The organism is Arthrobacter sp. UYCu511 (assembly GCF_040547105.1).
Lineage (GTDB): Bacteria > Actinomycetota > Actinomycetes > Actinomycetales > Micrococcaceae > Specibacter > Specibacter psychrochitiniphilus.
Window position 1 is genome coordinate 55,888 of the sequence record NZ_JBEPPB010000006.1, and the last position, 57,671, is coordinate 113,558.

Annotated in this window: 50 protein-coding genes and 1 tRNA gene (2 of these 51 only partly in view); 38 read left to right on the plus strand and 13 right to left on the minus strand. The window is 60.2% G+C overall.

Translation table 11 applies throughout. The features are described from left to right. Nucleotides 1–615: the 5' portion of a PLP-dependent cysteine synthase family protein gene (locus ABIB48_RS10130; RefSeq protein ID WP_110106604.1), read on the minus strand. The gene continues 465 nt to the left of window position 1, outside the view; the window shows 615 of its 1,080 coding nt (coding positions 1–615); its start codon is at nucleotides 613–615; its stop codon lies off the left edge, out of view. A gap of 64 nt (nucleotides 616–679) precedes the next feature. On the opposite strand from ABIB48_RS10130, the gene ABIB48_RS10135 reads away from it, so the two are divergent. The 4 genes from ABIB48_RS10135 (at nucleotide 680) to ABIB48_RS10150 (ending at nucleotide 5,183) form a co-directional block, all read left to right on the plus strand. After that, entirely contained in the window at nucleotides 680–1,540 is an 861-nt protein-coding gene (locus ABIB48_RS10135; protein ID WP_110106605.1) for a sulfurtransferase, read from the plus strand. Next, the gene (locus ABIB48_RS10140) at nucleotides 1,537–2,586 is read left to right on the plus strand and encodes an NAD(P)-dependent alcohol dehydrogenase (RefSeq protein WP_110106606.1); all 1,050 of its coding nucleotides are present in this window, start codon (nucleotides 1,537–1,539) and stop codon (nucleotides 2,584–2,586) included. Before ABIB48_RS10135 ends, ABIB48_RS10140 begins: the two co-directional genes overlap by 4 nt. 54 nt (nucleotides 2,587–2,640) lie before the next feature. Then, nucleotides 2,641–3,069: an HIT family protein gene (locus tag ABIB48_RS10145; RefSeq protein WP_315913083.1), complete on the plus strand. Its 429-nt coding sequence runs from the start codon at nucleotides 2,641–2,643 to the stop codon at nucleotides 3,067–3,069. Between the two features lie 140 nt (nucleotides 3,070–3,209). Further along, the gene (locus ABIB48_RS10150; protein ID WP_354212900.1) at nucleotides 3,210–5,183 is read left to right on the plus strand and encodes a BCCT family transporter; all 1,974 of its coding nucleotides are present in this window, start codon (nucleotides 3,210–3,212) and stop codon (nucleotides 5,181–5,183) included. Nucleotides 5,184–5,203: 20 nt separating this feature from the next. Here the strand turns inward: ABIB48_RS10150 and hrpA are convergent, their stop codons facing one another. Genes hrpA through ABIB48_RS10165 form a run of 3 tightly spaced genes read right to left on the minus strand, consistent with a single transcriptional unit; the run spans nucleotide 5,204 to nucleotide 10,621 of the window. Beyond that, nucleotides 5,204–9,196 carry an ATP-dependent RNA helicase HrpA gene (gene hrpA / locus ABIB48_RS10155; protein ID WP_354212901.1) on the minus strand — a complete coding sequence of 1,331 codons (3,993 nt, stop codon included), beginning with the start codon at nucleotides 9,194–9,196 and terminating at the stop codon, nucleotides 5,204–5,206. 12 nt (nucleotides 9,197–9,208) lie between these two features. Next, on the minus strand, nucleotides 9,209–10,087 hold the full coding sequence (locus ABIB48_RS10160; RefSeq protein ID WP_354212902.1) for a hypothetical protein: 879 nt from the start codon (nucleotides 10,085–10,087) through the stop codon (nucleotides 9,209–9,211). A gap of 48 nt (nucleotides 10,088–10,135) precedes the next feature. Beyond that, nucleotides 10,136–10,621, minus strand: a complete 486-nt coding sequence (locus ABIB48_RS10165) for a MarR family winged helix-turn-helix transcriptional regulator (protein WP_110106611.1) — start codon at nucleotides 10,619–10,621, stop codon at nucleotides 10,136–10,138. A 45-nt stretch (nucleotides 10,622–10,666) separates the two neighbouring features. Here ABIB48_RS10165 and ABIB48_RS10170 point away from each other — a divergent pair, with 45 nt between their 5' ends. From ABIB48_RS10170 to ABIB48_RS10180, 3 genes are all read left to right on the plus strand, one after another. Continuing rightward, on the plus strand, nucleotides 10,667–11,623 hold the full coding sequence (locus ABIB48_RS10170; protein ID WP_354212903.1) for an EamA family transporter: 957 nt from the start codon (nucleotides 10,667–10,669) through the stop codon (nucleotides 11,621–11,623). Then, nucleotides 11,541–12,032, plus strand: a complete 492-nt coding sequence (locus ABIB48_RS10175; protein WP_110106613.1) for a GNAT family N-acetyltransferase — start codon at nucleotides 11,541–11,543, stop codon at nucleotides 12,030–12,032. Before ABIB48_RS10170 ends, ABIB48_RS10175 begins: the two co-directional genes overlap by 83 nt. Before the next feature lie 235 nt (nucleotides 12,033–12,267). Further along, nucleotides 12,268–14,259: an HNH endonuclease gene (locus tag ABIB48_RS10180; protein WP_354212904.1), complete on the plus strand. Its 1,992-nt coding sequence runs from the start codon at nucleotides 12,268–12,270 to the stop codon at nucleotides 14,257–14,259. Between the two features lie 13 nt (nucleotides 14,260–14,272). Here the strand turns inward: ABIB48_RS10180 and ABIB48_RS10185 are convergent, their stop codons facing one another. Then, a complete protein-coding gene (locus ABIB48_RS10185) occupies nucleotides 14,273–14,728 on the minus strand; it encodes a carboxymuconolactone decarboxylase family protein (RefSeq protein WP_354212905.1) in 456 nt (151 codons plus the stop codon). Nucleotides 14,729–14,865: 137 nt separating this feature from the next. On the opposite strand from ABIB48_RS10185, the gene ABIB48_RS10190 reads away from it, so the two are divergent. From ABIB48_RS10190 to ABIB48_RS10205, 4 genes are all read left to right on the plus strand, one after another. Further along, nucleotides 14,866–16,149, plus strand: coding sequence for an MFS transporter (locus ABIB48_RS10190; protein WP_170120968.1), 1,284 nt, complete (start codon nucleotides 14,866–14,868; stop codon nucleotides 16,147–16,149). 74 nt (nucleotides 16,150–16,223) lie between these two features. Beyond that, complete coding sequence (locus ABIB48_RS10195) at nucleotides 16,224–18,005, plus strand: sulfatase (protein WP_110106616.1); 1,782 nt, start codon at nucleotides 16,224–16,226, stop codon at nucleotides 18,003–18,005. 140 nt (nucleotides 18,006–18,145) lie between these two features. After that, nucleotides 18,146–18,934 (plus strand): glycosyltransferase, encoded by a 789-nt coding sequence (locus tag ABIB48_RS10200; RefSeq protein ID WP_354212906.1) that lies wholly within the window; start codon nucleotides 18,146–18,148, stop codon nucleotides 18,932–18,934. Next, entirely contained in the window at nucleotides 18,935–19,237 is a 303-nt protein-coding gene (locus ABIB48_RS10205; protein ID WP_281268048.1) for a glycosyltransferase, read from the plus strand. 13 nt (nucleotides 19,238–19,250) lie between these two features. Here ABIB48_RS10205 and ABIB48_RS10210 read toward each other — a convergent pair whose 3' ends face one another. Beyond that, nucleotides 19,251–20,630: a GH1 family beta-glucosidase gene (locus ABIB48_RS10210; RefSeq protein ID WP_354212907.1), complete on the minus strand. Its 1,380-nt coding sequence runs from the start codon at nucleotides 20,628–20,630 to the stop codon at nucleotides 19,251–19,253. A 251-nt stretch (nucleotides 20,631–20,881) separates the two neighbouring features. After that, nucleotides 20,882–20,954 (minus strand) — tRNA-Arg (locus ABIB48_RS10215). Between the two features lie 164 nt (nucleotides 20,955–21,118). Here ABIB48_RS10215 and ABIB48_RS10220 point away from each other — a divergent pair. From ABIB48_RS10220 to ABIB48_RS10265, 10 genes are all read left to right on the plus strand, one after another. Then, nucleotides 21,119–22,420, plus strand: coding sequence for an MFS transporter (locus tag ABIB48_RS10220; protein WP_110106618.1), 1,302 nt, complete (start codon nucleotides 21,119–21,121; stop codon nucleotides 22,418–22,420). Nucleotides 22,421–22,581: 161 nt separating this feature from the next. Then, nucleotides 22,582–24,234, plus strand: a complete 1,653-nt coding sequence (argS, locus tag ABIB48_RS10225) for an arginine--tRNA ligase (RefSeq protein ID WP_354212908.1) — start codon at nucleotides 22,582–22,584, stop codon at nucleotides 24,232–24,234. 3 nt (nucleotides 24,235–24,237) lie between these two features. Further along, nucleotides 24,238–25,707: a diaminopimelate decarboxylase gene (gene lysA, locus ABIB48_RS10230; protein WP_354212909.1), complete on the plus strand. Its 1,470-nt coding sequence runs from the start codon at nucleotides 24,238–24,240 to the stop codon at nucleotides 25,705–25,707. 36 nt (nucleotides 25,708–25,743) lie between these two features. Further along, nucleotides 25,744–27,105, plus strand: a complete 1,362-nt coding sequence (locus ABIB48_RS10235; RefSeq protein WP_354212910.1) for a homoserine dehydrogenase — start codon at nucleotides 25,744–25,746, stop codon at nucleotides 27,103–27,105. Further along, complete coding sequence (gene thrC, locus ABIB48_RS10240) at nucleotides 27,105–28,208, plus strand: threonine synthase (protein ID WP_110106621.1); 1,104 nt, start codon at nucleotides 27,105–27,107, stop codon at nucleotides 28,206–28,208. The genes ABIB48_RS10235 and thrC overlap by 1 nt, the downstream gene beginning before the upstream one ends. 23 nt (nucleotides 28,209–28,231) lie before the next feature. Continuing rightward, nucleotides 28,232–29,215 carry a homoserine kinase gene (gene thrB / locus ABIB48_RS10245; RefSeq protein WP_502914124.1) on the plus strand — a complete coding sequence of 328 codons (984 nt, stop codon included), beginning with the start codon at nucleotides 28,232–28,234 and terminating at the stop codon, nucleotides 29,213–29,215. Nucleotides 29,216–29,554: 339 nt separating this feature from the next. Next, the gene (gene rho / locus ABIB48_RS10250) at nucleotides 29,555–31,825 is read left to right on the plus strand and encodes a transcription termination factor Rho (protein ID WP_354212912.1); all 2,271 of its coding nucleotides are present in this window, start codon (nucleotides 29,555–29,557) and stop codon (nucleotides 31,823–31,825) included. Between the two features lie 175 nt (nucleotides 31,826–32,000). After that, the gene (gene prfA, locus ABIB48_RS10255) at nucleotides 32,001–33,074 is read left to right on the plus strand and encodes a peptide chain release factor 1 (protein WP_110106624.1); all 1,074 of its coding nucleotides are present in this window, start codon (nucleotides 32,001–32,003) and stop codon (nucleotides 33,072–33,074) included. A gap of 148 nt (nucleotides 33,075–33,222) precedes the next feature. Then, nucleotides 33,223–34,092 carry a peptide chain release factor N(5)-glutamine methyltransferase gene (prmC, locus tag ABIB48_RS10260; RefSeq protein ID WP_354212972.1) on the plus strand — a complete coding sequence of 290 codons (870 nt, stop codon included), beginning with the start codon at nucleotides 33,223–33,225 and terminating at the stop codon, nucleotides 34,090–34,092. A gap of 72 nt (nucleotides 34,093–34,164) precedes the next feature. Next, nucleotides 34,165–35,022 (plus strand): L-threonylcarbamoyladenylate synthase, encoded by an 858-nt coding sequence (locus tag ABIB48_RS10265; RefSeq protein WP_354212913.1) that lies wholly within the window; start codon nucleotides 34,165–34,167, stop codon nucleotides 35,020–35,022. 658 nt (nucleotides 35,023–35,680) lie between these two features. Here ABIB48_RS10265 and ABIB48_RS10270 read toward each other — a convergent pair. Genes ABIB48_RS10270 through ABIB48_RS10280 form a run of 3 tightly spaced genes read right to left on the minus strand, consistent with a single transcriptional unit; the run spans nucleotide 35,681 to nucleotide 38,534 of the window. After that, nucleotides 35,681–36,679, minus strand: a complete 999-nt coding sequence (locus tag ABIB48_RS10270) for an NAD-dependent epimerase/dehydratase family protein (protein ID WP_354212914.1) — start codon at nucleotides 36,677–36,679, stop codon at nucleotides 35,681–35,683. Further along, nucleotides 36,676–37,638, minus strand: a complete 963-nt coding sequence (locus ABIB48_RS10275) for a glycosyltransferase (protein ID WP_354212915.1) — start codon at nucleotides 37,636–37,638, stop codon at nucleotides 36,676–36,678. The genes ABIB48_RS10270 and ABIB48_RS10275 overlap by 4 nt, the downstream gene beginning before the upstream one ends. After that, nucleotides 37,635–38,534 carry a glycosyltransferase family 2 protein gene (locus tag ABIB48_RS10280; RefSeq protein ID WP_110106730.1) on the minus strand — a complete coding sequence of 300 codons (900 nt, stop codon included), beginning with the start codon at nucleotides 38,532–38,534 and terminating at the stop codon, nucleotides 37,635–37,637. The genes ABIB48_RS10275 and ABIB48_RS10280 overlap by 4 nt, the downstream gene beginning before the upstream one ends. Nucleotides 38,535–38,846: 312 nt before the next feature. Here ABIB48_RS10280 and ABIB48_RS10285 point away from each other — a divergent pair, with 312 nt between their 5' ends. From ABIB48_RS10285 to ABIB48_RS10355, 15 genes are all read left to right on the plus strand, one after another. Beyond that, entirely contained in the window at nucleotides 38,847–40,613 is a 1,767-nt protein-coding gene (locus tag ABIB48_RS10285; RefSeq protein ID WP_354212916.1) for a polysaccharide biosynthesis protein, read from the plus strand. After that, nucleotides 40,613–41,683, plus strand: coding sequence for an MraY family glycosyltransferase (locus ABIB48_RS10290; RefSeq protein ID WP_354212917.1), 1,071 nt, complete (start codon nucleotides 40,613–40,615; stop codon nucleotides 41,681–41,683). The genes ABIB48_RS10285 and ABIB48_RS10290 overlap by 1 nt, the downstream gene beginning before the upstream one ends. Before the next feature lie 135 nt (nucleotides 41,684–41,818). Then, entirely contained in the window at nucleotides 41,819–42,340 is a 522-nt protein-coding gene (locus ABIB48_RS10295; protein ID WP_110106632.1) for a Cg1360 family ATP-synthase-associated protein, read from the plus strand. Further along, nucleotides 42,333–42,587, plus strand: a complete 255-nt coding sequence (locus tag ABIB48_RS10300) for a hypothetical protein (protein WP_315913103.1) — start codon at nucleotides 42,333–42,335, stop codon at nucleotides 42,585–42,587. The genes ABIB48_RS10295 and ABIB48_RS10300 overlap by 8 nt, the downstream gene beginning before the upstream one ends. A gap of 91 nt (nucleotides 42,588–42,678) precedes the next feature. Then, the gene (gene atpB / locus ABIB48_RS10305) at nucleotides 42,679–43,491 is read left to right on the plus strand and encodes a F0F1 ATP synthase subunit A (protein ID WP_170120969.1); all 813 of its coding nucleotides are present in this window, start codon (nucleotides 42,679–42,681) and stop codon (nucleotides 43,489–43,491) included. Nucleotides 43,492–43,583: 92 nt separating this feature from the next. Continuing rightward, nucleotides 43,584–43,799: an ATP synthase F0 subunit C gene (locus ABIB48_RS10310; protein ID WP_038463392.1), complete on the plus strand. Its 216-nt coding sequence runs from the start codon at nucleotides 43,584–43,586 to the stop codon at nucleotides 43,797–43,799. Between the two features lie 76 nt (nucleotides 43,800–43,875). After that, nucleotides 43,876–44,427 (plus strand): F0F1 ATP synthase subunit B, encoded by a 552-nt coding sequence (locus ABIB48_RS10315; RefSeq protein ID WP_110106635.1) that lies wholly within the window; start codon nucleotides 43,876–43,878, stop codon nucleotides 44,425–44,427. Then, nucleotides 44,427–45,242, plus strand: coding sequence for a F0F1 ATP synthase subunit delta (locus ABIB48_RS10320; RefSeq protein ID WP_110106636.1), 816 nt, complete (start codon nucleotides 44,427–44,429; stop codon nucleotides 45,240–45,242). Before ABIB48_RS10315 ends, ABIB48_RS10320 begins: the two co-directional genes overlap by 1 nt. Nucleotides 45,243–45,356: 114 nt before the next feature. Then, nucleotides 45,357–46,994 carry a F0F1 ATP synthase subunit alpha gene (gene atpA / locus ABIB48_RS10325; protein ID WP_315913104.1) on the plus strand — a complete coding sequence of 546 codons (1,638 nt, stop codon included), beginning with the start codon at nucleotides 45,357–45,359 and terminating at the stop codon, nucleotides 46,992–46,994. A gap of 70 nt (nucleotides 46,995–47,064) precedes the next feature. After that, complete coding sequence (locus tag ABIB48_RS10330) at nucleotides 47,065–47,958, plus strand: F0F1 ATP synthase subunit gamma (protein WP_110106638.1); 894 nt, start codon at nucleotides 47,065–47,067, stop codon at nucleotides 47,956–47,958. A gap of 51 nt (nucleotides 47,959–48,009) precedes the next feature. Then, nucleotides 48,010–49,467 carry a F0F1 ATP synthase subunit beta gene (gene atpD, locus ABIB48_RS10335; RefSeq protein WP_110106639.1) on the plus strand — a complete coding sequence of 486 codons (1,458 nt, stop codon included), beginning with the start codon at nucleotides 48,010–48,012 and terminating at the stop codon, nucleotides 49,465–49,467. Nucleotides 49,468–49,469: 2 nt separating this feature from the next. Then, nucleotides 49,470–49,760, plus strand: coding sequence for a F0F1 ATP synthase subunit epsilon (locus ABIB48_RS10340; RefSeq protein ID WP_110106640.1), 291 nt, complete (start codon nucleotides 49,470–49,472; stop codon nucleotides 49,758–49,760). A gap of 25 nt (nucleotides 49,761–49,785) precedes the next feature. Then, nucleotides 49,786–50,202 (plus strand): DUF2550 domain-containing protein, encoded by a 417-nt coding sequence (locus ABIB48_RS10345; RefSeq protein WP_342766784.1) that lies wholly within the window; start codon nucleotides 49,786–49,788, stop codon nucleotides 50,200–50,202. 118 nt (nucleotides 50,203–50,320) lie between these two features. After that, nucleotides 50,321–51,706 (plus strand): alpha/beta hydrolase, encoded by a 1,386-nt coding sequence (locus ABIB48_RS10350; protein ID WP_354212918.1) that lies wholly within the window; start codon nucleotides 50,321–50,323, stop codon nucleotides 51,704–51,706. Nucleotides 51,707–51,747: 41 nt separating this feature from the next. Continuing rightward, the gene (locus ABIB48_RS10355; protein WP_354212919.1) at nucleotides 51,748–54,333 is read left to right on the plus strand and encodes a bifunctional lysylphosphatidylglycerol flippase/synthetase MprF; all 2,586 of its coding nucleotides are present in this window, start codon (nucleotides 51,748–51,750) and stop codon (nucleotides 54,331–54,333) included. Nucleotides 54,334–54,447: 114 nt separating this feature from the next. On the opposite strand, the gene ABIB48_RS10360 is transcribed toward ABIB48_RS10355, so the two are convergent. The 3 genes from ABIB48_RS10360 to nucS all read right to left on the minus strand — a co-directional run bounded on the left by ABIB48_RS10360 (nucleotide 54,448) and on the right by nucS (nucleotide 56,772). Further along, entirely contained in the window at nucleotides 54,448–54,651 is a 204-nt protein-coding gene (locus tag ABIB48_RS10360) for a cold-shock protein (RefSeq protein WP_110106644.1), read from the minus strand. Nucleotides 54,652–54,795: 144 nt separating this feature from the next. After that, complete coding sequence (locus tag ABIB48_RS10365; protein WP_354212920.1) at nucleotides 54,796–56,040, minus strand: N-acetylglucosamine-6-phosphate deacetylase; 1,245 nt, start codon at nucleotides 56,038–56,040, stop codon at nucleotides 54,796–54,798. 36 nt (nucleotides 56,041–56,076) lie between these two features. Beyond that, the gene (nucS, locus tag ABIB48_RS10370) at nucleotides 56,077–56,772 is read right to left on the minus strand and encodes an endonuclease NucS (protein WP_110106731.1); all 696 of its coding nucleotides are present in this window, start codon (nucleotides 56,770–56,772) and stop codon (nucleotides 56,077–56,079) included. Between the two features lie 69 nt (nucleotides 56,773–56,841). Between nucS and ABIB48_RS10375 the strand changes: the two genes are divergently transcribed. Together ABIB48_RS10375 and ABIB48_RS10380 are read left to right on the plus strand one after the other, a co-directional pair. Then, on the plus strand, nucleotides 56,842–57,210 hold the full coding sequence (locus ABIB48_RS10375; RefSeq protein ID WP_110106646.1) for an Rv1322 family protein: 369 nt from the start codon (nucleotides 56,842–56,844) through the stop codon (nucleotides 57,208–57,210). A gap of 10 nt (nucleotides 57,211–57,220) precedes the next feature. After that, a protein-coding gene (locus ABIB48_RS10380; RefSeq protein WP_354212921.1) for an alpha/beta hydrolase crosses the window boundary here: on the plus strand, nucleotides 57,221–57,671 show its 5' portion. 341 nt of this gene lie beyond the right edge of the window; the window shows 451 of its 792 coding nt (coding positions 1–451); the start codon lies at nucleotides 57,221–57,223; its stop codon lies beyond the right edge, outside the window.

Below are 57,671 nucleotides of genomic sequence, written 5' to 3' on the forward strand. Positions count from 1 at the left end.
GATGTAGCGGCCAATGGTGGCCGAGGTACCACCGGTGCCGGCGCCCACAACAACCCACGCCGGTTCGGGATGGCGCTCATGGGAGAGCTGGCTGAAAATAGATTCGGCAATGTTGTTGTTGCCGCGCCAGTCGGTAGCCCGTTCAGCATAGGTGAACTGGTCCATATAGTGACCGTTGGTTTCGGCGGCAATGGCGGCGGCCGCCGAATACACCTCATCGGCGTTGTCCACAAAATGGCAGCGTCCGCCGAATTGTTCAATCAAGGAAACTTTTTCCGGGCTGGTGGAGCGGGTCATGACGGCCACAAAGTCCAGGCCCAGCAACTGCGCAAAGTACGCCTCTGAAACAGCCGTGCTGCCGGAGCTGGCCTCCACCACCGTGGTGCCCTGGTTGATCTGGCCGTTGACCAGGGCAAACAGGAATAGCGAACGGGCCAGGCGGTGCTTCAAGCTGCCTGTGCGGTGGCAGGATTCATCCTTTACATACAAGTCAACGCCCCACGCCTGCGGTAGCTCGATCTTGTACAGGTGGGTGTCTGCCGAACGGTTGTTTTCGGCTTGAACCTTGCCTATGGCGGTGTTTGTCCAGGACCAGTCAGGCTGCAAAGTGTTCATGCTTGTCAGCGTATCGCAGTAGATTTGGGGAAAGTTGCATGCGAATCAATTTCCAGGAGCTGCCATGAGTGTCCTTATCACTGTTGACCAACTGAACGCCCGCCGCTTAGCCGGTACGCGGACGGTGTTGTTGGACGTCCGCTGGGCGCTGGGGGACCCCCACGGCCACGAGCATTATGTGGCCGGTCATATCCCGGGCTCCGTCTTTGTGGATTTGGACACCGAACTGGCCTCGCACGGGTTGCCAGCAGATGGCCGCCACCCCTTGCCCGCGGAGGCGGACTTTGCTGCCGCAGTGCGCCGCTGGGGTATCAATTCAGGTGACACGGTGGTGATTTACGACGACGCCGGGGCGGCTGCCGCTGCCCGTGCCTGGTGGCTTTTGCGCCATGGCGGCCTCACGGAGGTGCACCTGCTCGACGGCGGATTGGGCGCCTGGCGTGCAGCCAACCTTCCCCTCACAGAAGGCGAGGAAACCGCGGAACCAGGTGATGCAGTGGTACATTTCGGGGCGCTGCAAACCATTGACGCCGATGAGGCAGCCACCTGGGCCGGAATTTTGCTCGATGCCCGGGCAGGGCAGCGGTACCGGGGTGAGGTTGAGCCCATGGATCCGCGCGCCGGGCATATTCCGGGGGCGCTCAGCGCCCCAACCAGTGAGAATCTGGTGGATGGGCACTTTTGTTCCCCGGAGCAATTGCGGGCACGGTTTGCTGCCTTAGGCGTTATGGAGGGAACCGCCGTTGGCGTGTATTGCGGATCCGGGGTGACGGCGGCGCACCAAATTGCTGCCCTGGAGATTGCCGGGTTCACGGCGGCCCTGTACCCGGGCTCGTGGTCCGCGTGGTCCAATCAGCCCCAGAGGCCCGTGGCAACAGGGCCTTCTAGTGGCAGGGGTGAGAACGGCGATAGGGTGGAAGCATGACCCTTGTAAAAGCTTATGCAGCTGTTTCTGCCACGTCCGGACTCCGACCCAGCACTATTGAACGCCGCGAGCCCGGAGCGCACGACGTTGAAATTGCGATTGAATTTTGCGGACTGTGCCACTCTGACGTGCACACCATCCGCTCCGAATGGGGACCTGCGAAGTACCCGCTGGTGCCGGGGCATGAAATTGTTGGAATTGTGAGCCGCGTTGGTGAGTCCGTGGAAGGTTTCACCGTGGGCGAGCGGGTTGGTGTTGGCTGCATGGTGGATTCCTGCCGCGAATGCGACTCCTGCCTGGAAGGCTTCGAGCAGTATTGCGAGGTAGGAAACGTTGGCACCTACAATGTGGCAGATCCACGCAATGGTGGTGCTATCACCCAGGGTGGCTATTCACAGGGCATTGTTGTGGATGAGAACTATGTAGTGCACATTCCCGAGGGCATGGACCCGGCCGCGGCAGCACCGCTTCTGTGTGCCGGAGTCACCACTTACTCACCGCTGCGCTACCTTGACGTCCAAGAAGGCGACAAGGTCGGTGTTGTTGGTCTGGGCGGGCTGGGTCACATGGCGGTGAAGATCGCCAAAGCTCTCGGTGCCACCGTCACAGTGTTCACCACCTCGCCCTCGAAGGCGGAAGCTGCCAAGGCCTTGGGTGCCGATCATGTAGTGGTGTCCACGGATGCGGCGCAAATGGAATCGGCGAAGAAGTCGCTCAATGCGATCATCGACACGGTTGCCGCCGTTCATGACATCAACGCGTACCTGCGCACACTGGCTCGCGACGGGGCGTTGATCCAGTTAGGTCTGCCCTCAGAGAAGATGCCGCCCGTAGATCCGGGCCTGCTGATCCGTGGCCGCCTTGCCTACGGTGGTTCCCTAATTGGTGGGATTGCAGAGACCCAGGAAATGCTTGATTTCTGCGCCGAGCACGGCGTTGTTTGCGACATTGAGCTAGTGAGCGCTGATGAGCTTGACGGCGCCTATGACCGGCTGGTTGCTGGCGATGTCAAGTACCGTTTTGTCCTTGACGTTTCCACCCTCTAAACACACTTTTTCTGTTGTTATTCTCTTTCCTTTTGTGATTCTGAGGAGTCTTTTGTGAGCACCCTTTTTACCAAGATCATCAATGGTGATATTCCCGGCCGTTTCATCTGGAAGGATTCCGAGTGCGTTTCCTTCCTGAGCATCGGCCCGCTGACGGATGGGCACGTGCTGGTGGTGCCGCGGCAAGAAGTGGACAAGTGGACGGACGCAGCACCTGAACTTCTCACACACCTGATGGCTGTTGCGCAGAGAATTGGCCAGGCCCAGGTGGCCGCCTTTGGTGCGCCCCGGGCGGGACTGACCATTGCCGGTTTCGAGGTGGAGCACTTGCACGTGCATGTGTTCCCCGCGTATGGGCTGGAAAACTTTGACTTCGGCACGGTGAACAACCACCCGGACCCTGAGCTCATGAACGCCAGCGCGGAAAAAATCCGAGTGGCTTTACGTGATGCTGGCCACGGTGAGTACGTGCCAACTGCCTAGTATCCACGGATCTGGAGAAAATGCCCCAGTCACAAAAAATTCTCGGCTGTGTGTCCGCGCCCAGAGACCGGTAACGTTGGCGTCCGTTAAGTTTAGCTAGGTTTAACGACACAACTTTTCCGCGGACGGGAACTCAAGCAATGCCACAAGTGCATAAATCTGGGCAGCATGTAGGCCAGGATGGTCAGCTGGAAAAAGAGGACCACACTCTTTTGCAGACCATTGAAGAGAACTACCCTCACGATATTCATCCAGGCCTTGTGCCAGGAATTTCGGTGGATGAACAACGGATTAAATACGGTACTGACAGGCTGGTCTTTAGCCTCGCTGCGGTGTTGATCCTGGGATTCATCGCCTGGGGCGTGATCTCCACTGACTCGCTGAAGAGTGTTTCAGATGCGGCATTGAGCTGGGTGGTAGCCAACACAGGCTGGCTGTTCACCTCTCTTGTTTCGCTGGTTTTGGTGTTCATGATCTTCATCGGATTTAGTAAATATGGCCGCATACCCTTGGGGACCGACGGGGAAAAACCGGAGTTTTCCAAGTTTTCCTGGATTGCCATGATGTTCTCTGCTGGCATGGGCATTGGATTGTTCTTCTTTGGCCCTTACGAGCCGCTGACGTACTTCATTACACCGGCGCCCGGAACAGCCGCTCCGGAAACAGCTGACGCCATTCACAAGGCCATGGCGCAAACCATTTTCCACTGGGGACTGCATGCGTGGGCGTTGTACGCGCTAGTGGGTGCGGCGGTGGCCTACGGCGCGTACCGGCGTGGCCGGGTTCCTTTGATGAGCTCAATTTTCACCTCACTGTTTGGCAAGCGGCAAACTGAAGGTGTCCCCGGACGGCTGATCGACATGTTCGCCATTGTCGCCACACTCTTTGGAACAGCAGCATCCTTGGGAATCGGGGCCTTGCAAGTGGGCCGCGGTGTGGAGATTGTCAGCGGTATTGGCAAACTCCCCAACGCCGGGCTCATCCTCATTATTGCGATTCTCAGCGCGGCCTTCGTGGCCTCGGCTGTCTCAGGTGTTGGGCGCGGCATCCGCTGGCTCTCCAACATCAACATGACACTGGCCTTGGTGCTGGCCACCTTTATCTTTGTAGCTGGACCCACCTTGTTCCTGTTGAACCTTGTCCCAGCATCACTGACCGAGTACCTCTCTGAATTGCTGCACATGATGAGCAAGGGCCCCTCATGGGGTGCTGATTCAGCTGACTTCTCAGCCACCTGGACCGTGTTCTACTGGGCCTGGTGGATTTCCTGGTCACCCTTTGTAGGGATTTTCCTGGCCCGCATTTCCCGCGGCCGGACCCTGCGCGAGTATGTGCTGTACGTTCTGGTTGTTCCCACGGTGGTCTGTGCGCTGGCCTTTAGCGTGTTTGGTGGAACCGCCATCTGGCTGCGTATGAATGGCGCCGATATTGGCACCAACGCCTCTCCCCAAGACCTGTTCTTTTCCGTGCTGGATCAGTTACCGCTAGCGCAGATCACACCCTTCTTGGCCATGACCTGCGTTGCTATTTTCTTCATCACCTCCGCTGATTCGGCGTCCGTGGTGATGGGCATTCTTTCCCAGCGCGGCAAGGCGGAACCGGATAAGAAGATTGTGGTTTTCTGGGGCCTGGCCATGATGGGCATTGCCGTGGTGATGTTGCTGGTAGGCGGTAACACGGCGTTGCAAGGATTGCAAAATCTGATCATTGTCTCTGCCTTGCCCTTTGCCATCATTTTGTTGCTCATGATGATTGCCTTCGCGAAGGACCTCCACACGGATCCCATGATGATCCGGGCGGAGTATGCCGAACAAGCCATTGAGAACGCGGTCAAGGCGGGCATTGACGAACATGGCGATGACTTTGCCCTGACCATTGAAAAAGCAGCCGTAGGCCACGGCGCTGGTGAAGACTTTGACTCCCACGGCAGCGAAGTCACCGATTGGTATCAACGCCATGACGAAGAGGGCGAACCTGTTGATTACGACTACAAAGCTGGGGAGTACGCCGACGGCTGGGTGCCCGAAGACGGCACCGAGCCCAGCATTGACTCCACGCCTGCCGATCCGCAGGAACAGGACCCGGAACCTGACCCGGAGTACGTCAAAAGCTAGAACGCGCGGGTGGTGCCGGCCTAGGCCATAGCCTTGGCCAGCGCCACCCGAACCCGCTTTTCCGACACCGAATATGCGGTCCCCAGTTCAACCGCGAACAGGCTGACCCGCAACTCCTCGATCATCCAGCGCACATGTTCGAGCCCCGCTGTGGAGCGCTGCCCGGGCAGCAAAGCCGCCATGGCGTCGTCGTACTCATCTTCCAAACGCTGCACAGCCGCCATTGACTGCCCATCCCGGAACACATTGCTGGGCAACTTTTCCAACCGCTTCTCAATCGCGGAGAGGTAGCGCGGCAGCGCGCTGAGCTGGGCAAAGCCTGTTTTGGCCACGAAGCCCGGATAAACCAACAGTTCCAGTTGCTGCCTCACATCGTTGCAAGCGCTGATGAGCGGCAGGCTGGTGCTTGCCTGCAGTGCCTTCTGAATCCGGACCTTGGAAGCCAGGACACGTTCGACGACGGCCGTTACGGAAAACACCGAATCGACAAGTTCTGCGCGCACCACCTCATACAACGCGTCGAAATCCTTTTGGTTCCACGGCAGTGCTGCGGGGGTTAATTTATCGATCGTGGCCAGTGTGCAATCGGCAATCAGCTCCGTGACGGAACCGTGCGGGTTCTGGCTGAAGGTGAGCTTTTCGGTGTTGTTCAAGTGGTCCAGTACGTACCTGTCCGGGGACGGAATCCGCAACGCGAGCAAACGGATCACACCGCCGCGCATGGCCTTTTCCGCCACATCCTGGCGTTGGAACACCCGGACGCCAGCCGTGGCACCCTCATCCACCAGCGCTGGGTAGCCCGTCACGGTGTGACCTGCCACCAGGCGCTTGATCTCATGCGGGAGTACGCCCACGTCCCAGACCGTGATTCCCGAGCGTTCGGCAATGCCGGAAGAGCCTGTGGCTGACGGATTCTCTGAAGGCCCTTTCTGCGCCCCGCCCTGCGGCACTGACTGCGGACCGCTTGACTTGACCGAAACCTTGGCTGCCCGTGCCGGTGTGACAGTCTTTGGCGTGGCCCCCAGCGATTCGGCAATGGCGCGGCGGGTGGCGCCGGCCAGTTTCGCCTGAAGCCCGGACAGATCCTGATCTTCCTCCAGAATGCGGCCGTTTTTATCCACCACGGAGAACGTCATGCGCAGGTGGGAGGGCACTGCGTCCCAGTTCCATGATTGCGGCGGGATGACGTGGCCCTTGATCCGGCGCAATGCCAGCTCCAATGAGGCCTCCAGCGATTCTGTTCCGGGGTCAAAATCGGCTGCCAACGCTGCCGCAGCCTGCCGCCCCACATCCGGGGCCGGAATGAAGTTCTTCCTGATGGCCTTGGGCAGTGACTTGATCAACGCGGCCACCAGCTCCGCCCGCAGGCCAGGAATCTGCCAGCGGAATTGGGCTTCCTGCAACTGATTCAGGAACAACAGCGGCACCTGCACGGTCACGCCGTCGGACGGGTTGGGTGCGGCACCGGGCGCGGTGGGGTGGAATTCGTAGGAGAGCGGCAGCTCAAATTCGCCCAGCACCCACGTCTTGGGGAAGGCGGCCGGATCCAGATCGGGTTCCTCCGCCATGACCACGTGCGCATCGAAATCGAGCAGAGCGGCATTTTGGTGCCGGGCATCCTTCCACCATTTATCGAAGTGCCGCTCGGAGACCACCTCCGGGCCCACACGCTCGTCGTAGAACTCGAAGAGTGTCTCGTCATCCACACGCAGATCACGGCGGCGCATGCGGGTTTCCAATTCCTCAACCTCGGCCAGGACAGCCTGGTTGCGGTGGAAGAACTTATGGTTGGTATGCCAATCACCCTCCACCAGGGCATGGCGAATGAACAGCTCGCGGCTCAGTTCCGGATCAATGCGCCCGTAGTGGATACGCCGGTCAGGCACAATGGGAACCCCGTAGAGGGTGACCTTCTCATGGGCCATGACCGAGCCCATTTTCTTGGACCAGTGCGGCTCACTATAGCTGCGCTTGACCAAATCCGGGGCCACTTGTTCGGCCCACAAAGGATCGAACTTGGCGGCCGTGCGTGCCCACAGCCGGGACGTCTCCACCAGTTCGGCGGCCATGACCCAGTCAGGGGACTTCTTGAACAGGGCCGAGCCCGGGAACACCATGAACTTGCTACCACGGGCGCCGGCGTATTCACGTTTGCGTTGGTCGTAGAGGCCAATGTGACTGAGCAGTCCGGTCAGCAGCGACATGTGGATGGCGTCATGATTGGCTACCGGGTCAATGTCCTTGCCGGAGACCTTAATATCCAACGACTTGCCCATTTGCTTGAGCTGGGCGAACAAATCCTGCCACTCGCGCACGCGCAGGTAATTGATGAATTCGGCCTTGCACAGGCGCCGGAATGCGCTGGAGGACAGCTCCGCCTGCTTGTCCTTGATGTAGCGCCACAGGTTCAAAAAGCCTGTGAAGTCCGAGTTCTCGTCAACAAAGCGCTTGTGCTTTTCCGTGGCAATTTGGGCTTTGTCAGTGGGGCGTTCACGCGGGTCCTGAATAGTGAGTGCCGCGGCGAGCACCATCACCTCGGCGGCAACACCGCGTTTGGCGGCCTCCACAATCATGCGTCCCAGCCGCGGGTCTACCGGCAGTTGGGAGAGTTGGCGTCCCACACCGGTGATGGCACCGGCGGCGGTCACAGCGCCGAGCTCGCGCAACAAGGTCACGCCGTCGGTGATGGCACGGGAGTCCGGCGGCTGCACGAACGGGAACTTTTCCACGTCCTTGGGACCCTTGGCCACGCCCATGGCCGTCATCTGCAAAATGACGGCGGCTAAGTTGGTGCGCAGGATTTCCGGATCGGTGAACTCGCTGCGGGCGGTGAAGTCCTCCTCCGAGTACAGGCGAATGCAAATACCGTCAGAGACACGCCCACAACGTCCCGAGCGCTGATTAGCCGAGGCCTGGGAGACCCGTTCAATGGGTAGGCGCTGGACTTTAGTCCGGTGCGAGTAGCGGGAGATCCGGGCCGTGCCGGGATCAATGACGTACTTGATGCCCGGCACTGTCAGGGAGGTCTCGGCAACGTTGGTGGCCAGCACAATGCGCGGGCGGTTACCGGGGGAGAACACGGCGTGCTGCTCTGCCAGCGACAACCGGGCATAGAGAGGCAAAATCTGCACATTGCGCAGACGAGGATTCGTTTTAACCCTGCCAGCCAGGGCATCGGCGGCGTCACGGATTTCACGCTCCCCGGAGAAGAAAATCAGGATGTCCCCGGGTGCTTCCTTGGAGAGTTCATCCACGGCGTCACACACGGCGTCCAGGGGATCCCGATCCTCCTCGTCGTTGCCGCCGTCGCGTTGCCGGTCACCCAAGCGATCCCTTGCCGAGCGGTCGGCACCCACGCCTAGTTCGTCGTCGTCCTCATCATCCTCAGAGGCTCCATTTGCGGGGCCAGAGAGTGGGCGGTAGCGGATGTCCACGGGGAAGGTGCGGCCGGAAACCTCCACGATGGGGGCCGGGCCCTCGGGGGAGGCGAAGTGCGTGGCGAAGCGCTCGGGGTCAATGGTGGCTGAGGTGATGATGACCTTCAAATCCGGGCGCTGGGGCAGGATTTGCCGCAGGTAGCCGAGGATGAAGTCGATGTTCAAGGAGCGTTCGTGGGCCTCGTCAATGATGATGACGGAGTATTTGCGCAGGAGCCTATCGCGCTGAATTTCCGCCAGCAGGATGCCGTCGGTCATGAGTTTGATCTTGGTGGCCGGGCCCACATGACCGGTGAAGCGGACCTGGAAACCCACCTCTTGGCCAATTTCCACGCCGAGTTCGCTGGCGATGCGTTCGGCCACGGTGCGTGCGGCGAGGCGGCGCGGCTGGGTGTGCCCAATGAGGCCCTTCTCGGCCAGCCCCAATTCCACGCACATCTTGGGGATCTGGGTGGTCTTTCCCGAACCGGTTTCGCCGGCGATGATGGTGACCTGGTTGGCTGCAATCGCGGCCATGATGTCCTCGCGGCGCTCAGAGACCGGCAGCGCGGGAGGATAAGTAATAGTCAAAGTCATGGTGCCACCAGTTTATGCCGTTATTGGTACCGGAGCCCCTTTGCGCACTGTGGCGCGGATACTGAGGGTTCCTTTGGCAGCCAGCACCAGAAGTACGACGCCGGATACTGCCACCGCCGCCCCGCCGGCAACACACGCCTGGCCCAAGTACGGGACGGGCTGCGCGGTCGCCTTGAGCAGCGCGCTCGCCTCAAGCAGCGCCAACCCGGTCATGATGGCCGTGCTGCCGAGCCCCGCCAACAGCACGCCGCTGGTGAACTGTAGGAGGTTCCCGGCAGTGCTCCGCCGCCATGAGCGGTCAAGGGATGCCATGCGGGGATCGGGGAGGGAAAGTGTGGTCATGATCCGGTGCAGGGCCAGTGCTGACGCGCCGCTGAACAGGACCGCCACTGCAGCCAGCGGGACGCCGTCGAGGTGTATTGCAACAAAGGCAGGGGCCAAAGCAGTAGCTGCCACAAAAGCAAGGAAGGCCAGCAACGCAGCGCCCGGGAGGATGAAGGAGCGGGCTGGCACAAGGGGCATGGATTCCTGGGCCGAGGCGGGCTGTTGCTTGGCGGGCTGTTGCTTGGCTGGCAAGGCCGAATAGAGCAGTAGCCCGCCACTGGCCGCGAGTCCTGTTGTCAATGCAGTTGCTATGCCCGCATTGGCTACCAACCCAATAGAGACCCTCAACAGGGCCGCAAACATGACCGCTGCGAATATGAGTCCGCCTACCATGCGCATTTGCGCCCCCAGCATGGCCTTGTCCTCTTCGCCCTGGCTGGGGGCAGACGGGGTGCGCCCGGGAGCGAGGGCCCTGGGTGCCTTCTTCTTCGTAATCCATGAGGCGGTTGCCGTAATGCCCCACGCCACGGCGGCCAGAACGGCGAGCAGAGCAATCAACTTGGTCATGGGGAAAGTCTTCCATGAATCAAGGGGCCCGTTGGTCCACGGAAACGGTCAGCTTGCTGCGTCGGTGATCTTCTCCAGCAGTTTCGCCAACAGGGCCTGTTCATCCTTGGAAAGCGTGCCGGTGATGGAACGCTCCGTGGCCAGGTGGGTTGGCAGAGCGGCCTCCACCAGATTCCTGCCGGCCGGCGTCAGCGAGACCAAGGTGCCCCGTCCGTCGTCGGGGTTGGCAGTGCGTGAAACCAGGCCCCGCGCCTCAAGTTTGTTCAGGCGCTGGGCCACGGCACTGGTGGAAATCATGGCATCGCGGGCCAGGACGGCCGGTGTAAGGCTGTGGGGGAGGCCGCTGCGCAAGAGGGTTGCGAGCACGTCGAAGGTGGGAGAATCCAGTCCCTGCGCCGCGAAATTCGCGGCGATGCGGGCCTCCACGGCCGATGCGGCACGGCTGAGTCGGCCAATGACGGCCATGGGCGAGACATCCAGCTGTGGCTTTTCGGTGTGCCACTGGGCAAGGATGCGCTCTACTTGGCTTGTCATGGAACCATAGTAGCAATTTGCTAAGCACTTAGTTATATTAACTAAGTGCTTAGCAAAAAACTTATTCTCGTCACTGCCGTTGCTCCCGCCCTGTGGGGGACTACCTATCTCACTACAACCTTGTTTCTGCCGGAGGGGAGGCCGCTGCTGGCTGCCGTGCTACGTGCCGTGCCGGCGGGGATTGTGCTGTTGGCCCTTGCCCGACAATTACCGCGGGGGTCCTGGTGGTGGAAGTCGTGGATTCTTGGAGTGCTGAACATTGGGCTCTTCTTTGCCCTGCTATTTGTGGCGGCATACCGGCTGTCCGGGGGAGTCGCCGCCATCGTGGGTGGAGCTCAGCCACTGCTTGTTGCGCTGCTGGCGAGCTGGCTGTTGCGCGAGAAGTTGACCCTGCAGCGGCTGCTGGCTGGCTGGGCGGGCGTTTTCGGGGTGGCTTTGATTGTGCTGGCGTCCCAATCGCGGCTGGATGCGCTGGGTCTCGCGGCTGCTGCAGGCGGCACCATATCCATGGCGACTGGCACGGTCCTGGCCAAGAAATGGGGCCAGCCTGCATCCAGGACGGGGCAGGCCGTGCCGCAACTGGCCACCACCGCATGGCAGCTGCTGGCCGGCGGGGCCACTCTGGCTGTTCTGCTCCTGGCGTTTGAGGGCCTGCCATCAGAACCGCTGACTGGGCGCAACGTGGCAGGTTACCTCTATTTGTCTCTCGTGGGGACGGCGTTGGCCTATTGGTGCTGGTTTCGAGGCCTGGCCGGGCTTCCTGCTGGCGCGGCGGCTTTCCTGGGCTTGCTCAGCCCCGTGGTTGCCATTGTGGTGGGGTGGGCCGTCGCTGGCGAGAAACTGGGCCCGTGGCAGTTGGTGGGTATCCTCGTGGTGTTGGCATCAGTTGTTGCCGGCGTGAGAATGAAGGGATCCGATCATGACCTTGGCAAATTTCGAGCTCGCAGACAGGACTTTCCTGTTGCGGCGGGCAGTGGAGTCCGACGTCGGGCCCCTCGTTGAGCTGTTGGCCAACGACCAGCTGCGTGCCGATGTGGATTCCGCGGACCCTGCACGTCAGCTCGGCTACCTGGATGCCTTTGCGGCGATCGATGCCGATCCTGCCCACTTGCTGTGTGTGGTTGAGGATGACTCGGGGGAGGCGGTGGCCACCATGCAACTGTCCTGCATACCGGGGCTGGCCCGCGGCGGATCCTTGCGGATGCAGATAGAGGCGGTTCGTGTCTCGGAGGGTTTGCGGGGTGCTGGGCTGGGATCGGCCATGATGGGCTGGGCTGTTGAAGAAGCCCGCCGGCGCGGTGCTGCCTTGGTGCAGCTCACCAGCGACAACTCGCGCACGGATGCCCACCGCTTCTATGAGCGGCTGGGCTTTGTGCAGTCACATGCAGGGTTCAAACTGCTGCTGCGGTGAGAGGTGCTGTGGTGTACTGTGCAGTGCGGTTTCCGCTCCCAGCTCCGCTCTTGATTCCTCCACAGTGGGGTCTGCGGTGGCGCCTGTCCACGAGGGGGAATTCACTGCTTTGAATGTCAGTGCCATGCCCTAGTCTGGAAGTACGAATTGGTTAGGGGTTACCCGTACAGAGATTCTTTCATTCGCCAGATGTACCGGCTTCAGCCGGAACGGGAGTTTCAGGCAGGTGAGCGGCATGGCAGTACCGGAGTGGTTCGACGAACGCGGCGGCATGGGCCGGTTCCGTGCAAGCGACCCGGCGCAGCTAGGCTCTGTCGCCGCCCCTGCCGCAGGCACTGTCGCCGCCCCTGCTGCTGGCCCCGGCGCGGCACCTACTAACGCCACTGAACTCAGCCCCGGTGCCGGCCCCGGCGCGGCACCTACTAACGCCCCTGAATCCAGCCGCGGAGCCATCGGGCTTGTGCATTGGGGAATGGATACGCTCCAGCGCTGTGGTGAATTTTTTGATCCTGTGGTTTTGGCTAATTTGGATGCCGCGCTGGCCCACGAACTGGCCAACCGTGCCAGCAGTAGGGCAGCTGACGCCGCACAGGAGCTGGAATTGGCCATTTGTGAGTCCCGCCCGGCCCAAGCTTTGGCACACTTTGCCCAGCAGCAGTCTTCCTCCAAGGCAACAGCAGCCAAGGCTCAGGGACGCGCTGCCGAAGCCACCGTGGTGATCACCTCCCTAGGCGGCGCGGCCACTGATCTCGGCTTTGACCCCGCAATCGTTGACGGTGTTTCAAGCGCATCGCTTGTGGACGCCATTTCCGTTTTGGAGGAAGCCAAAAATGCCTTGTCGGCTGTGCAAGCTCAGGCCCAAGCGCTTTTCGTTGCCGGACAACGGCTGGAACAGGCTAGGTCCGGGGTGCCCCAGGAAAGGTTGGGCCGGGGCATCATCCAACAGGTGGCGTTGGCCCGGCATGAATCACCGCACCGCGGACGGCAGCTGGCTGAGCTCTCAGAAGTCCTTGTCCGGGAGATGCCCCACACCATGAACGCACTGGTTCAAGGGAATATCAATGAGTACCGTGCCACCATCGTGGCGCGCGAGACGGCGTTTCTGTCCTTCGAAGACCGCGCGAAGGTGGACCAAATGATCTGTGGCGACGCGGACGCAGTTGCACTTCTCGGTACGCGGGAGCTTGCAGCCTCCAGTCGCAAGGCAGCCTATGGGCTGGACCCGCAGGCGTTTCTCAAGCGCCACGAGAAAGCGGTGGGAGACCGCTACGTCTCGCTCCGTCCTGCTCCCGACGGCATGACATTTTTGACCGCACTGATCCCGTTGAAGCAAGGGATTCGTATCCTGACCACCCTCACCAAGGTTGCAGATAGCGCCAAAGCTTCCGGAAACGAACGAAGTAAGGGCCAGATCATGGCAGACGCTTTGATGCACCGGCTCATTCAGCACGCACCCTGCGACGAAGGCGCAGGAACGTTGAGCGACCACCGCGGAGTGCCCGAAGAAGGAGCGCCAACGGAGGGCGCGTCAACAGTTGGTGTGCCGTCCCAAGCTGTGGCCGCTGAGGGCACAACAGCCGCCGGGGTTTCCGGGGCCGGCCACGCGGCTGGCACGTCGTGGACAACAGGTTCCCAGCCCTCTGCAGGCGGCGGCTCCATGTGCACCACCGTCAGTGAGCCGGACATCGCGTTGGAACTGGTCATGACGGACAGGGCGCTGTTCGAGGGGGCCAATGATCCGGCCGTTCTGGTGGGCTACGATCCCATCCCTGCGCCCCTGGCGCGCAGCATGGTTCTAGGTGATGGGGGCGGATTCTCTCCGCAGGTGTGGTTAAAACGGCTTTTCACGCATCCGAAGAGCAATGCGCTCATGGCCATGGACTCACGATCCCGGCTCTTCCCGGAAGGCATGAAGGAGTTCATCAGGCTCCAAGACCAGCGCTGCCAAACACCATACTGCGATGCGCCCATCCGCCAGTACGACCACTTCAAGGCTTACGCCGCAGGTGGGCTAACCACCATTGAGAATGGGAAGGGGCTCTGTGTCGATTGCAATCAGCAAAAGGAAGCACCCGGCTGGTCGTTTGAGCGGGGAGCCGGACCAGAACATGGCCTGCCCACCACAGAAATACGCACACCCACAGGCCACCGTTATGTCTCCACGGCACCTCCGCTGCCGGGAGGCACCCAGGGAAAGCCTTCACGACGGTCGAACGGGAAGTGGTGATGGGGCCACCTGCTCAGGCGGGCAGTGTTGGCAGGGCCTGGTGGGTTGCAACTGCCAAACGGTTCCAGACGTTGATGGCGGAGATTGCCATGAGCAGCATTGGCATCTCCTGGCCCGGAAACTGTTGAGTAGCGGCTGCCCAGACGTCGTCGGACACACCGCCCTCGCTAATCAGGGTGACGGCTTCCGTCAACGCAATGGCCGCCTGTTCGCGCTCGCTGAACAATGACTTGGCTTCCCGCCAGCCAGCCAGCACATCCAGGCGGCGGTTGTCCACGCCAGCCTCTCGGGCTTCCCTCCCATGCATGTCGAGGCAGTAGGCGCAGCCATTGATTTGCGATGCACGGATTTTCACCAGTCCCAGGAGGTCCTCACCCAGGGAGCCACGGTGGATGTACTTTTCCATGGCGTACATGGACTTGTAGGCTTCGGGGTCGATTTCGACGATGTTCAGGCGCTCGGTGGTCATGGTGGCCGCTTCCTTCATGTGAAAGGTTTCTCAAGGGACATTTTCAGCCAACTCCTTACAGCCGGACTACGCAAGGGCCGGGGCCGCGGTCTACCCGACCATTGACGTTGTGATGCATGCCACGCATAATTCAAGACATGGCCACCTTAGACCCGGCCAATGCCAGCGTGGGGATGGCGGCAGCTGATCCCGCAGCCGCATTGGCCCAGCTTCCTGAGCATCCCCAGCCCCCACCGGTCAGCCGGTCGTGGCTGTGGTATTTCTCGCTCGCTTGGTTCGGCTTTTGGCTGCTGGTCATGTTGCCGGGCCAGTTCATGGTGGCCAAGATCAGCGCTATGGTTGCCCCAGAAGACAAAGTCAGTGTCACCTCGTTCTTGATTGCCGAAACGGCCATTGTGATCCTGTTGTCAGTGCCTGTCATTGGCGTGCTGTGCGACAGGAGCAACTTCCGGTTTGGCCGCCGTCGTACTTGGGCACTTATGGGCTTTGCCGTGGCTGCGGTGCCATTCTCCATCATCGGGCTGCAGAGCAACTGGGCAGTGATTGCCATATTGGTGGCCATTGTGGCGCTAGGTGAGGCAGCCGTCCTCGTGGCACTTTCGGCCATGATCGCCGACCAAGTTCCCACTAACCAACGTGGCCGTGCCTCTGCCGCCATGGGCGTGCCGCAAGTGCTGGCCCTAGCCATCGGCATGGTCCTGGTGACAATGCTGGTCACATCGGTGCCCGGCAGTTGGGCGCTCATTGGAGTGCTGGGACTGCTGTGTGCTCTGCCGTTCCTGCTGCGCTTCACCGAGCCGCCCGTCCCGGAGATTCCAGCAAGCCGGGCCACCTTACGCCATGCCATCACGCTGCCGCGGCCCAAAGCCTACCCCGGGTACTACTGGGCCATGACCTCGCGGGTGATGATCCATTCCGGAAACCTGGTGGGCACTACCTATCTGCTGTTTTTCCTCTCCGACGTCCTTGAGGTCAAGAGTCCCGATGATTCCCTCTTGGTCCTGATCTTGATCTACCTGGTGGCGTGCGGCTTCACGAGCTGGCTGGGCGGGGTGCTCTCCGACAAGTGGGGCAAGCGCCGGGTCTTCATAGGCATGGCGGCCGGGTTACAAGGCGCGGCAGCTTTGTTACTGGCCGTCCTGCCCACCTGGGAGGCCTCGATGGTGGCTGCCGTGCTGCTGGGATTGGGCTTTGGCATGTTCCTCTCCGTAGACCAGGCGCTCGTGACGGACCTGCTGCCCAACGCCGCGACCCGCGGAAGGGACCTTGGCCTGATCAACACCGCCCAACACATCCCGATCGCCCCCATCGTGGGTTGGCTGGTGCTCAGCTTTGCCGGCTACCGCAGCCTGTACGTGGTGGCCGCGCTCATCATGATTGCTGGCGGAATTGCCGTATACCGCATACGGAACGTGCGCTAGCCACACGTCCGCCGGTTTGCCCACCACATGCCCGCACCCGAACGCCGTCGTACTTTAGAAGGAGAATGCCACCCATGAAAGCCATTGTGATCCTGTTTGACACGCTCAACCGGAAATTTCTGCCGCCGTATGGCAACGACTGGGTGAAGGCGCCAAACTTCGATCGGCTTGCCGGGCGCACCGCCACCTTTGACAACTGTTACGGCGGGAGCATGCCGTGCATGCCGGCGCGGCGGGAGCTGCACACCGGCCGGCACAATTTCCTGCACCGCGGCTGGGGACCGTTGGAGCCCTTTGACGACTCGGTGCCGGAAATGCTCAAGCAGGCGGGCGTGTATACGCACCTGGCCACGGACCACCAGCATTACTGGCTCGACGGCGGTGCTACCTACCACCCGCGGTTCAACACCTTCGAACTCATCCGGGGCCAGGAAGGCGATGAATGGAAGGGACAGGTGGCGGATCCGGACATGGCCGGTGTGCTGCCGTATTCCAGCAACCAGGCGCTGCGCCGGCAAGACCACATCAACCGCGGGTACATGGAGGAGGAGAAGGACCACCCACAGACGGGAACCTTCGACGCCGGGCTGCACTTCATCGAGAGCAACCATGGTGAAGACAACTGGATGGTGCAGATTGAGACGTTCGATCCGCATGAACCATTCTTCAGCTACGAACAATACAAACAGCTGTACCCCCATGACTACGACGGGCCGGAGTTTGACTGGCCTGACTACAAACAGGTCACGGAGTCGCCCCAGGAGCTTGAGCACCTCCGCTACGAGTACGCGGCTCTGCTGTCCATGTGCGATGCCTCCTTGGGCCGGGTCCTGGACGCCATGGATGAACATGACCTTTGGGAGGACACCATGCTGATCGTCTGCACGGACCACGGGCTGCTGCTAGGGGAGCACGACTGGCTCGGCAAGAACGCCCCACCCTTCTATGACGAGAGCATCCATACGCCGCTGTTCATCTGGGACCCTCGCACCGGAGTCAGGGGCCAGCGGCGCGAATCCCTGGTCCAGACCATCGACCTGGGCCCAACACTGCTGGACTTCTTCGGCGTGGCACGGACCGCAGATATGCAAGGCCGTTCGCTGCAGGACACGGTGTCCCATGACGAGCCCGTGCGGGAGGCCGGTCTCTTCGGTATCCATGGCGGGCATGTCAACGTCACCGACGGGCGGTACGTATATATGCGTGCCTGCGCTCAACCCGGCAACCAGCCACTGGTGGACTACACGTTGATGCCCACCAGCATGCGCGGGCGGTTCTCCACGGAGGTCATGAGCCAGGCCGAGCTGGTGCCGCCGCTGCCGTTCACCAAGGACATGCCCGTGCTGCGCGTCCCCGCCTATAGTTACACGGACCCGCACAGTTTCGGCACTCTGCTCTTTGACCTCAAGAACGATCTGGACCAGCAGAACCCGCTGCAGGACGATGCGCTGGAGTTGAAAATGGCGAGCCTGCTGGTGGATTTGATGCGCAGCAACGCGGCCCCGCCAGAGCAGTTTGTTCGGCTAGGGCTGCCCGAACATGGACCGGTGGGCAGTGAGCACCTGCTGGTCGCTGCCCAGTGGGAGCAGGTGCTCTCCTCCCGCAGCGGGCCGGTCAATGCGCAGGAATTTTTCGACGGCGAGCTGAGTGTGAACCTGCCGCTTCGAGATTTACTGGCCAGTCCGGCGGCGCTCGCCGTACTGCGGATGCGGCTGGGTGCCCTCGTGGATAGCCCCCTACCCGAGGAGGCCATGGGCATGACGCTGGTGGAGATCACGAACCTTGCCTTCGGCATCATCCCGCACGAAGCCCTGCGTGGGATCGATCAGGACTTTCAGGTGCTTTCGCGTCGCTAGCAAGCCCTTGTGGTGGGTCCTTGCGGCATCACAGGTTGTAGGATATTTCCGCAGCACTGCTGCCTTCCGGAACCTTCACGCTGCTCGTGGCCTGGGTGGACCAGCTGCTTATCCTCAGCCCCGCCCACCAAGGGAAACCCATGTCTGCCATTCTGATTTGCAGTACTCCTGTCCATGGCCACGTCACGCCGCTGCTTGCGGTGGCAGAACATCTTGTCTCCGCGGGACACCGCGTGCGTTTCCTGACAGGAGCCAAATACCGCTGTGCGGTCGAAGAAACGGGAGCCACTCATCTGGCCCTGCCCGCTGGGGCCGATTATGACGATAGCGACATGGATGTCGCCTTCCCCGGCCGAGTGGGTAAATCTGGTGTGGCAGGGATTCGCTGGGACATTAGCAACATCTTCTTCAAGCCGGCTAAGGAACAATTCCACGCACTGGAAGCGGCGCTTGCGCAGGAAATTACAGACGCGATCCTGACCGAAGGGATGTTTGTCGGAACAGGAGCACTGCTGGCGCGGCCACGAAACTTGCGTCCCGCCGTCGTGCATTTGGGAATTATCCCACTGGGGCTAGGTAGCGTAGACACGGCCCCCTATGGGCTTTGTCTGCTGCCCAAGCCAGGGCTGGCCGGCCGGGCCCGCAACGCGATGCTGGGATTCGCCACGAAGAAGCTGCTCTTCGGCTCGTTGCAAAAGGAACTGGACGCCATCCTGCTGTCCCTGACGGGGAAGAAATTCACCATATTCTTCATGGACGGTGCGGCGCAAGCGGATGCCATTGTGCAGGCACTAGCTGGCGAGGATGTCTTGGTGGTTGTCAGTACGGGCGGGCGTGATATTGCCACGTTGGAGGCGCCGCTGCCAGCGAACGTCCGCGTCGCCGCGTACCTGCCGCACGATTTGCTGCTGCCGCTCACCAGCGTGTAAGTGAGCAATGGTGGGTATGGTGGCGTGCACTTCGCACTCAAGCATGGGGTGCCGCTCGTGGTGGCCGGCACCACCGAGGACAAGCCCGAGGTCAACGCCCGCGTGGAATTCACCGGCGCCGGCATCAACCTGCGTAGCAACCAGCCCAAGCCCGACACCGTAGCGAAGGCCGTGCGCACGGTGCTGGCTGATCCTTCCTATGCCTTAGCGAGCGCTCGAATCAGCGCAGAAATTACTGCCGCGACCGGGTTCGCTGGCTTGGAGGACGTACTGCAGGGGCTCATCGGCGCGCACACCCCGTAGGCGCTCGCTGCTGTTACCCTTCGGTGCTCTTGCTGGCCTTGATCAGCGCCTGGTACCAGTAGTAGGAATCCTTCGGCGTGCGCTTTTGGGTTTCATAATCAATGTGGACCAGGCCAAAGCGTTGGGAGTAGCCCACGGCCCACTCGAAGTTGTCCATGAGTGACCAATGGAAATAACCGCGCACGTCCACGCCGGCATCCATGGCTGCCTTGAGCGCGCGCAGGTGGGAATCGGTGTAATCGATGCGGCGTTGGTCCGCCACACGTCCGGTGGCGTCCGGGTCGTCATTGATGGCGGCACCGTTTTCCGTGATGTAGATGGGCGGCAGGGCATCGCCGTAGCGTTCTTTAAAGTTCAGCAGCAGGTCGGTGAACGCCTCCGGGACCACGGGCCAGTCGAAGTCGGTGCGCGGGTAGCCTTCAATCTCCCGCAGGGAGAACGGCAGGGAGGAATCGAGCTCATGTCCGTCAATAAGCGCCGCCTCGCCCGCAGTTGGCGCGCCAACCAGGGTGGGGTTGTAGGAGTTGATGCCGTACCAGTCGATGGGGGAGGAGATGATCTCCAGATCACCGTCGGGAATGGGCGGCAGATACGGTGCCAGTTCCTCGGGGTAGGAACCCTTGAGGATGGGGTCGGCAAAGATCCAGTTAGCAATGTTGTCATACAGCCCGGCCGCCTGGAGGTCCTCTTCAGCCTCGCTGGCGGGCCAGGTGAGTGCGTGGTTGTTCGCGATGCCAATGTTGGAGGCCCCTGCCGCACGTAGCGCCTGGACCCCAAGGCCGTGAGCCAGCAGCAGGTGGTGGGCTGCGGGTAGGGCGTCGAAACCGAGCGCCAGCCCGGGAGCTTGGATGCCGGCGCCGTAGCCGAGCATGGTCAGCACGACAGGTTCGTTGATGGTGATCCAGCGCGGAATACGGTCCGCAAAATGCTCGCCAACAATCTGCGCGTAGTCGGCAAATCGCTCCGCAGTGTCCCTGTTGAGCCAGCCGCCTGCCTGTTCCAGCTCCAGCGGAGTGTCCCAGTGGAACAAGGTGGGGCTGGGGGTGATGCCCGCCTCGAGCAGGCCTTCCACGAGTTTGTCGTAGAAGCCAAGTCCGGCAGCGTTCACCGCACCTTGGCCACCGGGCTGGATGCGCGACCACGAGAAGCTGAAGCGGTAGGCGTCCACGCCCAGTTCCTTCATGAGCGCGATGTCTTCGGGGTAGCGGTGGTAGTGGTCGCAGGCAACCTCGCCGGTATCGCCATTGATGACGCGGCCAGGCTGGGCCACGAAAGCGTCCCAGCTTGAGGGGCCGCGGCCGTCATCGTTGACGGCACCTTCAATTTGGTAGGAAGCGGTGGAAACCCCCCACGTAAAGTCACGCGGGAAGGTGGGGAAGGCGGGCTTGTCCATGGAGACCTCTCATTGGTGGCTTGGCCTGAGCCTTTCGAATGCCCGCAGGGAAGTCAAGGTTTTGCAGCTATGAGCGCGTATGAGACGGACCGGTTGCGTAGCTGGAACGTAGGCGATTCGCTGCAGGCCAGTGTGGAGGGGGAGCCGTGAACCTGCGAGCCCGATAAGGCATGAATCTGGGCAGCAGGAGAAAACAAAAAATGGTGTCCGGCTTAGCGACTAAATTCGCTAAGCCGGACACCATTGCAATGTGCCCTCGGAGGGATTCGAACCCCCGACCTACGGTACCGGAAACCGTCGCTCTATCCCCTGAGCTACGAAGGCGCGGCAACCGTGGCTGCCGAAGGGAACGAGAAAGAGCTTAGCAGGTACAGGGGGCTCGATGTAAAACCGGGCCCTTGGGGGGTGGTGATTATTACCAGAATCACAGCGGCCGTGGCAGTAGGTGGTGCGGAACCAGCGGGTAACGTTGGGGCAATGGTGACCACATGAGTGTGAAAAAGCAGCAAAAACTATGGCTTTTTGCGGCGGGCATAATCCTTACGGCGTTGACCCTGCGAGGGGCTGTGACGGTGGTGCCTCCGCTGATCTCAACAATCAACGAGGATTTGCCTCTCAGCGCAGCCACTATTGGCATTTTGGGTATGCTCCCCACGGCTGCTTTTGGCCTCTTTGGCTTCCTGACGCCGTATGTGATCCGCCTGGCATCACTGGAAAAGCTCATTGTGGCCGCCATTTTACTGGGCATCATTGGCCAGCTGGTGCGCGTCATGGTGCCAACCACCCCGCTATTCTTAGTGTTCTCCGTGGTGGCTTTTGGTGGGCTCGGTGCCGGAAATGTGCTGCTGCCACCGCTGGTAAAGAAGCACTTCCCTACGAAGATCGGTCTCATGACGGCCGTCTACGTCACGGCGATTTCCATTGGCACAGCCCTTCCCGCACAGCTCGCCGTGCCCGTGGCGGATGCCACTAATTGGCAGTTTTCCCTATCTTCCTGGGTAGCTCTGAGTACGGTGGCACTGATTCCGTGGTTCGTGGCACTCTTTTCGCCAAAAACTGTGGCGGGATCTGCTGGCGTGGACACAGTGGCCGGGGAACCGGCCGGAGGGGTGCGTGGAGAAACCGGGGCCACCACCAGTGCTGACGCGCTAATAATCCATTCTTCAGCCGTTGCCACGGCGCCACCGCCGAAAATGAACCTGTGGCGTTCTCCCACAGCCTGGGGGTTGACGTTCATGTTTGGTTGCACCTCACTGAATACGTACGCACTCTTTGCCTGGTTGCCGGAAATTCTTACCGAGGCAGGATTGGACCGGGCCCATGCCGGATCCATGTTGGCGCTGTTTGGCGCGCTGGGCCTGCCCCTGAGTTTGGGCATTCCTTTGATTGCGGCGAAACTTCGGAATCCCTTTCCTGCCGTAGTGGTCATGCTGGGCTGTTTTGTTGCCGGCTACTTGGGCTTGTTGCTCTCACCGGCTGATGGCACCTGGCTGTGGGTTTCCTTGACCGGGCTTGGCCCCGGTACGTTCCCGCTGGCCCTATTGTTGATCAACCACCGCACCCGCACTCAGGTGGGTGCTGGTGCGTTGTCAGGATTTGGTCAAGGCATGGGCTACACGCTGGCGTGCACGGGCCCGTTGTTCTTTGGGTTGCTGCGCCAATGGACGGGTTCCTGGACGGCCCCGTTCATGTTCTTGTTTGCCACGTTGTTGTTACTGGGTGCCGGGGCCTGGGTCATTTGCCGCCCGCGGATGCTCGAAGACGATTTCGCACCGCGCCTGGCCAGCTGATTTCGCCGTTCTCTCCCTTATGCGGAGCGGCAAGAGGTAGTTCTTAAGATCGGAGTACGGTTCACCGGCCTCCGATCTTAACAACTACCTCCTAGCCCGCCGTGAAGAACCATATGGACCGGATTGGGGGAGGACCCGGCCGGAACCGTACACTAAGAGGCGTGACTCCTGAAGAACTTTCTGCCGCCATTGCCACCTGCCTCAAAGATGCCGTCGACGCCGGTGACCTCACCGTTCCCGTCGAGGCGCTGCCCACGGAAGTCCGTGTGGAGCGGCCCAAGAGCCGCGAGCACGGCGACTGGGCCACCAACATTGCGCTCCAGCTGGCCAAGCCGGCCGGTGTGCCGCCACGCAAAATTGCTGAAGTGCTACAAAACCGCCTGAGCGAAATCCCCGGAGTGTCGAAGGTGGACATTGCCGGCCCCGGTTTCTTGAACATCACCGTTGACGCCGCTGCAGCCGGTGAACTGGCCAAGGCCATTGTTGAAGCGGGTGAAAGCTACGGTACCAACACGGCCATGGCGGGCACCAAGATCAACTTGGAGTTCGTCTCCGCCAACCCCACAGGACCCATTCACTTGGGCGGGACCCGCTGGGCCGCCGTGGGCGATTCCCTGGCCCGTGTGTTCCAGTCCCAGGGTGCAGATGTCACCCGTGAGTACTACTTCAATGACCACGGCAACCAGATTGATAAGTATGCCCGCTCACTGCTGGCCAGCGCCAAGGGCGAGCCCGCACCGGAAGACGGTTACGGCGGAGCGTACATTGAGGACATCGCCAACGAGGTGATGGCCAACAACCCCGCCATCCTGGAATCAGAGGATCCGCAGGAAGAGTTCCGCGCCCAGGGCGTGGAGCTTATGTTCGCAGCCATCCGCAAGTCTTTGCACGAGTTCGGTGTGGACTTTGATGTCTACTTCCACGAGAACTCGCTGTTTGAGGACGGCGCAGTAGATAAGCTCCTGGAACAGCTCAAGGGCTCCGGCAACATGTACCTCAAGGACGGCGCCTGGTGGCTGAACTCCACCGATTACGGCGACGATAAGGACCGCGTTGTCATCAAATCTGATGGCAACGCCGCCTACATTGCCGGTGACATTGCCTACTTCAAGAACAAGCGTGACCGCGGCTTTGACCTGTGCATTTACATGCTCGGTGCCGATCACCACGGATATGTGGCCCGGCTCAAGGCCGCAGCTGCAGCCATGGGCGATGACGCTGACCGCGTTGAGGTGCTCATTGGCCAGATGGTGAACCTGGTCCAGGACGGCAAGCCCGTACGCATGTCCAAGCGTGCTGGCACGGTTGTCACCATGGAAGACCTCGTAGAGGTTGTTGGCACCGACGCCGCCCGCTACCAGCTGGCCCGCTTCTCCTCGGACTCCAACATTGACATCGATCTGGATGTGCTGACGAAGAAGTCCAACGAGAACCCCGTGTTCTATGTCCAGTACGCCCATGCACGCACCTGTGCAGTGGCCCGGAACGCTGAGACTGCCCAGGTTGAGCGCACCGTCTTCGACGCGAGCCTGCTGCGCCACGTCACCGAATCAGAACTCCTGGCGGTCCTGGGCCAGTACCCGGGTGTGCTCGCAGCCGCCGCCGGGTTCCGCGAACCGCACCGGGTGGCACGCCACCTGGAAGTCATCGCTGGCGCCTACCACCGCTGGTACGACGCCTGCCGCGTCACGCCCATGGGCGAGGACGCCGTCACTGACACCAACCGCACCCGCCTCTGGCTCAACGACGCCGTGGGCCAAGTCCTCGCCAACGGCCTTTCCCTGCTGGGCGTAAGCGCTCCGGAAAGGATGTAAGTAATGACTGACACAACACAAGAAATTGCCGGCGCGCAGCTGGCCCCCGAATGGCTGCCCGCCGCCGGGGACCTCAATGAGATGGTGCCTGCCATGTGGGCGCACGACGTCGAACGCGGCCCAAGCGGCGAAGTCACCATTAGCGGCATTGCGGTCAGCGAACTGAAGGCACAGTTTGGCACGCCGCTCTTTGTCATGAGCGAGGACGATTTTCGCGCCCGCGCCCGCACCTTCAAGGATGCCTTCGACGAAGCATTCAAGGACATTTGCGGCGGCGTTGACGTCTACTACGCCGGCAAGGCCTTCCTCTCCACCGAAGTAGCACGCTGGGTGGACTCCGAAGGGCTACGCCTTGACACCTGCTCCGGTGGAGAACTGGCTGTGGCCCAGCGCGCCGGACTGACAGGGGAGAAGCTGGGGCTGCACGGCAACAACAAGTCCGCAGCAGAGATCAACCGCGCCCTGGATATGAAGCTGGGACGGATTGTGGTGGACAGTGTGCATGAGCTGGCACGTGTGGCGGACATCGCCGCCGCCCGCGGAGAAAAGGCCAACGTCATGCTGCGCCTGACCCCGGGCGTCCACGCACACACCCACGAATCCATCGCCACGGCGCACGAGGACCAGAAGTTCGGCCTCTCGATGGTCTCCACGGTGGACGGGGTCTCCGCAAACGGCCATGTCCTCAGCGCCGCGGAGTCAGCTGCAAAGCTTGCCGTGGACTCGCAGAGCATTAACTTCCTAGGCTTCCACGGCCATATCGGCTCGCAGATCTTTGAAGCTGAAGGCTTCGAAATTGCGGCCCGCAAGTTACTGGCCTTCACCCACAAGATCCAGGAAAAGTACTCCATCACACTGCCCGAACTGGACCTGGGCGGCGGCTACGGCATTGCCTACACCGCGGTGGATACCCCGCGCCCGGCTGCCGAGGTCGCCGCGGCAATGGCCGCCGTCGTCCGGGGTACCTGCGCAGAACTGGGGATGGCAGCGCCAAAGATTTCCATTGAGCCAGGACGGGCAATCGTTGGCTCCACCACCTTCACCCTCTACGAGACCGGCACGCTGAAAACCGTGCAAGTTGAGGTGGATGGCGGGGAAGATGTGACGGCCCCGCGCCGTTATGTGTCGGTGGATGGCGGCATGAGCGATAACGCCCGGCCGGTGCTGTATGAGGCCGATTATTCGGCGGTTCTGGCCAGCCGCTCCTCTCACGAGGCTCCCGCATTGTCCCGAGTAGTGGGCAAACATTGCGAGAGTGGTGACATTGTTGTTAGAGATGTATATCTGCCCAATGACGTGGCGGCCGGGGATTTGCTTGCAGTCCCCGGAACGGGCGCGTACTGCTGGGCACTTGCCAGCAATTACAACTACGTGCCCAGACCGCCCGTGGTGGCCGTGAAGAACGGTGCCGCACGCTTGATAGTGCGCGGCGAAACAGAAGACGATTTGCTGGCACGCGATTTAGGGGCCTAGAGACCTTTGACAGAGCGCAACACCGTGGACACTTCCGTGTCCGCAAACACTAAAATCTTGAAAGTGGCGCTGCTTGGCGCCGGAAATGTGGGCTCGCAGGTTGCCCGTATTCTGCTCACGGATGCATCCGCACTGGCCGCCCGCACTGGGGCCCGGCTGGAGCTAGTGGGCATTGCCGTGCGTAACGTTGATGCTCCGCGTGAGGTTGAAATTCCCCGTGAGCTGTTCACCACGGACGCCTCAGCGCTCATCCGCAAGGCGGACATTGTGATTGAGCTGATGGGTGGGCTGGAGCCGGCGCGCACGCTGATCCTCGAAGCAATCGAGCATGGCGCCACCGTGGTCACCGGCAACAAGGCGCTGCTGGCCGTTGACGGACCCACCCTGTACGAGAAGGCCGACGCCGCCGGTGTCCAGCTTTCCTACGAGGCCGCCGTGGCTGGTGCTATCCCGATCCTGCGCCCCATCACGGATTCGCTGGCAGGGGATAAGATCACCCGTGTCATGGGCATTGTCAATGGCACCACAAACTTCATTCTTGATGCCATGGATTCCACGGGCGCAGAATTTGCTGATGCTTTGGCCGAGGCTACCCGCCTGGGCTACGCAGAAGCAGACCCTACTGCCGATGTTGAAGGTCACGATGCCGCCGCCAAGGGTGCCATCCTGGCCTCGCTCGCCTTCCATACGCGTTTCGCGTTGGAGGATGTGCACTGCGAGGGCATCACCGGTGTGAGCGCGGGGGACATTGCCGCGGCCAAGGAAGCCGGCTATGTCATCAAGTTGCTGGCGATCGCCGAGAAAATTTCCGTCCCTGCAGGTGGTCAAAATAATGACGATGGCGGCACCTTCACTACGGGTGTGAGCGTGCGGGTCCACCCCACCCTGATTCCGCGTGAGCACCCCCTGGGTGCGGTTCGCGGCGCCTACAACGCTGTGTTTGTCGAGGCCGAATCCGCCGGAGAGCTGATGTTCTACGGCCGTGGTGCCGGCGGTTCCCCCACGGCCTCGGCTGTCATGGGTGATGTTGTCTCAGCAGCGCGACGCCTAGTATTGGGCGGACCGGGACGCAGTGACTCCACCATTGAGGTGCTGCCGGTGTTGAGCATAGATGCAGTGAAAACCCGGTACTACATCGGTATGGACGCGGCGGATCAGCCCGGAGTCCTATCAAAGATTTCTGCCTTGTTTGCGGAGAACGGGGTCTCCATTGAGACCATGCGCCAAACGGTGCACCGTGAGCGCGACGCCAGTGAGAACGGCAGCGCCGCATCGGCGGAACTGCGCATTGTCACACACCGCGCCAGCGAAGCCGCCTTGGCGGCAACTGTTGAGGCCATCAATGGCCTTGACATCATTAATTCAGTTACGAGTGTCTTGAGGGTGGAGGGAGTCTAATGGCTCACCAGTGGCGCGGAGTAGTCCGCGAATATGCAGAACGCCTGCCGGTAACGGCAGAAACTAAGATCATCACCCTGGGTGAAGGCGGCACACCCCTGGTGTACGCGCAGCACCTCTCAGCCTTGACGGGTTCCAATGTGTACCTGAAGGTGGAGGGCATGAACCCCACCGGTTCCTTCAAGGACCGGGGCATGACCATGGCCATGACAGCTGCCGTTGCAGCCGGAGCCAAGGCAGTTGTCTGCGCCTCCACGGGTAACACCTCGGCATCGGCTGCAGCCTATGCCAAGGCTGCCGGATTGACCTGTGCGGTGCTAGTGCCTGAAGGCAAGATCTCCATGGGCAAACTCAGCCAGGCCGTAGCCCACGGTGCCACCATTTTGCAGGTTGACGGAAACTTTGACAACTGCCTGGACGTGGCCCGCAAGCTTGCAGATTCCTACCCGGTGTTCCTGGTCAACTCGGTCAACCCTGCCCGTATTGAGGGTCAGAAGACTGGTGCCTTCGAGGTTGTTGACGCCTTGGGCGACGCCCCGGATTACCATGTACTGCCCGTAGGCAACGCAGGAAACATCAGCGCTTACTGGCGCGGCTACAAGGAATACTGCGCGCCCTACGAGTCAGCAGAAAATGGCACCCTGCCGGCAGTGTCCACGCACACGCCCATCATGTGGGGCTTCCAGGCAGCCGGGGCAGCCCCGTTTGTGGCAGGCCACCCCATCACCGAGCCGGACACCATTGCCACGGCCATCCGCATTGGCAACCCGGCGTCCTGGGACATGGCAATTGCCGCCCGTGACGAATCCGGTGGCGTCATCGAAGCTGTCACAGATGAAGAGATCCTTGCCGCCCACCGCTGGCTCTCCGCCAAGGAAGGCGTCTTTGTGGAGCCCGGCTCCGCAGCCGGTGTTGCTGGTCTGATCAAGAAGCATGCGGCGGGGGATGTACCAACAGGTAAAACCTTTGTCATCACCGTTACCGGCCACGGCCTGAAGGATCCTGACTGGGCCCTGAAGAACGCTGACGGCAGTTCCGCAGCACCCAAATCCGTGCCCTTTGACGTTGTAACAGTTGCCGGCGCACTGGGACTGACGGACTAGCCGCAATCATGACAGGGTCCACCATGACACCCCCGCTTTCAAAAAACCCGCTTTTGAAAACTCCGCTTTCGAAAACCACCGCCACGGTCCGCGTTCCAGGCACCAGCGCCAACCTTGGCCCCGGCTTTGATTCGTTGGGTTTGGCAGTTTCGCTCTATGACACCTTGAACATCACCACAAGTGATGTTCCGGGACTGGAATTTGAGCTCAGCGGGGAAGGGGAACAAGTTCTCCCTCGGGATGAGAGCCACCTCGTGGTGAAGACCCTTGACATTGCCTGGTCACGCCTTGGCTACAGCCGTGTGGGAGTACGGGTCAGTGCACACAACGTGCTCCCGCACGGCCGTGGCCTGGGCTCCTCGGCTTCGGCAATTGTGGCTGCCATCATGGCCGCCAACGCGCTGGTGGCCCCGGAAGATCAGCAGGACAAGGCGTGGGTTCTCCAGCTCGCCTCAGAGTTGGAAGGCCACCCGGATAACGTAGCACCGGCCATCTTCGGTGCCGTTGCGCTTTCATGGCAGGACGGTGAGGGATACTTCAGCGCCAGGGTCACCCCGTTGGAAGCGGTGGTTCCCGTGGTGGCCATCCCGGATGTGGAGCTCAAAACCGAACGGGCTCGCGGAATGCTTCCTGCCAGCGTCCCGCACGCTGATGCTGCAGCGAACTCCGGGCGGGCGGCGCTGCTTATGCACGCGCTGACCACCGAGCCTTCATTGCTGCTGGCCGGTACCCGCGATTATTTGCACCAGGATTACCGGGCGGAGGCCATGCCAGCTAGTGCCGCGCTCGTCGCCAGTCTGCGGGCCGCAGGCTACGCCGCTTTCATTTCCGGAGCCGGCCCCACCGTCATGGTGCTGGCCAACGGCTCCGAGCAGGCGCACGCCGCAGTGCAAAGCATCATCGAAGCTGGTGCTGTGGCATCAAATGCCAGCCAAGGCGGCGTGTCGTGGCGTGTAGAGCGGCTACAGGTAGACCTTGAAGGTGCTAAAGTGGAAGTGCATCCTTAGCCCACAAACACTTTCCCTGCAATGGCTGTTAGCCAGCTGATGCGGAATTGAACAATGTTTGTTTGGCTGGCGATGCCACTCTTGCGGCCTGCACGTTCTTGAGCGGTGCCCGTTGGAACAATCCATGGCAGCCGCCCGATTGATCCTAAGAATCGCTCCCATTTGAGAAAAGATTCAAAGAGTGAACTACACCATTCCCTGATAGATCCGGTATTTCGGGCACGGGAATGGAACCTCAGAAATTTCCCAATGCAAGCCAGTGCGGCAGCAGCGGGGAGTCTGACACTAATCATCGCGGCCCCAATCATTGGGCCCGCCATCGAGGGGGAAGGATCCTTCGTGACCGAAACTGTAACTTCAGCCGCCGCTCCCAAGGCCGCTGAATCAAACACCACCGCAGCACCTGCCAAGTCCACCGGCCTGGCCGGTCTAAAGCTTGCCCAGCTGCAGGTTCTGGCTGGACAGCTGGGCATCACAGGCGGTTCCCGGATGCGCAAGGGCGATCTTGTTGAAGCCATTTCAGCGCATCAGCGAGGTTCCTCCGTTGCCGACCGTCCTGCCACTGTCAAGGCTGGCACCGCCGCCAAGTCCGGCGCTGAGAACGGCTCCACCGAGAATGCGCCTGCCGCGCAACGTTCCAACACCCGTCGTGGTGCTGGCGCAAAAACTGCCACCGACGGTGCAAGCGAGACTTCCGTAGCCAGTGCACCCGCCGCTAATGCTGCCAGCAACGGCGCCACCGAGACCAGCACCGAAGCAACGGAGCGCCCGGTCCGCGGCCGTGGCCGTAGCCGCCGTGCTGCCAGCAGCGATGGCATCATCACCACTGACACGGGCACCACCTCCAGCGTTGTCACAGTGGAGAGCGCCGCTGCCGAATCCTCCACACAGACTGCCCAGGAAGCGCCCGCCACGGACGCAGGGGAGTCCGAAGGTGATAACCGCCGCTCATCCCGCACCCGCAACCGCCGTGCACAAGGTGGTGGACGCCAGCATGAAGCCAGCACTGAAGGCGCCGCTACAAGTGAGAACGCAACAGTTGAAGCCCCGGAAACCTCCGAGGCAGACGCGGCTGGCGGCGAGAGCTCAGAGAACGGCGACCGCAATGGTCGCAACCAGCGCAACAGCAACCAGCGCAACCAGCGCAGTGGCAACGAGCGGACCAGCAATGACCGCGGCAACAGTGCCAACAATGCCCCTGAAGATGAAGACGGAACACGGAACAACCGCAACCGCCGCAACCGCCGCGAGCGCAACTCCAATGAGTCCAGCGACCGCAGCAACAGTAGTAACAGCAACAGCAACAGCAACAACAGCAGCAACAACAACAGCAGCGGACGCAATGATCGCAACGATCGCAATGATCGTTTCCGCGACCGTAACGAACGCCGCCGTGGCCGCACCCAGGGTCCGGACTTTGATGACACGGAACTGACAGAAGACGATGTTCTCCTGCCCGTAGCTGGCATCTTGGACATCTTGGAGAACTACGCCTTTGTGCGCACCTCCGGATACTTGCCCGGTTCCAATGACGTCTACGTCTCCTTGTCGCAGGTCAAGAAGTACAACTTGCGCAAGGGTGACGCCGTGGTAGGTGCCATCCGCGCACCCCGCGAAGGCGAAGACCGCAGCAATGCCCAGAGCGCCCGCCAGAAGTTCAACGCCTTGGTGCGCGTCACCAGTGTCAATGGCAAGAACCCGGATGATCTGAAGAACCGTGTTGAGTTCGCCAAGCTTGTACCGCTGTACCCCTCGGAGCGCTTGCGTCTGGAAACTGATCCCAAGGTTATTGGCACCCGTGTCATCGACCTGGTGGCCCCCATTGGTAAGGGCCAGCGTGGCTTGATTGTTTCCCCGCCCAAGGCTGGCAAGACCTTGATCCTGCAGGCCATTGCGAACGCCATCACCATTAACAACCCTGAGGTTCACCTCATGATGGTTCTCGTTGATGAGCGTCCTGAAGAAGTCACCGACATGCAGCGCACCGTCAAGGGTGAGGTCATTGCCTCAACCTTTGACCGTCCCGCCGATGACCACACACAGGTTGCAGAGCTTTCCATTGAACGCGCCAAGCGTCTTGTGGAAATGGGTATGGACGTAGTTGTCCTGTTGGACTCCATGACCCGATTGGGCCGTGCCTACAACAACTCGGCACCCTCCTCCGGACGTATTCTCTCCGGTGGTGTGGACTCCGCAGCCCTGTACCCGCCCAAGCGCTTCTTCGGAGCTGCCCGCAACATTGAAAACGGCGGCTCACTGACCATCCTGGCAACGGCACTGGTGGAAACCGGTTCCAAGGCTGACGAGGTCATCTTCGAGGAGTTCAAGGGCACCGGCAACATGGAACTTCGCCTGTCCCGCCAGCTGGCTGACAAGCGCATTTTCCCGGCCGTTGATGTCAACGCATCGGGTACCCGCCGCGAAGAAAACCTGTTGTCCCCCGAGGAAGTCAAGATCATGTGGCGCCTGCGCCGCGTGCTCTCCGGTCTGGAAATGCAGCAGTCCCTTGAACTGCTGACCTCCAAGATTCGCGAGACAGGCTCCAATGTTGAGTTCCTCATGCAGATCCAGAAGACAACACTGGGCTCCAAGGCTGAACACGACAAGTAGCTAAGCTAACTAAACCGCCTCTATTGTGAAGGGGCCCTGCACACTTCCCGGACGCCCGGAAGCGTGCACCCGGGGCCCCTTCACAACGACGGCGGTTTCGTGCGTTAAACAACCAACGTGTTTCGCTCTGACAAGAGTAATTAGACTTGACCAACGTCGAGAGAGGTTTTTTGAAATGTTTGAATCCATCCACGGTTTGCTTGATGAGCATGCCGAGCTGCAGATGCGCCTCAGCGAGCCTGAAGTACACGCCGATCAGGGATTGGCACGTAAACTTGGCCGCCGCTATGCCGAATTGAGCAACGTGGTTGAGGGCTACCACCAGGTGGAGACTTTGGGCGATGATCTAGAAGCAGCCAAGGAAATGGCCTCCGAGGATGCTGAGTTTGCCGCGGAGGTCCCCGTTCTTGAAGCGGCCTTGGCAGCGGCACAGGAGAAGCTGCGCCGCCTGCTCATCCCGCGCGATCCCGATGACGCCCGTGATGTAATTCTTGAAGTCAAGGCCGGCGAAGGTGGCGACGAGGCTGCCTTGTTCGCGGCTGACTTGGTACGCATGTACACCCGGTACGCGGAAAGCCGTGGGTGGAAGACTGAGGTCATCTCAGCCACCCACTCCGATTTGGGCGGCTACAAGGATATTTCCATTGCTGTTAAGGGACGTTCCAACGATCCCGCCGAGGGTGTTTTTGCCCGGCTGAAGTTTGAAGGCGGCGTGCACCGTGTACAGCGTGTGCCTGCTACGGAATCTCAGGGACGAATTCACACTTCTGCGGCGGGCGTTTTGGTGCTGCCCGAAGTTGACGAGCCTGAGGAAGTAGACATCAGTCAGAACGACCTCAAGATCGACGTTTACCGTTCATCGGGCCCCGGTGGCCAGTCAGTTAACACCACCGACTCCGCCGTTCGCATCACCCACTTGCCCACAGGCATTGTGGTAGCCATGCAGAATGAGAAGTCACAGCTGCAGAACCGTGAAGCAGGCATGCGCGTGCTGCGTGCCCGCATCTTGGCCCACCAGCAGGCAATCATCGACGCCGAAAACTCCGCCGTGCGTAAGTCACAAATCCGCACCATGGACCGTTCCGAGCGTATCCGTACCTACAACTACCCGGAAAACCGGATCGCGGATCACCGTACCGGTTACAAGGCCTACAACCTTGACGCTGTCATGAACGGTGACTTGGAACCGGTTGTGCAGTCAGCCATCGAGATGGATGAGCAGGCACGATTGGACGCCATTGGTGACTAGTCCCCACTTGCCGGCCGAAGAAATCGCTGGCGCGATTTCCCCGGAACCTGGCGAGCGTGGGCCCACCCACTTGCCGGCCGAAGAAATCGCTGGCGCGATTTCCCCGGAACCTGGCGAGCGTGGGCCCACCCACTCGCCGGGTGAAGAGTTGGCTAGCGTCACCTTACTGGCTGACGCTGTCAAGGACGCAACGGCCGTGTTGGCTGCTGCTGGTGTTCCCACACCGGCTGTGGATGCGCAGCTTTTGGCCGCTCATTTGCTGGGCGTGAGCCGCGGTGAACTCGGTGCCATGCTTTTTGGTACAGCTGTGTCACCTGTTGGCTACGACGAATTTGTGGCTCGACGTGCAGCGCGGGAACCGTTGCAACACATCACCGGAGTGGCGTATTTTAGGCACCTGGAATTGGCAGTTGGCAAGGGAGTTTTTGTACCTCGGCCGGAAACTGAATCTGTAGTTCAGCTAGGGATTGACTTTTTAACTCAGCTGCGCCAGGAACGTGGTGATGCGGCCAAGCTCATTGCCGTGGACCTTGGTACGGGATCCGGAGCAATAGCAGGAGCCATGGCCACTGAAGTGGCGGGCAGCTCCGTATACGCTGTGGAGCTCAGTGACGATGCCTTTGACTGGGCTGCCAAGAATTTATCCGGCACAGGTGTCACTTTGCTGCACGGCGATATGCGCGATGCCTTTGCGGAGCTCAATGGAACTGTGGATGTGGTGGTTTCCAATCCGCCATATATTCCTGCAGCAGCCATCCCGAGGGACCTTGAAGTACGGTTGCATGATCCCCACATGGCACTTTACGGCGGGGGAGAAGACGGTATGGAAATGCCCGTCGCGGCGCAGGCCACGGCCGCACGGTTGTTACACCCGGGTGGATTTTTTGTCATGGAACATGCCGAAGTTCAGGCAGCCCAAATGGCAGAACTCTTCAGTAAAAGCGGGCACTGGGATGACGTGCGCACGCACATGGATCTGACCGGTAGGGACAGGGCCACCAGCGGCATCCGGCGCTGAACATTGGAAGTAAACATGGTGATTGAACTGGCGCGTTGCACTCTGTGGACGCCGTGATGAAAGAATGGTCTTGTGAGTACCACTTCCTATAACTGCACCAATGAAGAGCAGCGCGCCGAGGGCCTGGCCCATGCGCAGAAGGCCATTGCGGCCAAGCAGACTGTCGTCATGCCCACAGACACTGTCTATGGGATCGCCGCGGACGCGTTCTCTCCACAAGCCGTAGCCACACTGCTGGCTTCCAAGGGTCGTGGCCGCAGCATGCCGCCGCCGGTTCTCATCCCTCGCATCGGCACCATGGAGGGTCTGGCCGTTGACATCCCTGACGACGCCCGCAAATTGGCCGAAAAGTACTGGCCTGGCCCGCTGACCATCATCTTCCATGCTCAGCCCACCTTGACATGGGATCTGGGCGAAACCAGGGGTACCGTTGCGCTGCGCGTGCCAGATGATCAGTTGGCCCTGGACCTGCTGACCCTCACGGGACCACTTGCTGTATCCAGTGCCAACAGGACCGGGCAGCCCGCAGCGCAGACCGGATCTGATGCCAGGTCACAGCTGGGCGAATCTGTGGAAGTGTATTTGGAAAGCGGATTCCGTCCGCTCGAAGGTACAGAGCCCATTCCCTCCACGATTGTTGACGCCACCGGTCTGCGTTTGCGCGTGGTGCGTGAAGGTGCGATCTCGTTGGCTGAGATCAAGACAATGATTCCCAGCGCCTTGGGCGCAGACGTGGACCCGGAAATGTGGGTGCCTTCAAATCTGAGTAGCCCCGACGCTGCGGAAGTCTCTGAGGTTGCACAGACCCCTGACGCTGCGGATACTTCTGATGAGACGGATACTTCTGAAGAGGCGGATGCCGCAGCTGAGGTCACGGACGGCGATCGTGACGCTGTGAAACCGGCGCAGGACGGTCCCTCAGAGGTTTAGGGCCCGGGCGCATTGGTCACGGAAATCTCGGCGGAAGTGGGGAACCGTGCAGTGACCCAACCTAGCGGTAGCACGGTCAACGGCTCGCCCACAGACGTGCGTTGTTCTGGGGAACATCATCACCCTAGAAGACACGGACAAGCGCGTGTGGGTGGCTATCTCTCGAGTGACGATCATGATGAGAATTTCACTGCTGTTTTTATCCGGCGCTTTTTATCCGGCGCAGGACTTCCGGACTGGATCTGGGATGCCACCCGGGCGGCACTGCCTGAGGAAGGCGTTGTTGCATCTAGACCGGCTGCCCGCAATGGGGATGCTTGTGGCTCATTCCGCCGGTGGGCATCTAAGGATGTTCACCCAGCCCAACCAACTAGCAGCCTTGATCGCCGCATTTCACGCCGAGGTATCCGGCTATGAATGGGGCGGAGGATAAAAATACTGTGCACCGTACCAAAATTCTGTTGCACAAGGGTCAGTAGATATCCAGGTATGTCCTTCATTCCTTACGTCAAAGGAAACCCACCATGAAGCTCTCTGCTAACGCATTCACCACTCTCGACGGGGTTATGCGAGGCCTTGGGGTGGGTTTCCAGGTGGCCGAATCCAGGGTCACGGGCCCTAGCAGTGCCCCTAGCAGTGCCCCTAGCACGCGTATCTGTCAGCGCAGGCTCAGGCGTGCCTGTTCCAGAACGTGGGCAATAGCCGGGGTAGGGATCAGGCCCGCCGATTCCGCCCAGCCTGGCTCTTGGCCCTGACCGAACCACATGAGTTCCACCCGACGGATGGGTCCGTGGAGCCGTTCGCCTAGCATGCGTGAGATAAAGTAGCCAGCGCTCAGCACGCCGTGGCAGAACCACTTCGGCAGGCGCACGGGTGCCCGCCCGCCGGCAGCCCGCAGTACTTCGCTGACGCTCAACCCCTCCCACGGTTGCAACACCAGTGGTGGGACAGGGCCAGTAAACAGCGCGCTCTGGACAACAAACCACGCCAACGCGTCGATGGAGCTCACGGGGGTGGGGGCGGTCCCGGGCGCCGCAACGGAGGCAAGGGCAGAGGAGGCCACCTTGACCAGCGAACGGGTAGTTGGACGGCAGGGACCCTGCACGGAGGTTGCCCGAATGCTCACAACGTTGACAGGAGCAAGGCCACCTGTTGAACCAGCTTCAGCGGTGGCGAGCAGTTCCAGAACTTCCTCACCCAACGCCTTGGTGCGGGAATAGGCTGAAAACGGCGCCCTCTGCCCACTTTCATCAATCATGCGGCGGTGTCCTTGGACGGAGGCGCTACTCAGGTGCACAAAACGTCTGACACCGGCCTGCCTCGCTGCCAGTGCAATGACGGCGGGTAGCAAGCCATTGGCACCCATCATTGCGGGGGAGCTGCCCTCTCCTGGTGTGGCTAAGCCGGCAGCATTAATGACAAATTCGGCTCCGGAGAAGGCCTCTGCGAGGGAATCGACAGCGGGGGAGTGGGCCGCCTCGGCAACGAGGGCGGCGGCATTTGATGCGTCCGAGCTGAGCCGGGGTGCTGCCATGGCCATGACGTGCTCCCCGCGGCGCAGCAGTTCCGCCACGATGGCGCTGCCCACAAAGCCGCTGGCACCCAGCACTATCCAGCGGGGCAATTTCCTGTGTGGCCCATCCGAGGGTGCACTCATCTTATGGTCACCTTTTTTAGGGCGGGCATGGGCTTAAAATCCGTGGCAGCCAGGATTTGCCGTGACTCCCGCCAGCCCGCAACAAGCCGGCCGCTGCCACGCAACGACTTCTCCACTGCCAGTAAGCGCACTACTTCCTTGGTTGCGGTCAACGCCGTGCCAAGCGCAAAGCCCACGTGATTGAAACGGCCGTGGAGGCGAAGATACTGCCCCAGAAGTCCACGGTTTCGCATGACATAAAACCGGCCCAAGTCCGAGGAGTCATTGAGGTGCCGGATCCCCAAATCAATTTGCCGTTGGGCGCGGGCCTTGTGCAGGACAAATTCATTGACGTAGACAACAGGGCGGTCCAGTGAAATGAGCCAACCGTACGTGGTGTCATCCCAAGTCAGAAAGAAGCGCGGATCCGGCAGCCCCACAGCCGCCACTGCATCCTTGTGCAAGAGCATGCCCTCAAAGCAGCCCACATTCGTGGCAAATTCATCTGAGGTGGCAAACACGTCGCCACGCACGGGAAGGGGGAAGCCCAAAAAGGTGCTGAAGTTGTTCTGCCAGTAAAACGGTTCGCCGGCGGTGTCGTAGCGCCGGCCCACCAGGGCGTCATATTTATCCATCCACGGCGCAAAGGCGCCGATGGCCCCGGGAACGCATGTGACGTCGTCGTCCATTAACCAGATCCACTGGGCACCTTGCGCCAACGCCCGCTCCACACCGGCGGAGAAACCGCCGGCCCCACCGGAATTTTCGGCCAGCAGGTGGTGGATCAGCGGAACAGGGAATTGCGCCCGGGCAGTCTCAATAACCGCGGCCGTGGTATCGGTACTGGCGTTGTCCACCACAATGACACCGTCTGGGGCAGGATTCAGTGCGGCCACGGAGTCCAACAGCCCGCCAAGGTAGTCGGCGCGGTTATAGGTGGTGATGACCAGGAAGAACTGCTCGTGCCGGGACAGGCTCAAAACTTTTGGTCCTCAATGGGGCCAAACTTCGCCCCTCGCAGGCCAGCGCCATAGGTGCTGGCCCATTTGGCTAAGCCCTTAACATCACCCTTCTTCAGGAAATACAGTGGATAACCCACCACATCAGCCACGAAGGAACGCACACGGCGGTGCTTGCGTGTGAGGAAACCGCGGTTGCGGTAATAGTAGAAACGCTTGAACGGGGACTCCGGAACAAGCACATGCAACCTGTCGCCCAGCACCAGTTGAACCTCGCCCCACCCTGCCGGGTGAGTCAGTGCCACGGTGGTGACGGTGCCGAACTTGATCTTGGCAGCGCGCAGGCGCAGCATGAAGTCAATCTCGTCTCCGCGGATGAACAGGCGCAGATCGGGCAGGCCCACCTTGAAGAAAACATCCGTACGGATCAGCGCGCCGTTGAAGAACTGGCCAATGTCCTCAATGAAGCCCAGCGGCTCAACCACCGAACGCTCGTGGGTGAGGTGGCCGTCAATGCGGAACGGGAAGGAAAGCTTGGTTGGTTCACCGGGGGCCACAATCAGCGGCACCACCACTTCCAGATCGCGGGCCTTGGCAGCGGCCAGCAGTGTGGCCAAGCACTCGGGATCTTCCGGGTGAGCGTCGTCGTCCATGATCCAGACCCACTGTGCCCCTGAGGCGATGGCATTCAAGATAGCCAGTGAGAAGCCGCCGGCTCCACCCAAGTTGGCCAAGGAACGCACATATGTGACCTCGGCCGGGGCCTCGGCGGCAATGTCGCGAACCTCCGCCGTGCCTGAATCAACCAAGGCAATGGCATGCGGGGTGTGGCTTTGCACGGCGAGTGCCCCCAACAGGGTGCGCACGTCCTCGGGCCGGTCAAAGGTGACGGCAGCGACTGCTACGGAATCTGTCAAAGGGGAGTCCTCTCGGCTGGTGCCTGCGGCATTGCGCGGCATCCGGCACGGCTAAACAGTGAGTAATCATCGGAAGGGATTACTATTCATGTGTACCTTCTTACTTTAGTACAGCCACCATCCGGCAGTTTGTTGCGCCGTGGACAGCAGCGCCGCAGCCGGCAACCTTGGCAGAATACGGAAATACGAATCACGTTGAATACCTTCAGTACACAGGCACCCGGAAAACTCGCGAGCACTTCACCCGAGAGTGATCGAAAGCCCCGGCTATGGCTTTGGTCACAGGCGATTCTTGATTCTCTTGCCTGGACCGTGGCCCTGTTACTGGCAGTGTTGCTGCGTTATGAGCTGGATATTGGCCTCATTAACTTCGCCGGTCTGGCGGCACTGGTGGTTGTGGCCGTGGCCACCCAGCTCATTGCCGGCTGGTACATGGCCCTCTACCGTGGGCGCTATACCTTTGGCAGCATCCACGAGGCCCGTGTACTGGTTGCCGTCACGCTGATAGTGGCGGTTGTCACCAGCATTTTCTTGTCCATTTTTATCAATGAAATCCATGTTGCCCGTTCCGTGGCCGTCATTGCCTTCCCCTTTGCCGCTCTGACCATGGCCGCCGTACGTTACGCCAAGCGGTTGTACGTGGAGGGCAAACCGATGTTCGGGGATGAAGCCCAAAAAACCCTGATCTACGGAGCAGGGTTTCTCGGTAATTCGCTGGTGACGCGCATGGTTCAGGATCCGGAGTCCCCGTACGTGCCTGTGGGTCTCATTGATGATGACGCCGCCAAGAAGCACTTACGCTTAAGTTCAGTTGGGGTGTTGGGTAGCGGCAAGGACATAGCTGAGATCATCAAGCGCACCAAGTCAACCGTGATTGTGCTGGCCATCGCCCACCTGAGTGCCAAAAGGATCCGGGAAATCTCCGACAGCGTTTCCGGCCTAGGTGTGAAAGTTCTGGTTCTGCCACCTCTGCAGGAAATGCTCAGCCCCGACACCAATAAAGACAACCGGGGCGGGCTCACCGATTTCCGCGAGATTGATGTTGCTGACCTCATTGGCCGCACCCCTGTGGAAACCCAGGTGGAACTCGTGGCCGGTTACATCAGGGGTAAACGGGTGCTGGTGACGGGGGCCGGAGGTTCCATCGGGTCGGAGCTTTGCCGCCAGCTGCACGGCTTTGAACCTGCCGCCTTGATCATGCTGGACCGTGACGAATCCGGCCTGCAACACACTCAACTCTCCATTGAGGGCCACGGCTTGTTAGATAACAAGGACATTGTGCTGGCGGATATCCGCGACGGCGAGGCGATGGCGAAAATCTTTTCAGACAGGCGCCCCGAAGTGGTGTTCCATGCCGCAGCGCTCAAGCACGCGCCCCTGTTGCAGATGTATCCGGACGAGGGCTGGAAAACCAATGTTTTGGGCTCGCTGAACGTTCTTGAGGCCGCCCGCAGCGTGGGTGTTGAAACGTATGTCAACGTTTCCACCGACAAGGCGGCCAGCCCCACCACTGCACTGGGCCACTCCAAACGTGCGGCAGAGAAGCTCACCTCCTGGATGGCTCAGGAGACGGGCATGCGCTACGTTTCGGTCCGCTTTGGCAATGTTATTGGCAGCCGCGGCTCCATGCTGCCCTTGTTCACAGACCAGATCAACAAGGGCGGCCCGGTGACGGTAACCCACCCGGATGTGACGCGCTTCTTCATGACCATCCCTGAGGCCTGCCAGCTGGTCATCCAGGCTGGCGCTATTGGGCACGGCGGTGACGTGTTGATCCTGGACATGGGTGAACCGGTGCGCATCATGGATGTTGCAGAGCGCATGATTGCGATGTCCGGCCGTGACATCAAGATCAAGATCACTGGCTTGCGCCCCTCGGAGAAACTCCACGAACAGCTCACAGGTGATGACGAGATTCAGAATCCTGACGGTCACGCCAAGATTTCCCACACGCAGGCCCGTCCCTTGGCCCCGAAGGACCTTGATCTTGGCCTGTGGCTCCAACGCTGCAAGGACGAAGCCGGGCCGGATGCGCCCAGCATTGACGAGTCCGACGGCGACGTTGCGGGCGGTGTCTGATGGAACTCTGGGCACAAATAACCGTTGGCGCAGTAGCCTTAGTGCTGGCCCTGGTGCTGCCGTTGTTCGTGCGCCCGCTGCTGGCCCGGGCCGGGGTTCTTGACGTCCCCAACGAGCGTTCCTCCCACACCGTACCCACCATCAGGGGTATGGGAATTACAACTGCGGTAGCCTTGCCCTCCGCTGTTCTGGTGGCGGTGTTCCTGCCCCAAGGCAAGACCGGGCTACAGGGGTCATTGACGCTGGTGGTTATTCTCGTCGTGGTACTGGGTGCCGCAGCGATTGGCTGGGTTGAGGACATTCGCGGCCTGTCGGTGAAGATCAGGGCCGGGCTACAGCTGCTTCTTGGCGGTGCGGCCACCGCTGTGGTGGCCATCCTTGACCCGGGCCAACAACAATTGTGGCTGATTCCGGCTGGTGCCCTTGCCGTCGCCGCCTACGTCAATGTCACCAACTTCATGGACGGTATTAACGGAATATCCGGCACGCACGGCCTGCTGGTGGGTGGCTTCTATGCCTATGCTGGCTTCATGACCTCCCATGACTGGCTGGTCTATGCGGGCATTGCCATCTCCCTGGCCTTTGCCGGATTCCTGCCGTGGAACCTGAGCCGCAACAGGGTGTTTCTCGGTGATGTGGGCAGTTACCTGTTGGGTGCCGCCATCGCCATCACCGCCATGTGTGCGTTCCTGGCGGGAGTTCCCGTGGAATATATTTTCTCGCCCGTACTGATCTATTTGATTGATACCTTTGTGACGTTCCTGCGCAGGCTCCTGGCGGGGGAGCGCTGGTATGTGGCACACCGCCAGCACGTCTATCAGCGCCTGGTCATAGTGGGCCTGAGCCACATCCAAGCCACACTCGTAGTTGCTGCCGCAACCATTCTTGTCAGCTTTCTGGGCATCGCCGCGGCACAAGGGCATGAAGTGGTTCAGATTCTGGCCACCGCGGCCGGCTTTGCGGTGGTCCTGGCGTATCTGCGCACTCCAACCCTCTTCCAACGCTTCCTGCGTAAAATCAAAGAGCGCTCCTCCGCGGACGGCACACCAACAAGCACCGGCCAGGACTGAAAGGACCCGTATGGCGGAGAACCATGCACGTCAAATTCAAGTTCTATCTCGTGTAGAATTTCCTGTGGTGACATTCACTCTGCCCGCTGTTCAGCGAGGCGCCTTGCCCCAACCACTTCCCATGATGGAGTTCCCATGAAGGACACAAGCGCCCACCATAGCGCTGCGCGCAGGCCGTTGACGGCCTCCGGTCCCACTGCGAGCCCCAGCTGGAATATCTTGAAGAAGTGCCTGCTGGTGGACGGTATTGCCGTCCTGATCATGGTCGTTGTTGCTTATATTTTCACGGATGTTCACGGCGTCTTAAGCGTGCTGTTCGGCTCCCTTTTGGTGATTGCCTTTTTTGGCTTGAGCCTGCTGGTGGGCCACTTGTTCAGCAAGCGGATGCCAGGTGCTGTCATGGGTATCTTCGTGATGACGTACTTTGTCAAAGTGGTGGGATTCGCAGCGGTGTTATTTGCGCTGGGAACCCCCACTTGGCTAAACAAGCCCTGGTTCGCTGGGGCTGCCGTGGCGGCTGTGCTGCTATGGCAGGCCACTGAAGTGATCATCTTCAGCAAACAACGTTTTCTCATCTTTGATGAATCCGCGGTGGAAGGCTCCCCGGCTGGGACAGCAACCACTCCGGACGTAACAAAGGATGTTGCCGATGACTAAGAAGACGCCCGACTCCGGCAAACCCGACCATGTGGTAATTCCACCTGCTTCTAATGCCGAAAAGCTGGACTACACCTACATTATTGGCGGAATCCTGCTCTGGGGTTTGATAGGGTGGGGACTGGACTTTTTGTTGGATACTGGCTGGCTATTGTTCGCTGCATTGCCCGTTGGGGCGCTTTGCGGATATTTTCTAGCCAGGCATCATCAAAGGCATGGCCGCCTAGATGATGACAAGAAGCAATGAATCCCACCATCAGACTTTCCTACGGTGCTAACCATCTTTTGATGGACCGCCACACTTGCCCTTTGACCGAAACTGCAGAGAGGACAGCGCGTTGACCGCGTTTGCGCTTCCGATGGCCTCGAATGACGGTGGCTTCGTTCCACCGACAATTAGCGATACCCACCTCCCCGACATCCTTCCCTGGATGACCGATTACGGCACTGGGCTCGGCAAGCAGATGATCATGATCATCTTGTCGGTGGTGTTGATCGTCTGGTTCTTCAAGGCTGCGATCCGAAATCCGAAACTGGTTCCGGGACGGGTCCAGTTCTTCGCCGAAGGCTTCTACAGCTTCGCCCGCAACACTGTTGGCCGCGACATCATGGGTGAGAAAAACTTCCGCCCGTGGGTGCCGCTGCTCTTCTCAGTGTTCCTATTTGTGCTGCTGAACAACATCTTTGGTGCCATTCCGTTCCTGCAGCTTCCTTCCTTCTCACACGCTGGTAGTGCTTATGCCATTGCCTTGATTATCTACTTCACGTGGATTGCTGTGGGCGTGCAGAAGCACGGCATTCGTTACTTCAAGCTGGCAGTGGTCCCCACTGGTGTTCCTGCTTGGATTCTGCCGCTGCTGGTGCCGCTGGAAATCATCTCCAACTTTATTGTCCGCCCGCTGACGCACTCATTGCGTTTGATGGCGACAATGCTGGCAGGTCACATGATTGTGGTTCTGGCAGGTAGTGGCGCGCAGTACCTGATTGTTGTTCAGGACAGTATCCTGCTCAACGCCACGGGTGTGGCCGTGATTGTTGGCTCCATTGCCATGTACTTCCTGGAACTGTTGATCATGGTCCTGCAGGCCTTTGTTTTCACCCTGCTGACCGCGATCTACATCCAGGGCAGCCTGGAAGCAGATGCGCACTAAAGTTTTCCCCTAGCATCACCCCTAATTTTTCTCGAATAAAAGAATCACCTCACAACCTGCCGGCACAACGCCGGTATCTTGAAAGGAACGAAATGGAACTCCACGGCTCGCTCAACATGATTGGCTACGGCCTAGCCGCAATTGGCTCGGCTATCGGTGTGGGTATGATCTTCGCCGCTTACATCAACGGTGTGGCCCGTCAGCCGGAAGCTCAGCGCATCCTGCAGCCCATCGCCCTGCTTGGCTTCGCCCTTGCAGAAGCACTGGCTATTCTTGGCCTGGTATTCGCCTTCGTCGTTGGCGTCTAGTCCAAAGACTCCTTGTTCCCTCTTGTTAGGGGACGAACCGTTCATGGACGAATATCAGATTAAGGATAAGTGAGAAATGGTTACCGCAGCAGTAATTCTCGCTAGCGAGGGTGCAAACCCGCTCCTGCCTAACTGGTGGGAAGTTCTAGTCACCGCTGTAGCTTTCGCTGTCCTGCTCTTTGTGGTGAAGAAATACATCGCCCCGATCTTCGAGAAGTCATACACGGACCGTGTAGAGGCTATTGAAGGCGGAATTGAGAAGGCAGAAGAAGCACAAGCTGAAGCTAACGCCCTCTTGGAGCAGTACAAGGCCCAGCTCATGGAAGCCCGCACGGAAGCCAATGGCATCCGTGAAAGCGCCCGTGCAGAAGGTGCCCAGATTCTGGCCGATCTGAAGGCGAAGGCTGCAGAGGAATCTGCACGCATCACCGCCCAAGCTCAGGTTGCGATCGAGTCCGAGCGCGTGGCCGCAGTGAACTCCCTCCGCAGCGAGGTTGGCACTTTGGCTACCGCGCTGGCAGGCAAAATCGTAGGCGAAGCCCTCGATGATGATGCACGTTCCAACCGGGTTGTTGAGCGCTTCCTGGCAGATCTGGAAAACCAGTCGAACGCGGGTGCAACGAAGTAATGGCAGGTGTATCGAGCAAGTCATTGGCAGCGGCTCTTGAGTCGCTGGAACCCAAGCTGGCCACTGCGTCCATCGCATTGGCGCAAGACCTCTTTGCAATCTTGGGACTTCTGGACAGCAACGCCGGCCTGCGCCGCGCCTTGACCGATCCCACTCGCGAGAGTGCGGACAAGGCTGCACTGGCCACCAAGCTCATTGCGGGAAAGGTCAGCGCAGAAGCTCAGCTTGTTTTCTTGGAGCTGGTTGCCGCACGTTGGAGCTCGGCTCGTGACCTGGGCGATGCACTGGAAACCTTGGCAGCAACGTCAGCGATCGCGGTTGCTGAAGGTCAAGGTGGCGGCTCCGCCAGCTTGAATGCTCTTGAAGAGGAACTCTTCACGTTCATTCGAGTTGTTGGGTCCAGTCATGATCTGCAGCGCGCATTTGATGATGCACAGGCAACGGGGAGCGCCAAGAGCGTTTTGGCGCAGAAGGTTGTTCCCCACGCCAGTGCTGTCTCAGCGTTGCTGATCCGCCAAGCTGTTGCAGCCCCCCGCGGGCTCAAGCCCACGGCCTTGGTACAGCGGTTCGTGGAATTGGTGGCCAAACGCCAGCAGCGTTGGATTGCCTACGTCAGTGTCACTCGTGACCTGAGCGCAGAGCAGACCGCACGCTTGCAGGCCGGCTTGAACAAACTCTATGGTCGCGATTTGAAGCTCAATGTCAATATCGACCCGACATTAGTCGGCGGAATCAAGGTTGTTGTGGGGGCCGAGGTTGTTGACGCAACCGCAGCGACCCGCCTGGCCGAGCTTCGCCGCCGGTTGGCAGTTTAGAAATCCTTCACAGGGTTTCAACAGCCAGTCCACAACTGACTGAATCAAAAATTTAGGTTTCCGGCACACATTTATTTAGCTGGCAACCACAACTTAGGAGAGCAGGGACTGCAGATGGCCGACTTGACCATCAATGCCGACGACGTCCGCAATGCCTTGAATGAGTTCGCAGCGTCCTATGAACCGGGCAACGCAGAGCGCGTCGAGGTTGGCCGCGTCACCACCGCAAGTGACGGCATTGCCAAGGTAGAGGGACTTCCCTCTGTCATGGCCAACGAGCTTCTTCGATTCGAAGACGGCACACTGGGCTTGGCCCAGAACTTGGACACTCGCGAGATCGGTGTTGTTGTCCTTGGCGACTTCGCCGGCATCGCCGAGGGCCAGCAGGTTCACCGCACCGGGGAGATCCTCTCCGTGCCGGTGGGCGATAAATTCCTGGGCCGTGTGGTTGACCCCTTGGGTCAGCCCATGGATGACCTGGGTGAGATTGAAGCCGAAGGCCGCCGCGCCTTGGAACTTCAGGCACCCGGTGTCACCCAGCGCCAGTCGGTTACCGAACCGCTGCAGACCGGTATGAAGGCCATTGACGCCATGATCCCGATCGGCCGTGGCCAGCGTCAGCTGATCATTGGTGACCGCCAGACGGGCAAGACGGCCTTGGCCGTTGACACCATCATCAACCAGAAGGCCAACTGGGCTTCTAACGATGTCAAGAAGCAGGTTCGCTGCGTTTATGTAGCAATCGGCCAGAAGGCGTCCACCATTGCAGCTGTCCGCCAGACCTTGGCTGACAACGGTGCCTTGGAATACACCACCATCATTGCCTCCCCGGCATCTGACCCGGCTGGTTTCAAGTACTTGGCTCCTTACACCGGTTCGGCCATTGGCCAGCACTGGATGTACTCGGGCAAGCACGTTCTGATCGTCTTTGATGATCTCTCCAAGCAGGCCGAAGCTTACCGCGCTGTCTCACTGTTGCTGCGCCGCCCGCCGGGCCGCGAGGCATACCCGGGTGACGTGTTCTACCTGCACTCCCGCTTGCTGGAACGTTGTGCCAAGCTCTCAGACGAGCTCGGTGCAGGTTCAATGACCGGCTTGCCGATCATTGAAACCAAGGCCAATGACGTCTCGGCCTACATTCCGACCAACGTTATTTCCATCACTGACGGCCAGATCTTCTTGCAGTCTGACCTTTTCAACGCCAACCAGCGCCCCGCAGTGGACGTAGGTGTCTCTGTGTCCCGCGTTGGTGGTGCTGCACAGGTCAAGGCCATGAAGAAGGTTTCAGGTACGTTGAAGCTTGAACTGGCTCAGTACCGCGACATGCAGGCATTTGCCATGTTCGCCTCCGATTTGGATGCCGCTTCCAAGCAGCAGCTGACTCGTGGTGCACGCTTGATGGAACTGCTCAAGCAGGGCCAGTACGCACCGTTCCCGGTGGAAAACCAGGTTGTTTCAATCTGGATGGGCACCAACGGCTACCTGGACAACGTCCCGGTAGAAGATGTACGCCGCTTTGAGACCGAATTCCTTGAGCACCTGCGTCTGCGCACGTCAGTTCTGACCACGTTGGCTCAGACCAACTTGCTGGAACCTTCGACTGTTGACGCACTCAAGTCCAACATCGTTGACTTCAAGAAGGGCTTCTTTGGGGATGGTGACGACCATTTGGTCGGCGCCGGACGCGAAGAGTTCGGTGCGCTTGCCGCCGAGGATGTCGACCAGGAAAAGATCGTTAAGCAGAAACGCTGACACCATCCTTTGAATAGCTTGCCGGCCCCGCGGGGCCGGCAAGCTAAACAAGGATAAGGAAAGGACAAACATGGGAGCCCAGATCCGGGTCTACCGCCAGAAGATCGCCTCGACCACGTCGATGCAAAAGATCTTCAAGGCGATGGAACTGATCGCTACGTCCCGCATTGGAAAGGCACGCCTGCGTGTTTCGGCTTCATTGCCGTATTCCAATGCGATCACCCGTGCCGTTTCTGCCGTTGCGTCCCAGTCCGAGGTCGACCACCCGCTGACAACCGAGCCGGATTCAATCCGTCGGGCTGCAGTGTTGGTCATGACTTCCGACCGTGGTCTTGCCGGTTCCTACTCCGCCAGCGTTTTGAAGCAGGCAGAGCACCTTATCGAATTGCTGCACGAAGAAGGAAAAGACGTCACGACCTACTTGGTCGGCCGTAAGGCACAGGCGTACTTTGACTTCCGTGGCCGCGATTACGCGAAGGTATGGACCGGTGGAACCGATGCGCCGGAATTTGAAACTGCACGTGAACTTCGCGAGGCTTTACTTGCGGATTTTGCCACTGACTTTGAAGAGGGTGGCGTGGATGAAATCCATGTCGTTTACACCCAGTTCAAGTCAATGGTTGTTCAGGAGCCGACCGTAATTCGTCTGTTGCCGCTGGAAGTTGTTGAGGAAGAAGTTCAGTCCTCAACCGACCTGTTGCCGTTGTACGAGTTCGAGCCGCAGCCCGAGGACGTCCTTGACGCCCTGCTGCCGCGGTACATTGAGTCACGCATCTTCTCAGCACTCTTGCAGGCGGCAGCTTCCGAGCTTGCAGCACGTCAGCGGGCCATGAAGTCTGCGGGCGATAATGCCAACGATCTGATCAAGAAGTACACGCGTCTTCGTAACAACGCCCGGCAGGCTGAAGTTACGCAGGAGCTCTCCGAGATTGTTGCGGGCGCCGACGCGCTCAACGCGTCTTAGCAGCCCAATTCATACTTATTCAATGCCATCTACACAAGTGAAGTGAGAGAGATGACTGCCCAACTCAACGAGCAGGGAACCGCAGCGAAGGCCGGTGCCACAGGCCGCATTGCGCGCGTTATCGGCCCGGTTGTCGACGTCGAATTCCCGGCTGACGGCATTCCCGCTATTTACAACGCACTCACCACCGAGATTACTCTCAACGGTGAGACAAAGACCATTACCTTCGAGACCAGCCAGCACCTAGGAGACGGCGTTATTCGCGCCATCTCCTTGCAGGCCACCGACGGACTTGTCCGCGGCAGTGTCGTGAAGGACCTTGGTAGCCCCATCACCGTGCCTGTTGGCGACGGCGTCAAGGGTCACATCTTCAACGTCCTGGGCGAACCCCTGGACGTAACGGATGCAGAGCTCGATTACACCGAGCGCTGGTCCATCCACCGCAAGCCCCCGGCATTTGCCACCCTCGAAGGCTCCACGGAGATGCTCGAGACTGGTATTAAGTCAATTGACCTTCTGACCCCCTACATCAAGGGTGGAAAGATCGGCCTCTTCGGTGGTGCCGGTGTTGGTAAGACGGTTCTGATCCAGGAAATGATCACCCGTGTTGCTCGTAACTTCGGTGGTACCTCGGTATTCGCCGGTGTTGGTGAGCGAACACGAGAAGGTAACGACCTTTGGGTGGAAATGGAAGAGTCAGGTGTTCTCAAGGACACTGCTCTAGTTTTCGGCCAGATGGATGAGCCGCCGGGAACGCGTTTGCGCGTAGCCCTGTCAGCTTTGACCATGGCCGAGTACTTCCGCGATGTGCAGAACCAGGACGTGTTGCTCTTCATTGACAACATCTTCCGTTTCACACAGGCCGGTTCCGAGGTTTCCACACTGCTGGGGCGCATGCCTTCAGCCGTGGGTTACCAGCCCAACCTGGCTGATGAGATGGGTCTCCTGCAGGAGCGCATCACCTCAACCAAGGGTCACTCGATCACGTCCATGCAGGCCGTTTACGTACCTGCTGATGACTACACCGACCCGGCCCCGGCCGCGACCTTCGCCCACTTGGATGCGACCACGGAACTTTCCCGTGAAATCGCTTCACGTGGCCTGTACCCGGCCATCGATCCGCTGACTTCAACCTCGCGTATCCTTGACCCGCAGTACGTGGGTAAGGCTCACTACGACACCGCAGTGCGTGTCAAGCAGATCCTTCAGAAGAACAAGGAACTGCAGGACATCATCGCGATCCTCGGCATTGACGAGCTCGGCGAAGAGGACAAGATCGTTGTGGCTCGCGCCCGCCGTATCCAGCAGTTCCTCTCGCAGAACACCTACACGGCCAAGCAGTTCACCGGCGTCGAAGGCTCCACGGTTTCCATCGCGGACACCATTGAAGGCTTCACTGCTATCTGCGACGGCGACGTGGACCACATTGCCGAGCAGGCGTTCTTCAACATCGGCGGTATGGATGATGTTGAGCGTCAGTGGGCCAAGATCCAGGAATCGACGAAGTAATCATGGCTAACCTCGAAGTTGAAATCGTAGCTGCGGACCATTTTGTCTGGTCCGGTGCAGCGACCCTCGTCAAGGGGTTCACCAGCGAAGGCGAGATCGGCATTTTGCCCGGTCACACCCCGATGCTCGCGGTTTTGGCGCCGGGCTTGCTGGAGATCGCTCCTGTGGACGGATCCCGCTTCCTTGTTGAAGTGGACGGCGGCTTCTTCTCGGTTGATAGCAACCGGGTTGTCATCGTTGCTGACAATGCGCAGTTGAAAGACAGCGCAACGTCAGGCGCAGGGATTCGCTAGCAATCAATTGATGAACGAACTCGGTATGCCGTTCATCGTGCTGGCAGGATTGCTCCTGCTAGTTGTTCTATCATTGTGCCTCTTTGGGGTGCGTCGCTTGGTTTTGCGACGCACCCTGGGCACCTTTGACACCTCCATGTGCCTGCGTTCAAATCGCTGGGCCATGGGGGTTTGTCGTTATCAGGAGTCAAATCTTCAGTGGCTGAGGACATTGTCCTTGAGCCCGATCCCAGTAAAAACCCTGCAACGGAACAAGATTGTGTTGGTTGGCCGCCGCGATCCTAGCGAAGCTGAGCTGACCCGGGTTCCCCCCGCCACCGTGATTGTGGTGCTGGACTATGAAGGCGCAGAGATCCTGCTCGCCATGAAATTCGGTGCTTACACCGGCCTCTCCTCATGGCTTGAAGCTGGTCCACAGCCCGGCATGAACACCCGGCGCTAACACACAGCACTTTCCCATACTTCGGCGCTAACACCCAGCGCTCTCCCATACTTTGGCGCTAACATCACTGTGCTCCTGCATTTGGCGGGCGTAAGTCTCAGTAGAGTGCGGCGGCAGCATGCAAACAGTTCAAAATCTTAGCCTCATTAGCGGACCCATCCCCGTGCTATTTGGCGTTCTCGGGGTAGCCGCCGTGCTTTTTCTGCTCTTTCGCCGATCGTGGCGCTGGTGGCTGTTTGCCCTGGCCGCCGCAGCAGTGGCCCTGCTGGTGGGCTTCGGTAGCTCGTGGCTGGTGATTCACGTCCTCTACTGGTGGCCGGAGGATCTGCCCACTGCTGTTGCCCTCTATGTTGCGCTCATGGTGTGGGCCCTGCTCATGGGAAGCGCGACGGCGTATGCCAGCTTTCGACGTCGCCGGCCAGTGAGTGCGCCTGCCGAGAGTGCGCCTGCCGAGCGTGAGGGAACGAGCCGACAATTACGGCGAGCCGTTTCCCCTATGCGTGGCACTTTTGCCGTGCTGGCTGTTGCCGTGGTGGCTGCGGTGGTGGGCGTGGGCATCAACGCCGATTTTGGCCAGTATCCAACCCTTGGCAGCCTCATGAAGTCAGAGACTGAAATCTCCACGGCCGTGCTGCCCAAGCCGCACCAGGGCCAGGAGTCTCGTTTCATGAAGAGCGCCGTGTCAACGCGATGGACGCCCCCTGCAGAGCTGCCCGTGCGAGGCACCGTGCGTTTGGAGCCCATACCCGGGACTATCTCGGGCTTCAAGGCCCGCAAGGCCGTGGTGTATCTGCCTCCGGCCTACTCTGAGGCACAACGGCCGGTATTGCCCGTACTGGTTATGGTGAGCGGCCAGCCGGGGTCACCGGAATCGTGGCTGAGCTCCACGGGCTTAGTCAACCAACTTGACGCCTATGCCGCCTCTCATGGTGGGCTGGCTCCGATTGTGGTGATTCCGGATCCCAATGGCAGCACACAGGGAAATACAATGTGCATGGATTCGAAGCTGGGACAGGCTGATAGCTACATGTCCAAGGATGTGCCGGCGTGGATTAAATCCCATCTTGAGGTAGATACCAACCCTGCCCATTGGGCTGTGGGCGGGTTCTCCTATGGAGCCACCTGCTCCTTGCAGATGGTCACCAGGCATCCGCAGATCTACCAAACGTTTATGGCGATTTCCCCTGAACGGGAACCGGCCCTTGCCGTGAACCGGTCATTGACGGTGGACCGGGCTTTCAACGGTGACACGGCTGCTTTTGATGCGCTCTTGCCACTGACGCTGATGGCACACAACACGTACCCGCAGATTCATGGCTGGTTTGCGGTAGGAAACGCTGATACCACGTATTCTGCCAATGTGAAGGTACTCGAAGCGGCAGCCAGCAAGGCCGGCATGAGCGTAAAAAGCGCATCCTACCCGGGAGGGCATTCCTGGGCTGTAGCCGATGCCGCCCTGCCTCAGGGCTTGGCGTTCGTCTTTGCCCGGGTTGGTCTTCCATGACCATGGTGGGGGCGACCACGAAGTCTGGGTGGGCCAGCCGCATGACGCCTGCGGTGCTGGGATGGGTGCGGCGGGCACCATTGAGCACCGCCTTGATGGCGACCATCATCGTGGGGCACGTGGCCTCGGGCGCCTTCCTAGCCAGGCTGCCAGGGCCAGTGGCACGTAATTGGGGCTTTCAGCCGGCTGATCTCAGTGATGGGCGCTGGTGGAATATTTTCAGCACGCTCTTTCTCAGTTCCAGCACCGCCGCCATGGTGTTGGGAATCGCCGTAGTGGCCGTGGTGGTGGGGATTTCCGAATTTACTGTGGGTACCCTGCGCACGGCCGCACTTTTCTGCGCAATCCAAGTGGCCGCCGTCGTACTTTATACGGTGATCATTGGGCTGGGCAGCACGCTCGGTATAGATTCCCTGGAGGGAGTGGATCAGGCAACACTGCTGGGTCCGTTTGCCGCCTCCGCCGGGACGCTGATGGCGGCAAGTCAGGGAATCTCACTGTTGTGGAGGCGCCGTGTGCGGGTCTCGATCCTGGCCACGGCGCTCATGCTCAGCGTGTATGTGGGGCATGCCCAGCACCTCTTCATCCTTGTGGCGGCGCTGATTGGGCTCGCCGCCGGGAAGGTGTTCTTCAAGGCCGCCGGCCGTGGAGGGACCAGGCGGTCAACAAGTCATGAAATACGCACCATCTTGGCCCTGGTGGTGGCCGTCTTTGCGGTAGGGCCGCTGGCCGCCGCACTGGCACACGTGGCGGTGGGGCCCCTGGCGATGCTGCGCACCTGGATCACCAACCAAGAACCCACACTTTCGCAATGGCAGGGCAGTTGTCATGTGGCTAATGCCGCCTGTCAGGGTATGGTCAAGGACCTTGGACTTTTTGGCTCCGGCGGTCATTTACTGGCACTGATGCCGATGCTGTTGCTGCTGGTTTGTGCGGAAGGACTGCGCCGGGGCAGCCGCCTGGCCTTGTGGGTGGCCGTCTATTTCCACCTGGTTATTGGACTGGTTTCAGCTGTCTACTTCCAGGTCTTTGCCGGGGTGGGCCTGTCATTGCGGCGCGGCCACCGCAGCCTGAGCATCAACGAATCAGTGTGGGAGCTGCTGCCAGTGGTTCTCATGCCCCTACTGATCGCCGTATTCTTGATCATCTTTCGCCGGCATTTCCGCGTTGAAACAGATCCAGTGCTGCGGCGCCGGGCACTGATCTACTTGCCGTTGTTGTTGCTTGCCGTAGTGACGCTCTACGCGGTGGCGTGGTTGGCCGAGGGGAATCTGGAGGACGGTGTGGGACTGCCCGCCCTGGTAGCGGCCATTCCACGGATCGTGCTGCCCTATCCCTTTCCTTTTAGCTATGCCGCGAATATTTATCCGCACGGGTTCTTTTCCCAACTCCTGTTCAGCTTCGGTGGGCTGGTGCTGTGGCTGGCCAGCACCGTGAGCATTCTGGCACTGTTTCTGAGCCGGCGCCTGCACAGCGGAGGTGTAGACGATATTGTGGCGGCGAAGGCCTTAGTGCGCAGGGGAGGAGATTCCCTTTCATGGATGACCCTGTGGGCCAAAAACCAATACTGGTTCAACAGCGCCGGGACAGTGGCCGTGGCGTACCAGGCGCACCGAGGGGTTGCGCTTACCTTAGGCGGGCCCATTGGGGAACCTGAGGACTATGAGTCTGCCGTGGATCAATTCCTTGATTTTTGTGCCGAGGAATCTCTCACCCCCTGCTTTTATTCCGTCAATGAAGCTCCCGCCGCCATGCTGGAGCAGCGTGGCTTTCGAGGAATTGTTGTGGCTGCTGAAACGCTCCTTGACGTTCGCAGCATGGACTTCAAGGGCAAGGACTGGCAAAACGTCCGCACTGCGCTGAACAAGGCGGCAAAACTGGAAATCACTGCGCAATGGTGCCATTACGGGGAACTGACCACAGGGCAGCGCACACAGATCCACGAGATTTCCGAGGACTGGGTCTCCGGCCAGGTGTTGCCCGAGCTTGGCTTCACCCTGGGAGGACTGGAGGAACTTAAGGATGAATCCGTCCAGCTCGCCCTGGCCATTGACGCCACCGGGCGGATTCACGCCGTCACAAGCTGGCTTCCAGTCTTTTCCCACGGCGAGGTAGTCAGTTGGACCCTTGACTTCATGCGCCGCAACAGCGGCTCCTTCAATGGCGTGATGGAATACCTCATCGCTCAGGCTGTGCAGCATTTTGCGCTCACGGTCGATTACATTTCCCTCTCGGGTTCGCCCCTGGCTGGTTCGCCACGCTCAGGTTCGCCGCGCTCTGGGGCGGCCCATGTGGGTTCGGCCCTGGCGATGCCGGCCGGCCCTGGCGATGCCGTTGCCTCAACGGCTGCGCCATCACCTGCTGTGCCTTCACCTGCTGGAACCGTTGCTGACGGGCAGGAAAACACCCTGGCGCGCATGCTGGAACTGCTGGCCCGCACCCTGGAACCGGTCTACGGGTTCTCTTCCCTGGCCAATTTCAAACAACGTTTCAAACCACGGCACAGGTCCTTGTACTTGATGTATCAGGACCCGCTCTCGCTGCCTGCCATTGGCTGGGCCGTGGGCGAGGCTTACCTGCCCAATGTTTCAGTGCGGTCGTTGACCAAGCTCTTGCGCCGGCAATAATAGCGCTGGCAATAGCGGCCAGCAATAACGGCCCCCGGCGCTATTGCCGGGGGCCGCTAAAGTTCTGGTACGTGCCGTTCTAGTGCGTGCCGTTCTAGCGCGAGCTAGAACACATCAGAGCGTGGTGACGCCGGTGGCCTGGGGACCTTTGCTGCCTTGACCAATCTCGAACTCCACCCGGGCATTTTCATCCAAGGTCTTGAAACCGCCGCTTTGAATTTCTGAGTAATGGACAAACACATCGCCCTCGGCGTTGTCCGGGGTGATGAAGCCGAAGCCCTTTTCAGCGTTGAACCACTTGACGGTTCCCTGTGCCATTGATTTCTCCTTGTGATGAACGTTCATGCTGTACCGCTATATGTACCGCATAAGGCGCCGAGGCAGTTGCTCCCGAGCCTCGTTTAGCATGACATGCGTCACATTCAAGGTCAATGAATGCTACTAAAGAGTCGCGATTGTTAACTAGCGCAGCCAGAGACCTGCACGCATGACGCGCTGCAGCTCCAGATCGGCATTGACAATGAGCACATCTGCCCGGAGCCCGCGGCGCAACGACCCCACTTCATCCGTGAGCCCCAACACCGCGGCAGGGACCGAGGTGGCTGACTTCAGTGCATCCGCAAATTCCACTCCGGCTGCTGTGGTGCGGCGCAGCACATCCAACAAGGTGGCGGTGCCTCCGGCAATGGAGCCGGTTGCATCCAGTGTGGCTACACCATTGGTGACAGTGACAGGGGAAGGGCCCAGCATGTACTGGCCGTCAGCGAGCCCCGCAGCGGCCATGGAATCGGTGACCAACAGGATGTTCTCCGCGCCCACAATCTCAAACACCATCTTGACCGTTTCCGGGTCCAGGTGGGTGTTATCGCTAACAAGTTCCACGGCAGCGTTCCCAGCTTTGGCGGCCCGCAGGCACGCGGCAACAGGACCGGGGGAGCGGTGGTGCATGGGAGGCATGCCGTTGAAAAGGTGGGTGACAGTGGGTCGTCCGGAGACGCCGTCGAACCCGGTGGAATCCAGGCCCTCCCGGGCCTGCTCCAGAGAGTTCGCAGCCGTCACGGTGTCGGAGTCCGTGTGGCCTACAGACGGGGTGATGCCGTGGCTGGTGAGCAGGTCAACCAGTTCCGGGGCGCCGGGCAATTCAGGGGCGTACGTCATGGTGGTGATGGTGCCGCGGCCAGCTTCAATGAGGGAAGTCATGAGCTCTAGGTCCGGGTCCAGGAGGAACGCCGGATTCTGGGCGCCACAGCGTGCGTGGGAGAGGAAGGGCCCTTCCAAGTGGATTCCCGCCAGGAGGCCCTCGGCCGTCATATCAGCATAAATGCCGATGCCTTTGATGAGGTCTTCAGGGGATGCTGTGACCATGCTGGCCAGCAGCGTGGTGGTGCCGGCGCGGTGGAGGAAATCTACGGCAACCCGGGCGGAGGCCTCGTTTCCGCTGGGGAAGTCTCCTCCGTTGCCGCCATGATTGTGCACATCAACCAGGCCAGGGATCAGGCGCTGCCCGGCGGGTAAGGAAATGATATTGGCGGCATCCATATCACCCGCGCCAAAACCTGGTTCATCGAAGTGGTCGGCACGGCCGGCGTACAAAATCCTGTCTCCTTCGATGGCGAGCAGTCCGCCCTCAATGACACCGTGGTCAGTGACAACGGCACCTTGAATCAGGTATTTGGTGGACGCGGGCGCGGAGCGTGGATCAGTCATGGCTTCAAGTCTAGTCAGGAAGGGGGGAAAACTTCTCTAAAATAGGCGTGAGGCGCTGTCATCCACGCCGCGCATGGCGTCGTAATCGAGAGTTTTGCACTCAATGCCTCGGTCTGTGGCGAGTGTTTTAGCCTGCGGCTTGATTTGCTGGGCAGCAAAGATGCCCCGCACGGGGGCTAACAAGGGATCACGGTTGAGTAGTTCCAGGTAGCGTGTCAACTGCTCCACCCCGTCAATGTCACCGCGCCGCTTAAGTTCAATGGCTACCGTGGCCCCGGCCGAATCGCGGGCTAAAATATCCACCGGCCCGATGGCCGTGAAGTACTCCCGGCGGATCAGCGTGAAGCCTGCGCCCAGCAAATGAAGTTGCTCGGCCAACAGCCGTTGCAGATCCGCTTCCACGCCGTCCTTGATGAGGCCCGGGTCGGTACCAAGATCGTGGCTGGAATCATGGAGCTCTTCGTAGATGTTGATGATGAGCTGTTCATCAGCTTTGGTGGATTTCACAATCCACTGGGAGATGACACCGTCTTCAAGTTCGGCATCCTCCGGTCCCACAATCCGCAGAGTTGCCGGCGGGCTCATCCAGTTCAGCGGCTTGTAAGAGCCGCCGTCTGAGTGCACCAGCACGGAACCGTCAGCCTTAACCAACAGGAGCCTTACGGCGAGGGGAAGATGGGCTTTGAGGCGTCCGACGTAATCGACGGAGCACTTGGCAATCACTAAACGCACGCCTGTCATTCTAGCGGTTGCCGGACCGTGATGGGCCCCAGGCCCGCTGAGGTGCGGCACAATGGAAGCATGCCCCGCTCGAACCACCCACGCCGCCGCACCTCCGCCGTCCGCGGCTCCAGCCAGTCTCGGGGACGCGGAGCCCAAGGTACCGGGCAGTCGGCGGGCGATGATGACGGCTTTGACCTGAACCGGGCCCGCCTGGGTATCGCCACAACGGAGTCAGCCTCGGACGGTCTCTGGACGGTTCGCACCATCACTGCCGGTAACGCTCAGAAGTCCTACACCTGCCCTGGCTGCCACCATCCCGTGAGCCCCGGCACTGCGCATCTTGTGGTGTGGCAGGAAGATGCCCTTTTCGGTGTTGAGGCAGGCTTGCGTGATCGCAGGCACTGGCACACCAATTGCTGGCGCGGGCGGAATTACAAATACCGGTAGGCTCAGGGGCATGGTTTTTGATCCCGCTTCCCTTGATTTTATTGATTCCGGAGTAGTTACCCCGGTCCGTGCCTCCACCATCTTGCCGGCCGTGCGCGAGAACATTGAACTGACCACGGCTGACGGACTGACTCTGGTGGGTGAATTGGCCTTGCCGGCCGACGGCGTCGTGCGGGCCACGTTGATCACCCTGCACCCGCTGCCTACACATGGCGGCTTCATGGACTCGCACGTGTACAAGAAGGCCTCTTACCGTTTACCGGCGCTGGCGGGGATTGCTGTGTTGCGGTTCAACACCCGCGGCACCGCCTCTGCGCGAGGCACGAGTGAGGGGAGCTTTGACGAGGGTATTGGCGAACGCCTCGATGTTGAAGCTGCGGTCCAGTTCGCTGTAGACCGCGGCCTGCCCAACCGCTGGCTGCTGGGCTGGTCCTTCGGCACCGAGCTGGTGCTCAAATACG

Bases quoted from the DNA above. Each gene is read 5' to 3' on its own strand.
- ABIB48_RS10360 (WP_110106644.1), bottom strand. From the start codon at position 54,651: ATGGCACAGGGAACCGTCAAGTGGTTCAACGCTGAAAAGGGCTTCGGC.
- prfA (WP_110106624.1), top strand. From the start codon at position 32,001: ATGTTTGAATCCATCCACGGTTTGCTTGATGAGCATGCCGAGCTGCAG.
- ABIB48_RS10350 (WP_354212918.1), top strand. From the start codon at position 50,321: ATGCAAACAGTTCAAAATCTTAGCCTCATTAGCGGACCCATCCCCGTG.
- lysA (WP_354212909.1), top strand. From the start codon at position 24,238: ATGACTGACACAACACAAGAAATTGCCGGCGCGCAGCTGGCCCCCGAA.
- ABIB48_RS10355 (WP_354212919.1), top strand. From the start codon at position 51,748: ATGACGCCTGCGGTGCTGGGATGGGTGCGGCGGGCACCATTGAGCACC.
- ABIB48_RS10270 (WP_354212914.1), bottom strand. From the start codon at position 36,679: ATGAGTGCACCCTCGGATGGGCCACACAGGAAATTGCCCCGCTGGATA.
- ABIB48_RS10180 (WP_354212904.1), top strand. From the start codon at position 12,268: ATGGCAGTACCGGAGTGGTTCGACGAACGCGGCGGCATGGGCCGGTTC.
- ABIB48_RS10345 (WP_342766784.1), top strand. From the start codon at position 49,786: ATGCCGTTCATCGTGCTGGCAGGATTGCTCCTGCTAGTTGTTCTATCA.
- ABIB48_RS10140 (WP_110106606.1), top strand. From the start codon at position 1,537: ATGACCCTTGTAAAAGCTTATGCAGCTGTTTCTGCCACGTCCGGACTC.
- ABIB48_RS10315 (WP_110106635.1), top strand. From the start codon at position 43,876: ATGGTTACCGCAGCAGTAATTCTCGCTAGCGAGGGTGCAAACCCGCTC.
- atpA (WP_315913104.1), top strand. From the start codon at position 45,357: ATGGCCGACTTGACCATCAATGCCGACGACGTCCGCAATGCCTTGAAT.
- ABIB48_RS10165 (WP_110106611.1), bottom strand. From the start codon at position 10,621: ATGACAAGCCAAGTAGAGCGCATCCTTGCCCAGTGGCACACCGAAAAG.
- ABIB48_RS10135 (WP_110106605.1), top strand. From the start codon at position 680: ATGAGTGTCCTTATCACTGTTGACCAACTGAACGCCCGCCGCTTAGCC.
- ABIB48_RS10200 (WP_354212906.1), top strand. From the start codon at position 18,146: ATGTCTGCCATTCTGATTTGCAGTACTCCTGTCCATGGCCACGTCACG.
- ABIB48_RS10330 (WP_110106638.1), top strand. From the start codon at position 47,065: ATGGGAGCCCAGATCCGGGTCTACCGCCAGAAGATCGCCTCGACCACG.
- ABIB48_RS10320 (WP_110106636.1), top strand. From the start codon at position 44,427: ATGGCAGGTGTATCGAGCAAGTCATTGGCAGCGGCTCTTGAGTCGCTG.
- ABIB48_RS10175 (WP_110106613.1), top strand. From the start codon at position 11,541: ATGACCTTGGCAAATTTCGAGCTCGCAGACAGGACTTTCCTGTTGCGG.
- atpD (WP_110106639.1), top strand. From the start codon at position 48,010: ATGACTGCCCAACTCAACGAGCAGGGAACCGCAGCGAAGGCCGGTGCC.
- ABIB48_RS10210 (WP_354212907.1), bottom strand. From the start codon at position 20,630: ATGGACAAGCCCGCCTTCCCCACCTTCCCGCGTGACTTTACGTGGGGG.
- ABIB48_RS10290 (WP_354212917.1), top strand. From the start codon at position 40,613: ATGGAACTCTGGGCACAAATAACCGTTGGCGCAGTAGCCTTAGTGCTG.
- ABIB48_RS10150 (WP_354212900.1), top strand. From the start codon at position 3,210: ATGCCACAAGTGCATAAATCTGGGCAGCATGTAGGCCAGGATGGTCAG.
- ABIB48_RS10190 (WP_170120968.1), top strand. From the start codon at position 14,866: ATGGCCACCTTAGACCCGGCCAATGCCAGCGTGGGGATGGCGGCAGCT.
- ABIB48_RS10340 (WP_110106640.1), top strand. From the start codon at position 49,470: ATGGCTAACCTCGAAGTTGAAATCGTAGCTGCGGACCATTTTGTCTGG.
- thrB (WP_502914124.1), top strand. From the start codon at position 28,232: ATGACACCCCCGCTTTCAAAAAACCCGCTTTTGAAAACTCCGCTTTCG.
- ABIB48_RS10220 (WP_110106618.1), top strand. From the start codon at position 21,119: ATGAGTGTGAAAAAGCAGCAAAAACTATGGCTTTTTGCGGCGGGCATA.
- ABIB48_RS10160 (WP_354212902.1), bottom strand. From the start codon at position 10,087: ATGACCAAGTTGATTGCTCTGCTCGCCGTTCTGGCCGCCGTGGCGTGG.
- ABIB48_RS10185 (WP_354212905.1), bottom strand. From the start codon at position 14,728: ATGACCACCGAGCGCCTGAACATCGTCGAAATCGACCCCGAAGCCTAC.
- ABIB48_RS10300 (WP_315913103.1), top strand. From the start codon at position 42,333: ATGACTAAGAAGACGCCCGACTCCGGCAAACCCGACCATGTGGTAATT.
- ABIB48_RS10295 (WP_110106632.1), top strand. From the start codon at position 41,819: ATGAAGGACACAAGCGCCCACCATAGCGCTGCGCGCAGGCCGTTGACG.
- hrpA (WP_354212901.1), bottom strand. From the start codon at position 9,196: ATGACTTTGACTATTACTTATCCTCCCGCGCTGCCGGTCTCTGAGCGC.
- ABIB48_RS10365 (WP_354212920.1), bottom strand. From the start codon at position 56,040: ATGACTGATCCACGCTCCGCGCCCGCGTCCACCAAATACCTGATTCAA.
- ABIB48_RS10310 (WP_038463392.1), top strand. From the start codon at position 43,584: ATGGAACTCCACGGCTCGCTCAACATGATTGGCTACGGCCTAGCCGCA.
- thrC (WP_110106621.1), top strand. From the start codon at position 27,105: ATGGCTCACCAGTGGCGCGGAGTAGTCCGCGAATATGCAGAACGCCTG.
- ABIB48_RS10195 (WP_110106616.1), top strand. From the start codon at position 16,224: ATGAAAGCCATTGTGATCCTGTTTGACACGCTCAACCGGAAATTTCTG.
- ABIB48_RS10375 (WP_110106646.1), top strand. From the start codon at position 56,842: ATGCCCCGCTCGAACCACCCACGCCGCCGCACCTCCGCCGTCCGCGGC.